Here is a 57,671-nt window from a genome sequence, read left to right as displayed (position 1 = left end):
GAGCATCTTTGATTCCTTTATGGATTCGACTCAAACACAAACTCGAATGAGTTTCAGAATTAAGGATATTGGAACGACCCGAATGGAAGAAATGGAGCAAATCGTTCTAGGTCATGTTAATGCAATTTTCCCTAAAGATAACTATAAGGTAACTGTAACAGGTTCAAGTATTGTCTTTTTTAAAGGAACTCAATACCTAATTAAAAACCTTTTTTTAAGTTTGGCTTTAGCTATTCTCCTTATCGCCACTTTTATGGCTTGGATGTTCTCTTCTAAAAGAATGGTGCTTGTGGCTCTAATCCCAAACTTAATTCCTTTAATCATAACCGCTGCCTTAATGGGGTATTTTGGCATTCCGATTAAGGCGTCAACGATATTGGTATTTAGTATTGCCTTCGGAATTTCAGTAGACGATACGATTCACTATCTGGCCAAATACAGGCAAGAACTGAAACTCACCAACTGGAGTATTCGCTCATCAGTCGTATTGGCTCTTCGCGAAACAGGACAGAGTATGATGTACACGTCTATTATTCTTTTCTTCGGTTTTGGAATTTTCTCTTTATCTGAATTTGGAGGAACTGTTTCATTAGGTGTTTTGGTTTCGGTTACACTACTTTCAGCCATGTTATCGAATCTTATTCTTCTACCTTCATTATTACTGACTCTTGAACGATTAATTACGAATAAGTCATTTAAAGAACCACTACTTCAAATTTACAATGAAGAGGAAGATATTGATTTGAATGCCTTAAAAATTGCGACACCTATACAGAAAAATGAAGATGAAAAGCTGACAGTCGAATAAGCTTAATTCATAATTAATAAGAGAAACCCGATAACTAATACTATCGGGTTTTTTATTTTCCAGAGTTGGTCAAATCATGATAAATCAAGCACATGACAAATATCATACTCCTTATTTAAAATCTTTCTTAATTTAAACAGATTAAATAAGGATAATATTTTGAAACCAAAAAACTCAAAAATATCATGACAGATTTTGGAATAAAAGAAAGTCTAAAACGTTTAGGCATCTCAGAAATCAATTCTGGCGTAACAACAGGAACTCAGTGGTTCGATTGTAAAGGGAATACAACAAGTTCTTATTCTCCAATTGATAATTCAGAGATAGCCAAAGTTATTAATGCCGATATCAACGATTACGAAACAGTATTAAATACAGCACAAGATGCTTTTAAAATCTGGCGTAAAATTCCAGCTCCTGCCAGAGGGGAAGTTGTAAGACAAATTGGGAATGCCCTCCGAGAAAATAAAGAAGATCTGGGAAAATTAGTCAGTTTCGAAATGGGTAAAATCTACCAGGAAGGTTTAGGCGAAGTTCAAGAGATGATTGATATTTGTGATTTTGCTGTCGGTCTTTCCCGTCAGCTTTATGGTTTCACCATGCATTCCGAACGTCCAGATCATAAGATGATGGACCAATACCATCCACTTGGTGTAGTCGGTGTCATTTCCGCCTTTAATTTCCCCGTAGCTGTTTGGGCATGGAATGCGATGATTGCGGCTGTTTGTGGTGATGTCGTGATTTGGAAACCAAGTTCAAAAGTTCCTTTATGTGCACTGGCTTGTCAGAATATTATCCAAAAAGTATTAAAAGATAACGATGTTCCTGAAGGTGTTTTCAACCTTGTCGTTGCAAAATCATCAGTAATGGGGGATAATTTTATCGAAGACAAGCGTGTACCTCTTATCTCGGTTACAGGATCTACAGCTATTGGAAAACGTGTTGCTGAAAAAGTTGGAGCTCGCTTGGGAAGAACAATTGCTGAGTTAGGTGGAAACAACGCTATTATTGTTGCTCCTACAGCAGATTTAAATATAGCGATTCCAGGTATTGTATTCGGATCAGTAGGTACGGCTGGACAGAGATGTACTTCTACGCGTCGATTGATTATTCATGAAGACATTTACGATGACGTAAAGAATCGTCTATTGAGTGCTTATGCACAAGTTGAGAAAAAAATTGGTAATCCACTTAATCCGGATACTCTGGTTGGTCCAGTTATCGATAAAGATGCCGTTGAAGTTTATGAAACGGCTATTGCAGAAGTCAAAAAAGCGGGTGGTAAAATTGTCTTTGGGGATAAAGTTCTAGAAGGCAACTATGTGTTACCTACTTTCTGTGAGGTTGAAAACCATTGGCAAATTGTTCAGGATGAATCGTTCGTTCCTGTTCTATACATCATGAAATACAAAACCCTTGATGAAGCTATTGATATGCATAATAATGTTCCTCAAGGATTATCATCGTCTATCTTTACAATGAATATGAGAGAAGCGCAAACTTTCCTTTCAACTGTGGGTAGCGATTGTGGAATTGCCAACGTAAATATTGGCACCTCGGGTGCTGAAATTGGTGGCGCCTTTGGTGGTGAAAAAGAAACTGGTGGCGGACGTGAATCTGGTTCTGATTCCTGGAAGACATATATGCGTCGACAAACCAATACGATTAACTATGGCACAGACTTACCTTTAGCTCAAGGTATCAAGTTCGATCTTTAAGAGAACGTCATATATTTTAAAAAAAACCTCTCAGCTTAATTAGTTGAGAGGTTTTCTTTTATATAGAAATCTGCTAGAGATTAATTGCCCAATTCTTTATATCCCAATAAAGCTTCTTTTCTAAGCTCATTTTTTTGCTCTGGATTTAATCCTCTTTGCCCTTTAAAGGCGACTCTCTCCCACGAACCGTACATCGGATTTGGCAAAATAATAAAACGCTTACCAAAATCAGCTCGATGAGCATCTACAGTTTCAAAGCCAAAATTCTGGTTCCGATCTTCGAAAAGTTCATCGAAATCTCCAATGTTATCGCCTGCCAATATTAGGATCTCATGTGTTTCTGAAACTTTATTTCTTCGCACCGTTTTAATACTGGTATCTGTTTTTAATAGCATATGGGCCTCATCAGCAAAAGGAAAACCTAAGGCTTTAAGGTTTTGAAGTGTTACCGCGGTTTCACTCACAGATCGATTCGAAATATAAAAAGTCTCAACACCTTTTGACTCAGCAAACTTTAAAAACTCTAGTGAGCCTGGAGTTGCTTGTGCTCCTGCTTTATCTGTCCATTCATGCCATAATTCTTCAGAATACGACTTTCCCGTTCTTACCGAGTAAGCCTCAAAAGGACTATTATCCAAGACGGTTTCATCTATATCAACAACAACTGCTTGGGGTTTATCATTCTTAGATTCAGCCAAATTTACTACTAAAGAGTGTTTAGCAAAATTAAATGCCTGATAGTATAAAGCTCTGCATTCCGAAGCTCTCTGATACCATAGGGTCGACATCGTTAAATAATCGTTTTGCTTATTTGTTTCTGGCTTTACTGCTGTATTTGAGTTAGTACAAGCACCTAAAATTAATGCAAAAACAAGGACGCTATAAATTTGCTTCTTCATATCAATTGAAATTTTATGTTTAAATTGGGATGAATTTACAAAATGGTATTTAGTACGAAGATAAAAAACAAAAACTGATCAAAATTAAAGCCTGCGAATTAATTTTTTAAATTTTATTCTGGAGTCTGTAACTTTTTAAAAAGCCATTCGTTTTAGAGAAGAATACCTATGAAACTAGAAGAGTACAATATAAGCGTCGATCAACACTCTGATGGAGTATATCGTTTTATCCTAAAAAACATAAAAGATGAGGATAAGGCGCGTGATATTGTACAAGATAGTTTCGAAAAACTTTGGCGGAATGTGGATAATATCAATTTTCTGAAAGTAAAATCGTATTTGTATACAACGGCCTATAGAACAATGATTGATTTAATTAGGCGAGAAAAACGAAAAGAAGATTTTGATCAGGTGGATATCAGTGCTTATTCACACTCGCAACATTATACCGACTTGAAAGAGATCCTAGATCAGGCATTGGAAAGGCTATCAGATATTCAACGATCAGTCGTTTTACTTCGAGATTATGAAGGTTATAACTATCAGGAAATTGCGGACATAACTGAGCTCAGTGAATCGCAGGTTAAGGTCTATATTTATAGAGCACGAAAGAAGATGAAAGAGTATATAGGCCATATGGAAAGTATCATTTAAACAGGATTAAGATTCAAATAATAGAAGACAGAAAGTAAATTATGAACCTCATTACACGAAACAACTACGAAGAATTCTTCCTCGATTATATAGAAGGAGAAATCAGTGCCAAGGATAAGCTGGCATTGGAGTCGTTTCTTGCTCAAAACCCTGATTTAAAAGAGGAATTGGATGAAATGATGGACATGGATCTAAAATGTGAAGCAGAGACTGTATCCGAAAAAGCAGTTCATTTAAAAGACATTCCTTTTAAAGAAAATTTCGATGACTTTTGTATTGCACAACTTGAAGGTGATTTAGATTCGTATGAATCTAAAGCTTTTGAAGAATTTGTTATCTCAAATCCAGATAAAGCGAAAGATCTTGCACTTTATCACAAAACAAAACTTGAAGCTGATGTTTCCAATGTATTTAAGAACAAGAAAAATCTTAAAAAGAGAAACAAAACAATTATCATCAGACAATTTGTTTATACCACTCTTGCTACTGCAGCCTCAATTGCCATTCTATTTAGTGTTTGGACAAGTGAGCTTGAAAATAACCCAACTGGCTTAAAAAATGAGCAAGTTTCTCAGAATACAAGCATGCAGATTACAGCATCTGATTCCGTAAAAACAAATATCACAAAAGAAATTAGCACTTTAAAAAGTGTAGAAAATAATAAAAAGCAAAAAAAAGATAAGAAAACTTCAGAGCCAGCAGTCAAAGGTAAAATTCAAAATAAACAGATTATAAAAATGGATGCTCTTCCTATCAGAGCTGATGTTTCAACTAAGAAGTCTATTGATAAGGTTGACGTTAAACAACTACTTGCAGAAAGTAAAACCCTTGCGATCAAGAATACAGATTTGCCAGAAATAAATATTGATATCACCGAAAAAAAGATCCCTACCGAGATTCAAAATACAGGCCTTGCTATGCTTGGACTATCATGGAGAGCGAGTAAAGGAGACGATGAAGTCAAAGAAAAATCAACGCTGCTTAAAATTGCAAGCTATGGTGTAAGTCAAATTGGTAAACTCGCTGGTAAAAAAATTAATCTTGAGAAAAAATACGATCCTAAAACGGATAAAACAAGAGTCGCATTCAATACTTTAGGTATTGGTTTTTCTACCCCTGTGAAGTAATTTTCACATAAGATCATTCTCCTTGTAACAAATCTAATACTTCTTCGTCTTATTATTGATTTTAAACTTTATTCAAGTAGAAATTAAGATCTGATCAGATTACAATCAAATAATTTAAGACATACATCTATTGGTTCGAAAGAGTCTCTTTTAGATTCTCTTTTTAATAAACGACTGAAATTTTAACGATATGAAACGATACCTACTATTAACATTAGTGTTAATCCTGGCTTTAGGAACTCAGGCACAGGTTGTAACAGACAGTTTGAAAACTGACAGCCTAAAAAAGAAGAGAATTATTATTGAAGATAACTGGTCAAATAAAAAAAAGAAGCCAGTGAATAAGCCTGAATATCGAGCTACTGAATTTAAAAAGAAAAGTACTTATTCAGACACAACTGAAGTAAAGGTCTTAAACAAGGATTTCCTTAAAGTTGTTGAAAATTCAAAAGGAACTAAAGTTTCGGTAAGAAACTTTGCCGATTTTGAAGACGATTCAGATACTACAAAAATTCGAATTGGACGCAAGCAAATTAATATCATTGATGGATGGCACGGTACTCGAATCCGAATTGAGAAAGTACGTCGATGGGATGAAGAAACAAAAACTTATAAGAAACCATCATTTAGGGGGCACTGGTCTGGCTTTGAAATGGGAATCAATGCATTTGCAAATTCTGATTATTCAAATTATCCAGCAAAGAATAATGATTTTATGGATTTAAATCTAGCGAAATCAATAGCAGTAAACCTTAATTTCCTACAATACGATATCAGCTTGCAAAAGACTAAAACCAATATTGGCTTAGTAACGGGTATGGGTTTGGAGTGGAACAATTACCGTTTCGATCAAAACATTACTTTATCAGAAGGTGATGATGGTATGATTTATCCAGATCCGATTAATCCCGATTGGAGTGTGAAAAAATCTAAATTAACTTCTCTATATTTGACTGTTCCTTTATTAATGGAGTTCCAAATTCCTGTTAAAAATGATCACAAAATTCATATGTCTGCAGGTCTAGTTGGAGGTTTGAGATTAGGAACCCACACTAAGATCAAATATAAAAGAAAGGGTAATACCCATAAGGACAAAGACAGAGACGATTACAATCTGCAGGCTTTCCGTTACAGTGCACAAGTTCGCTTGGGTTATAGAGCAATCAATCTATTTGCAAGCTACGGTATGACTGATTTCTTTAGAAAAAATAAAGGCCCAGAATTAACACCATATACCATTGGTTTAACCTTAGTTCGTTTTTAACTAAAAGCCTTTTCACTATAAAAGAGTGCTATGCATATTGCGTAGCACTCTTTCTTTTTTGTGAGTTATCAAATTATCCTGATGAACATCAAAAAATATCACATTAATGTTATATATTGCAATTTAAATTTTAACCTTTAGTTCTTGATCTTACTATAAAACAGCATACTTGCCCGAAATGATCTAAGGCATTTATTTGATTGAACTAATATAAAGATGCATTCATATTTGTGAAAAAAATTACCTACATATTCATCATTCTCTGTTTTATTGTAAAGATAAGCATTGCCAATTCTGGAACTCAAACAAAAATTGACAGCCTAAAAAACCTCACTGCAAACACCTCAGGTAGAGACAAGTTAGAAAATTTTCTAGAGTATAGTCGTGCTCATTGGGAATTTGACACTCCACGTGCCATTCAACTAACCAATGAAGCTCTGGCTTTGGCTAAAAATCTCGACTACAACGAACAGGTTGCAAAAGCGATGTATTATTTGGGCCGTGCCTATCATATCAATAATCAACATGATCAATCCTTAAAATTTCTTCTCGATGCCAAACGATTTTCCGAGCAATATAAATTCTTGGAGATAAATGCAGAAATTACTCTTCAGTTGGGGATCGTCTATCATCAATTGGGCAATTATAAAAAATCTTTTATATTCTGTGAAGAGGCAAATTCTACATTTAATCTTTTACAAAACAAAAAAGGTTTAGCCAGGTGTACAAGTCTTAAGGGTTTGTATTACAAGTCTCGAAACATGGACACTTTTGCTTTGGATTTTCTAAATAGAGGTTTAGAATCTGCTAAAGAATTAAATGATGATGAACTTGTTTGTGATGCTCTCAATAACCTTGGAACTTTTTACACTGAGAAGGGGAATATTTTAGAGGCAATTAAAGTTTATAAAGAAGCTGTTAGTTATCATCGAGACAATAGCTTAAACTATAATGTTGGTTTATTTGAGTTAAACCTGGGAGTACTTTATTTAAAGCATAATGAGAATGATAAGGCACTTACCCACTTAAAAGAAGGTCATGCTATTGCTAAGAAATTAAAATCGCATCGTCTTTATAGTTCCTATTACGATTATCTATCTCAATATTACACAAATAAAAAATCATATTCTGAAGCTTTAAGCACCTATCAGAAAGCTCAAGCCTATAAAGATTCTATTATTAGAGATCAGCAAACCAATAACATTACCGATCTCGAAGTTCAACAGGCAACACGAAATAAAGACATAGAAAATCAGAGACTTACAGAACTCAATCAAAGCAAAGACATTAAGATATTCCGACAGTACACCATTGGATTATCTCTTTTACTTGCTCTCATTGTTGGTTTTTTCGTCCTTTTTATTCGAATAAGAAACAATCGGAAACAAAGAGAAATTCTGCAACTTGAAAAAAGCATGGCCGATCAGCATGCTGATGAAATGTTCGAAAAAAAAGAGGCGCTCCAAAGAAGTGAAGATGCATTAAAAACAGCGAATGAGACAAAAGATAAAATGTTTTCTTTGATTGCTCATGACTTGAGAGGATCGGTTGGTAACATTAGCAACGGACTTAGAATGTTATTAACTGAGGAAGATCTTGTTCTTTCCGAAGAAGAAACCAAAGAATTCTTGGGATCCTTATTCCATTCGGCTGATAATTCGTACGAACTTTTAGAAAACCTACTGGCTTGGGCCAGAAACCAAAGTCATTCAATTACACCGAGCTTAGAGATGGTCGATTTAGAGTCTATCATTCTTTCAAACTTAGAATTACTTTCGGAATTAGGAAAAATAAAATCCATTAAGATCTTTACATCAACCGATAATAAAATTGATGTTTTTTGTGATAGAAATATGGTACATACCGTACTTCGGAACTTCATATCAAATGCCATTAAGTTTACCAATAAAAGTGGAATTATAGAGATACGTACCGAAGTAAAGGAACACTTTGTTAGTGTATCGGTTATCGACAATGGTGTTGGTATGCGTAAAGACCAAATTCAGAATATACACAAAGGCTTTACAACGGATGGAACTGCCAACGAAAAAGGAACTGGAATTGGCTTAGCACTCTGTCGTGACTTTCTTGCAAAAAATAACGGTTGGTTTAATGTTCAAAGCGAGGTTGATAAAGGAAGTACCTTTACATTTACAGTCCCTCGCCGTCCACTGAGTAAACGAAGATTTTCAGAATTAGTCAAAAAAGAAGACAGCTTTTCCCTACTAAATATTTAAATTTAGGTTTTTAACACGAATTCTTATTCATGGGTTTATATTTTAAAGCATCTCAAAGTGTTTTGATTACTTAATGAATTGGAGATCTATGTTTTTTCTAAACAGAAATACTTAAACTAAATTTAAAGATAATGAGACTATTATTAATTAGTAACTCAACCAATCCAGGTGAAGAATATTTAGATTACCCGAAAAATAACATCAAAGCTTTTTTAGGTGAGAAACCAGTAAAAGCACTATTCATTCCTTATGCAGGTGTTACTGTTTCATTCGATGACTACGAAGCTAAAGTAAAGCATCGATTTAACGAAATAGGACACGATATTGTTTCTATTCATCATTTCGAAGATCCAATTAAAGCAGTTGAAGAAGCTGAAGCTATTGTTGTTGGTGGAGGTAGTACCTGGAACCTATTACACATGGTTCATAAATTTAACTTAACAGATGCTATTCGCAAAAAGGTTATTAATGGTAAAACACCTTATATTGGTTGGAGTGCAGGCTCAAACTTAACTTGTCCAACCATTAAGACAACCAACGATATGCCTATTATCGATCCACTAGGATTCGAAGCCCTAAACCTGATTCCATTCCAAATCAATCCTCATTATCTGGACAAGAACCCTGAAGGTCACGGTGGCGAAACTCGTGAAGATAGAATTAATGAATTCTTGGTTGTCAATCCTGATATGTACGTTGCTGGCTTACGCGAAGCAACTATGTTTTTGGTTGAAGATGGTAAGATTAGTTTAATTGGAAATCGCGAATGTCGTATTTTTAGAAATGGTGTTGAACCCTACGAATTAAAAGCTGCTGACGATTTCAATTTCCTAATGAAATAGAAAAATGTCAGATCATATTTCAAGCGACTTTCTCAATCAGAAAGTCGCTTTTTCTTTTTTTACTGCACATATGTTCCCGCAACAATAGAAATACAAATCAGACCTACCTCTCTTATTTATAAAAAACTATTATAACTTTGCAGCCTTAAAATCACATCATATTATCATTACTCATGGATCTATTATCGTCAAGTTATTTCGTCCTATTTCTTATAGTAGCAATAGGTTTCGTTATTGGCAACATTAAAATTAAAGGCATCTCTCTTGATGTTTCAGCCGTTATTTTTGTCGCTCTGGTTTTTGGACACTTCGGTGTTAGCATTCCTGTCGATATCCAGAAAATTGGGCTTACTTTATTTATTTTCACCATTGGAATTCAAGCTGGACCCGGTTTTTTTGAATCATTTCAAAAGAATGGTCGTCAGCTTATTATCTTAGCTTTTGTACTCATCTCTAGTGCTTCCTTGATAACTATAGGTCTGGCTTTTGCCTTTAATGTCGATCTAAATATTGCGGTAGGCTTACTAACTGGATCATTAACGAGTACGCCAGGTCTTGCTGCCGCTATTGAAAGTACTGGCTCTACCCTTTCATCAATTGGTTATGGTATTGCTTATCCTTTTGGAGTTATTGGTGTTATTCTTTTCGTTCGCTTGTACCCAAAACTAGTTGGCGTTGACATTAATGCTGAAGCAAAACAATTAGAAGACGAAGATCTAAAGAAACATCCTGAATTATTCAATAGAAATTTTGTTGTTGAAAATGAAAAGATTGTTGGAAAAAGCATAAGAGAACTAAAAGTTCGTGCCATGACTCAAGCAAATATCACCCGTATTATGCATGAGGGTAAAACAATTGTACCTAGCCCAAATACAATTCTCCATAAGAATGATATTATTAAACTTATTGGAACTGATCAAGCTCTTGAAAAAGCTAAAATTTTAATTGGTGAAGAGACTCAGGAAAAAATCCCATTAAGTATTGATTACGTTGTTGAAACCATATTAGTTACCAATAAAGAAGTGGTGAATAAAACCATTGGACAACTAAATGTTCTTTCGAATTACAATGCCAGAATTACAAGAATCAGAAGAGCTGGAATTGATATTGCTCCAAGTTCTAAGTCAGTCATTAAATTTGGGGACAAATTAATTGTGGCTTGCGGAACAGGAAATATCAATAATGTTCGTCATCTGTTTGGTAATGACCTAAAGAAATTATCTGACACAGACTTCTTCCCAATCGCAACTGGTATTGTCTTAGGGGTATTAGTAGGAAAACTTAAAATCTCATTTTCTGATAATTTTACATTCTCACTAGGATTAACAGGCGGTGTTTTAATGGTTGCTCTCATCCTTAGTCGAATTGGAAAGACAGGCCCCATTCTATGGACAATGTCTGGCACAGCCAATCAATTACTTCGCCAATTAGGTTTACTCATGTTTCTATCTGTAGTAGGTACTAGCGCAGGCTCTAAGCTCGTAGAAACCTTTCAAGAGTCAGGAATGCTCCTTTTCGGAATTGGTATTGTTATCACGCTTATTCCAATGCTCATAACGACACTCATCGGTCACTATTGGTTAAAAATGAATCTCCTCAACCTTTTAGGTGCGCTCACAGGAAGCATGACCAGCACGCCAGGCTTAGCTGCTGTTGATGGCATGACAGACTCGAATGCGCAAGCTATTGCATACGCAACTGTTTATCCTATTGCGATGGTATTTTTAATCATCTGTGTGCAACTTATTAGTATGATTTAAAGTATACTGGATATAAAAAAACAGCGCTTACCCATGAGGATAAGCGCTGTTTTTGTGTTATTGAAAAGCCCGAGATTAAAATCCTCTTTGCTTACTTTCTAATTTCTGCATTTCAGCTTCATAAGTCTCTTTAAACTTATTGTAATCGTAATCAACTTTCAACTTCTCATCCTGAGATAATTTTTGCTCGATTGCTTTTTCTAAATCTTCACCACTCATTTCAATAGCAATATAAGTCTTGTATTTATTCTGAGCTGTACGAGTTTGCTTCTCACAGATTACTTTAATATTATTCAATTGCTGATTGATAACTTCACGAGTTAGTCCTTCAAAACGCTCCTCTACTTGCTCAACATTATTCAATTCGGTAGAATTAATGTAGTTGTCAATCGTTCCTTTAATTGTAGATGCGACCAAAGTAGCTAGCTCAGCACGAGCATTAGTTCCCGCTTTTTTCTTAGAAACCATTTGGTCTAAACTCTCTCCAATAGCAGAAGCTCTGAAGTTCTTCTTGTCACTTTGGTAATCAGGACCAGTGCAGTATACTTCAATTAATTCTTCTCCCTGCGACTTTGCAGATACAACCTTTTCACTAGAACCACATGAACTTAATCCTGCAGTCATTATTATTCCTAATCCTAGGATAAAAACTTGTTTCAAATTTTTCGCTTTCATAGATTTCAATTTATACTTCAGTATTAAAATACAATCTGTGTATCGGTTTAAAACTGAATGATTTTACTATTCTGATTCATTATTATATTTCGATCTCGATTAAAGATCAAGTTGATTCAATTTAGGAACAATAGTATTGTGAATTTCCTCTACAGCTTGTTCGTAGGCTTCTTTAACAGCATAATTATAACTCACAGGCTTCATCCCTTTCACTTCATAAATCGCATCATTGAAAATTTCAAATCCCGATTTCATATCTGTCAGCGAGAAAAAACAATCCAGATAAACAATGTGAACCTTATAATTACGACCTTCTTTTATTTCCCCTTTGGTAACATTGGTTTTCACATCTAAAATTACATTAGCACTGTCTTTATCTTCTGTAAACGAGAAGAAATTCTCAGACAATTCTTTTTTAATCGCATTTTTAAGAATAGATCGTTTAGAATCTATACCAAATATTTTCTCACTAAAAAGCATATAAGCTTTCAAGCGTTCTACATTTAGAATAATTGTGCATTTAGGAGCTAATTCAGGAGTTAGAAAAATTTTATAAAGCTCATAATCTTCATCATTCTGATTCAATATGGTGGACAGATCCAAAGCAGCCTTAACTTTCTGAAGTTTCTCTTTGGATGTCACACGAATCAACTGAGACGAAGCATAACCAAACTCATCGGTATTGGCCTGCTTATTCAACAAGCCACCACCACTTACAAAATCGAAACTAAGAGGTAGGTTCACAAGCTCTTTCTCCCCCTCCGCAGATGTCCAGCTGGCTTTTACTAAGAATGGATCTTTTACTGAAGTAGAGATTTCAATTTTGATATTTTTATTTACCGGTACAAGTTGAGTTCTTGTGTAGATATTCTGAATTCGTTTATAAATTTCGGTCCCTAAATTTATCGAGCCATCAAACGTCATCACCGATAAATCTTGATCCAGATGCTTCTTTAAGGCTTGTATTGACTTTGCGTAATAACTTAATGCCTGAATCATATCCAACTTATCCTCGTATCTCGTAGCTTCTTCAAAATAATTCTGAGCTAGTTTCTTAGCCTTATTCAATTTCAGCCGCTGCAATAAAGCATATTGTTCTTTCGATAAACGATAATATTCCCAATATTCATTCCCTCTTTTGTTGTTCCAAGAAGCAACAAATTCATAGGCTTCTAATTCCTGAACCAAAGATGTTTTAACCTGAGACTCAAATTCTTCTTTGAAACTCGTGTTGTCTTCAAACTGATGTAATACCGAATTTGATGAAATATTGATAGAAATTTGAGATGCTAAATCTTGCAAAGCTTTATTTTTAGCTAACTGCATATAATTATCTACATCTTTACTAACAACGGATACACCAATATAATACTCCGAAGAAATTGGTCGATTCTTAACCCACTTTGGAGGACGACGACCTGCATAACTTGTACTTGAGAAAACGAGTATGATTAGAGATAGACAAAAAAGCTGGCGTAAAAGTTTAATCATATATATTCTTATTTGGATGAAATTTAAAGGTAAAGATTCTTAACAAGAAACATGTAACTGGTTGAACGATTATTAATCTTTATGTACTAATTTTTCGATATATCTTAAAATCAAATTCGACTCAAAGCCTCTTGATTGCGCAAAACGATAAAGTTTGGCCTTAAGTTTATATAGATCTTCTTCGCGAGTACTTCTCATTTTTGAAGTCAGTATATCTTCCAGATTCTCTTCATAATTATCCTCCGATATACTATCCAAAGCTTCCATGATAATGTGTTCAGGAATTTGCTTTTGCTTTAGATGATGCGAGATTTTTATACGTCCCCATTTATTAAACTTATATTTATCACGTACATAAAAACCCGTATAACGCCTCTCATCAAGAAACTTATCATCTATCAAAGATTGAATAATCTTATCTTTATCATCGTAAGACAGATTCCAGTTATCAAGCTTTTTTCTGATATCTGAGCAACATTTTTCCTGTCGACTACAAATGAATTGCATCTTTGAAAGTGCTGAAGAATAACTAATTTCTTTGGCTTTTTTATCTTCTGGATACATTGTCAAGAACTATTTAGTATTTTAGACTTACTTAAATATTACAATTCTGCAGAAGTCATTCGGTCTCTGCCATTTAAATCTTTCATTAATCGAACTGAAGAGAAACCAAGAGACTCCTGTAATTCAATCATTTCCTGACCTAATGCTTCATTAATTTCAAAATAAAGTTTACCTCCTTTTTTTAAATGATTTTTTGCAAATTCGGCTATCCGTCTATAGAAAATAAGGGGATCATTATCATCTACAAAAAGAGCAGTATGCGGTTCGTAAGAAAGGACATTATCTGCCATGAGTTCTTTTTCTGATTCTTTCACATAAGGTGGATTGCTCACTATAATATCAAAATCCTTATCCCAGGAAAACTCTTCCCACTTTAAAAAATCGCGATGATAAAAATCAACTTTAACTTGATTTAACTGTGCATTTGCCTTTGCGGTCGCGATCGCTCCCTCAGAAACATCCACAGAACTAATATTCGCACCTGTAATATTATGAGCTAAAACAATAGGAATGCAACCACTACCCGTTCCTATATCAAGAATCTTAGGACTTATAATTCTGTTCTCATTAATAATGGCATGAACCAACTCCTCTGTTTCTTGTCTTGGAATCAAGGTATGTTCATTCACTTTAAAAGTTAGATCGTAGAATTCTGTCTCACCAATCACATACTGAATAGGTACAGACTTTTTCAAAGCTCCCAAAGCCTTACAAATCTCATCTAAAATATTTTGTTCAATTTTTTCATTCTTATTCAAATGAATCTCAATTTTTGAGTAATTTAGTAGGTGTTCGAGAAGAATATAAGTAACACTTTCAATTTCTCTTTGAGGAAAAACAGCTTTAAGCTCCTCTTTAAAAAGATCTTGAATTGATTTTATGGTATGATCTGAATTCATTTTATTGGAATTTTAAGCAAATATACAAATCTTCTCACTATGCATTTAGTTAATAAAATATAGCCTTAAAAAACTTATGATTTTCAATTGGAATGACATATGGCTTTACCTTTTCGGATTGATAGGTATAATTTATACCCTAACAATCGTTTTTACGCTTATTGTTGTCATTCTAGAAAACCGAAGTCCACAAAAAACAATCTCTTGGATTCTAGTTCTTATTCTTGTACCTATAATTGGTTTAGTGTCTTATTTGGTATTCGGACAAAGCTATCGAAAACAAAAGATGTTTAACCTAAAAGAGCTTGGTGACCTTAAATGGTTACAAACCTTAAGTCAGGATCAGAAGGGAAAACTTGAGATAAATGAATACCTGAAAAATGAACGCATTCATGAGAAAAAGAATGTGATGACACTACTGCTAAACAACTCTAAAGCACTACTTACCGGGCATAATAAAGTTAATATTCTTAATGATGGCGAAGAAACCTTTACTGAAATATACAGGTCTCTTCGTAAAGCCAGGGAACATATCCACCTGGAGTACTACATCATTGAAGATAGCGAACTAGCAAGTGAACTACGAGAAATCCTTTTGGAACGTGCAAGAGCGGGTGTTGAAATTAGAATTATTTATGATGCTGTTGGCAGTTGGAAACTTAGCCAGGAATATATTAATAGCTTGCGTGAAGCTGGAATTAAGATTCATGCTTTTTTACCAGTTCGGTTCCCCATTTTAACTAGTCGAATTAATTATCGTAATCATAGAAAAATTATCGTAATCGATGGGAAGACAGCATTTGTAGGGGGTTTGAACTTTGCTGATCGCTATAAATATGGGATTCCAGGTATCGGTATTTGGCGAGACACCCATTTGAAAATCGTAGGTGAAGCGGCCAGTAGTTTGCAGATTGTCTTTCTTATCGACTGGTATTTTGTCCGTCAGGAAGTCCTTCTAGATGAGAAATACCGTCCCAATTTCAAGGTGAATGAACTCTGTCTGATACAAATCGTTTCTTCAGGAGCAGACTCCGACTGGGCAAGTATTTTACAATCCTATTTCTCGGCGATTGCCTCTGCTAAACAAAATGTGTATATATCTTCGCCATACTTCATGCCCAACGAAAGTATCCTAATGGCACTAAAAACAGCAGCTATGAGTGGTGTCGACGTTAGAGTTTTAATACCGAAAAAATCAGACTCTACAATGACTTTTTACGGCACTCTATCGTACATAGAAGAATTATTGGAAGCAGGTGTGAAAATCTTTTTCTACAAAGCTGGTTTCAATCATAGTAAAATAATGATGGTAGATGGTATTATCTCTACGGTTGGAACTGCAAATATGGATATCAGAAGTTTCGAACAGAACTTTGAAGTGAATGCCCTTGTTTACGATGAAAACATCACCCTTGAGCTTAGGACACGTTTCTTAGAAGACCTTGAACAAAGTGATCAAATAGATTTAATATCTTGGCAAAAGCGCTCAAAAGCCCAAAAACTGAAAGAATCTATGGCTAGAATCTTCGCTCCCTTACTTTAATGTTTATCAACTGGACGTAGGTGATTTTTAAGTGTTTTAGTACTATCCCCCATAGCATAATTATATTCACCCTCTACATATTCCAGAACAAAAGTATCGTAGTGAGCTTTGATCCTTTGTTGAATATAGATATCTCGAGTTTGGTAGGTGAAATGTTCTCTTTCTGTAATATACACCATAAGAGCTTCAAGTCTAGCCCCTTTCTCTTGTGTAATATCTTCAACTAATTGCTTATTAAATTTATTCTTTAAAATCTCAACTTTATACTCTCTGGATTTTAACTTAGCAACGTGCTCTCTGGATTTATTATCTCTACTTTTTCCATTAAAACCAATTCCACCTCCAACACCAAAACCTTTTAACATTCCCGGGATTGGAGCCTCTTTAGTGCCATATATAGCTCTCAAATTTCCATAATCAAAATTAGCTGCAATATTCTCTTCATTTGGCAACTCCATTTTTACGAAATTTTCCTTAAACTGCCCCCAAGTCCCTAATGAGTAGATATCAACTTCCTCTAGCATAAAACTCACTCTTTCCAGAGACACTTCTTGAAAAGCTGATCCATCGGTAACTTCGCTTGTAACTGGAGTGATTTTTTCAGCAAATCCCAAAGAAGATACCTTTAGATTTTGATTGGGCTTTACGGTAACTTTAAAGAAACCAAGACTATCACAAATAACCCCCCAATAAGTATCGTCAAGCTTAATATGTGAAAAAGGAATTCCTTCCAGTGTAGACGCATCTACCACCTTTCCAGAGAGGATGAAACTTTCAACTTCTTCTGATTCTTGTGCTTCAGAAATAAGAGGAAATAGGACAAAACTACAAAGTGATATGAGGAAAATATAAAATGTTTTCAAAGCTAGTTTTATTTAGTGGTACATAAAGATATCATTTGAAAAGTAGAGATTCCCAGCTTATTACATTTTTTAACAGAGATTAACCTCCTTTATTATTCTCAGAATAACTAACAATAAGGCATAAAAAAACCGAATCAATAAAAATCGATTCGGCTTAAAATATTTCTTTACAAGATTACATTACAAAGTTTCTGAAATGTTTCATAAATTGAACTCTTTCAAAGGCAGCAGGATCATTGGATTTGTCCTGGCTCAACTTGCCCTGAAAATCTCTCAGGTTTTCAAAACCTTGTTCTTCCATCCAAGAGTAAATCTCCTTTGTTAAAGTATCGATATAGCCTGCACCTTCTTTATAAATAATTGAAGCTAGTTGAACAGCATCAGCACCAGCCAAAAGTTGCTTAATAATACTTTCTGAAGAATGAATACCCGTCGTCGCAGCGATTGAACACTTAACTCTATCGCGAAGAATACCGACCCATCTAAGCGTATTTTTGAAATCATCAGCTCCTGATAAGACCTGGCCCGTATTTAAACTTAAATTATGAATATCAATATCTGGACTATAAAAACGATTAAACATAACAACTCCTGCTGCTCCTGAATCATCTAATTTCTTAACCATATGAGCCAAGTTAGAGTGATAAGGACTAATCTTTAAGGAAACTGGCAAAGCAACTTGTTCCTTAACGGCTTTTAAAACCTCGTAATAAATATTCTCATTCTCATCAACAGAACGATTCAAATCAGTAGGTAAAACAAAGAAGTTAATTTCTAATGCATCAGCACCAGCCTTTTCAATTTCGCGAGCTAAATAAGTCCATTTCTGTGAACTCACACAGTTGATACTTGCAATAATTGGGATAGAGACTGCAGCCTTAGCTTCTTTTATTAAACGTAAATACTTGCGAACAAGATCCTCTTCAGGCTCATTGCTCATATAATCAAAAGTTTCAGGATAGATGTATGGGCGACTTGTCATATTCAACATTTGCTCGTCCATTTCCATAACAATCTCTTCTTCGAAGATTGACTTAAGAACAACGGCTGCGGCACCGTTCTCTTCAAGTTCTTTAATTTTTTCAACAGAATCAGTAAGACCTGAACTTGCTACAATAATTGGGTTCTTTAATTCAAGTCCTAAATAGCTTGTACTTAAGTTTGGCATAGGGTTTTGTTTTAGTAGATGTTTATTGTTTGGATTTTGTTTTTTTTGATTGAGATTCATCAGTACATAATAAAACGACATGTAGATCTTAAAATCTCGATAAAACAAATTTAAGTCAGACAATCCTATAATTCAAATCGATAATCTTTATATAAATATAGTTAATTCAAATCAGTAATTCATAACTAGAAACATAGCCAAACAAAAAGGCTTGCCGAAAAACGACAAGCCTTTAAAATATGATGAAACTTATTAGCTTAATCAGCCAAAACCGTTACGATATTCTTTTTACACTCAACGACACCTCCATCAACTTCGAACAATACTTCTTGTCCGTCAGAGGTCTTAATCTTGATCACTCCTCGATCAAGTGTTGAGATTATTGGTGCGTGGTTTTTAAGAATCTCAAAAGAACCACTAATCCCTGGTAGTTGAATTAGATCAACTTCACCCGAAAACATTTTTTTCTCAGGAGTTACAATTTCTAAAAGCATTTTTATCAATTTAAAGTTACAAGTACTTAAAGTTAGAAGTACTTAGGACACTTTTATTTTTAAGCTTCAGCTTCTGCTAGTAATTTTTCTCCTTTTTCAATAGCTTCCTCAATATTACCTACAAGGTTAAACGCTGCCTCAGGATACTTATCAACCTCACCATTCATAATCATGTTGAAGCCTTTAATTGTTTCCTCAATTGGAACCAAACATCCTTTCAAGCCTGTAAATTGCTCTGCTACGTGGAAAGGCTGAGATAGGAATCGTTGAACACGACGTGCGCGGTGCACAACCAATTTATCTTCGTCAGAAAGCTCTTCCATTCCAAGAATTGCAATAATATCCTGAAGTTCCTTATAACGTTGAAGCAACTCTTTTACATGGGTTGCACAATCGTAGTGAGCATCACCTACAACGTCACGAGTAAGAATACGTGAAGTTGAATCAAGTGGATCTACCGCTGGGTAAATACCTAACTCAGCAATCTTACGATTCAATACAGTTGTTGCATCCAAGTGAGCAAATGTTGTTGCTGGTGCAGGGTCTGTCAAGTCATCGGCTGGTACGTATACCGCCTGTACAGATGTAATAGATCCTCGCTTAGTCGACGTAATACGTTCCTGCATAATACCCATCTCTGTTGAAAGAGTTGGCTGGTAACCTACCGCAGAAGGCATACGACCAAGAAGTGCTGAGACCTCAGAACCAGCTTGAGTAAAACGGAAGATATTATCAACAAAGAACAGAATATCACGTCCCCCTGATTTCTCATCACCATCACGTAAACTCTCTGCAACTGTTAATCCTGAAAGAGCAACACGAGCACGTGCCCCAGGAGGCTCGTTCATCTGACCAAAAACCAGAGATACCTGTGACTGATCTAAAGCATCTTTATCAACCTTAGATAAATCCCATCCTCCTTTAGCCATGTCTTCCTCAAACTCATCGCCATAACGAATTACCTTCGATTCGATCATTTCTCGCAGCAAATCATTACCCTCACGAGTACGCTCACCTACACCTGCAAATACAGACAAACCATCTTGCCCAATTGCAATATTATTAATTAGCTCTTGAATCAAAACCGTTTTTCCAACACCTGCTCCACCGAACAAACCAATCTTACCACCTTTCGCATAAGGCTCAATAAGGTCAATTACTTTAATTCCAGTGAAGAACACCTCTGATTCTGTCTTTAATTCATCAAACTTAGGAGGGGTTCTGTGAATTGTATAGCCCCCTTTTTTATCTACTTGTCCAATACCATCAATGGTTTCACCCACTACGTTTAAAAGACGACCTTTTATTTTATCACCTGCAGGCATAATAATAGGAGATCCGGTTGCTATAACATCCATTCCTCTTCTCAAGCCATCGGTCGAGTCCATTGCAATAGCACGAACGGTGTTTTCACCAATGTGCTGTTGACACTCAACAACTAAATTTTTACCATTTTCAATTACGACTTCTAACGAGTCGTAAATATCAGGAAGCTCAGTGCCCTCATTTTCGAAACTAACATCGATTACAGGACCGATTACCTGAACTATTTTGCCAATATTTTGTGACATTGCATTTGTTTTATTGGAACATTAATTATCGTGTGATGACAAATTTAGCATTTTTCCGCAAAAAGGATGAATTTATCTTATATTTTTAATAATCTTAAACGGAACGATTTATCAAGCGCTTAACAAGTAAACTTAAGTTCTCTTTTTTAACTTCATCAACCTTTACTGATGCTAAATAATCCAGGCATAGTTCAAAATATTTATCAATTTCAACTTCCGCCAAATCACGAACATTTAAGTCTTCATAAATCTTTTTGACTGCAGCAATTTTTTCTTCTGAATTAAAACCTTCCAGTCGAATCCATTTCTCAAGCTCAATTTTAGTTTCACCTTCGGCTAATTCCTGAGCTTTGATTAACAAAAATGTTTTCTTATTGCAAAGGATATCACCACCAATTTTCTTTCCGAATACTGCTTCGTTCCCAAATGTATCAAGCATATCATCTTGTAGCTGGAAAGCCATTCCTAAATTCAAGCCAAACTGGTATAAAGCATCTGCATCTTTATCATCAGCATCTCCCATAATAGCTCCCATTTTAAGGCTACCTCCAAGAAGAACAGCTGTTTTAAGTCGAATCATATTCAAATACTCTTCAACACGTACATCAGTTCTATCTTCAAATTCCATATCGAATTGCTGTCCTTCACAAACCTCAAGAGCTGTTTGATTGAAAACCTCCAGAACAGAACTCAAATGTTTGTTTTCACAACTAACAATAAACTGATACGCTTTGATAGACATGGCATCACCTGAAAGGATAGCCACGTTTGAATTCCATTTTTCGTGAACCGTAGACATGTTTCTTCTAATTGGCGCATGATCCATCACATCATCATGAAGAAGTGTGAAATTATGGAAAACCTCAATCCCAATTGCGGGTAGGTAGATCTTCTCAAGATCTTCCTTATAAAGGTTTGCAGCCATTAGAACAAGAATAGGACGTAGTCGTTTGCCTCCAATAGAAAGAATGTATTTCATGGGCTCAAAAAGGCCTTCAGGAGGAGTAGAAAACTCCAAAGCATCAATTCTGTTTTCGATTTGAGTTTGAAGTTCGTTGAAAGTATACATGTTTTATATAAATTTTGGATTTGAGATTTGAGATTTGAGATCTGAGATTCCTCCCTTTAAATACGATTTAATAAAGATCAAAAAGGAGTTATATTTTTGAAATAATCTCAAAGCTAACGTCTATATTCAAGTGCACTAAAATAGAAAAAAAATAAAAAGCATTGGCTTTCGTTTCCAAATTCTTAGAAACAAAAAACCACCCCATAAACTGGAGTGGTTCCTAATATTATTGGATATCTGATAACATCTATCAGATAATTAAAATAGCATCACCATAAGTTCCGAAACGGTACTTCTCTTTAATAGCAATTTCGTAACATTCCATTACTTTATCATATCCTCCAAAAGCAGCTACCATCATCATTAGAGTAGAATATGGTAAGTGGAAGTTTGAAATCATAGCGTCTGGAATACTAAAGTCATAAGGAGGGAATAAAAATTTATTTGTCCATCCTTCGAAAGGCTTAAGAGTACCCATTGTTGAAACAGAGCTCTCAAGTGTACGAACAGTAGTGGTTCCTACAGCACAAACTTTATGCTTGCCCTCTTTAGCTTTATTTACAATCGAAACGGCTTCGTCGTTAATAAAGATTTGCTCAGAATCCATTCTATGCTTAGTCAAATCTTCAACATCAACATCTCTAAAGTTACCCAGGCCTACATGAAGTGTTACTTCTGCAAAATCGACACCTTTAATTTCAAGACGTTTCATTAGCTCGCGGCTAAAGTGCATACCAGCAGTTGGTGCTGCAACAGCTCCTTCGTGTTTAGCAAAAATGGTTTGAAAACGTTCGGCGTCTTCCTCTTCAACCTTACGTTTCTCAATTATTGATCGTGGAAGAGGTGTTTCTCCCAAACCATATAAGGCTTCTTTAAATTCTTCGTAAGATCCATCGAATAAGAAACGAAGCGTTCTACCTCGTGATGTGGTATTATCAATTACCTCAGCAACCAAGGAATCATCATCACCAAAATAAAGTTTATTCCCAATACGGATTTTACGTGCCGGATCAACTAAAACATCCCATAGTCTTTGTTCACGATTTAGCTCGCGCAACAAAAAAACTTCGATCTCAGCTCCTGTTTTTTCTTTATTACCAGACAATCGCGCAGGAAAAACCTTGGTATTATTAAACACCATAACATCTTTATCATCGAAATACTCGATAACATCTTTAAAAATACGGTGCTCAATCTCTCCGGTATCTTTGTGAAGTACCATCAATCGAGATTCATCACGATTGTAGGCAGGATGTAAAGCAATAAGTTCTTGAGGTAAATTAAACTTAAACTTAGATAACTTCATAAGGCTGACTTTAGATATTTTTGATGATAGATAAGAGTTCTAAAAAGAACCCCAAATTATACAGACTGATAAGAATCAATTTAATTGCATAAGACAATTACACAAGATTCTTAACTCACATACAGCAAGTTAATATAAGTGCACTTTTTCTCAACAGTGAAAACTTTACGAAAATGGCTGCAAGATAGTTATAAATTCTCTAAATAACTCATAAAATCTTCTATTTCAAGTGCCTGATCTGTATTATATTCACCAATACGAGTTCGTTCCAGAGCAATCAAATGCGCACCACTGTTTAGTTGAATTCCAATATCGCGAGCCAGTGCTCTAATATATGTTCCCTTACTACAAACCACTCTAATCTTTAAAACATCATTTTCAAAGCTTAAAACTTCAATTTCATCAATCACAAGAATCTTTTCTTTGATCTCGACATCTAAACCTTTTCTTGCGTATTCATAAGCTCTTTTGCCATCAATTTTTATGGCTGAATAAGCTGGAGGACGTTGTTTGATCTCCCCTAAGAACCCTTTTAAAGCTTCATCAATTAAAGCTCTATCAATATGTTCTGTTGGGTAGGTTTCATCAACTTCTGTTTCCAAATCGAATGATGGTGTGGTTGAACCCAATTTTAATGTTGCAATATATTCTTTTACCTGAGCTTGATAGGTATCAATTTGCTTGGTATATTTTCCTGTACAAACAATCATCAAGCCAGTAGCTAAAGGATCAAGAGTCCCAGCATGACCAACCTTTATTTTTTTCAGATTGTATTTATGCTTTATCTTAAACTTAACTTTATTTACTAAATCAAAAGATGTCCACTCATATGGCTTATTCAAAAGAATGAATGAGCCACCTTGAAAATCTTGATCTACTTCGAATTTAATCATGCTTTTGTAAATGTATTTTAAGCGATTTTCTAATTTAATAAATATCTCGCATTTATTCTAAAACTAAGCTCCTAGAATTTCAAAATCCTAAGAGCTTAGTTCTATCAGATATCATCTGATTTTTATTCTATAAAATTTAGGATGCAAAAATGGCAATAAGACCGATAATAAGGCAATAAATTGCAAAATAAATTAGCTTACCCTTTTTCACAATCTTAATCATCCAACTACAAGCTAGTAATCCAGAAACAAAGGCGGCAATAAAACCAACAATTAAAACTGAAGTATCGATACTGCCGGCTTGAGAAATATCCGTTTTAAAAATACTCAAAATATTCTCTCCAATAATAGGTACAAGCACCATCAAAAATGAAAACTTAGCAACTTCCGATTTTTTATTACCCAAAAGTAAGCCCGTCGCGATAGTTGAACCCGAACGAGAGATACCAGGAAGAACGGCACAAGTTTGAGCGACTCCAATAATTAATGCATCGCGAAAACTAATTTCTTTCTCTTTTTGCTTGGCATAAAATGTAAAGGCTAATAATGACGCTGTAAGTAAAAGCATAAAGCCTACTAACAACAAGATCTTGTCCGTATTAAAAATCTCTTCGACTTGATCTTTAAAGAAAAGTCCAACAACTGCTATTGGAAGCATCGAAAAGGCAATTTTCGTCACATATTGAGTCGAATCATTCCATTTGAATTCAAATAAACCTTGAATTAAAGCCAAAATATCTTTACGGAAAACAATAAGCGTACTCAAAACTGTAGCTCCATGAACCACAACAGTAAATCTCAAGTTATCTTCTGCATTTACACCCAAAAGAGCTTTCCCAATTTCCAGATGACCACTTGAACTTACAGGTAAAAATTCAGTTAATCCTTGTACTAATCCCAATATAAGTGCTTCTATCCAATCCATTTCTTTTTTTTTAATACAGAACTCGATCAGCTACAGCTGCCGGTTGTTTGTATGTATTCCAGTATCTGTGTTATTCTTGTCTCAATTCTGTTTAGTGCCATACTGACTTAAACAAAATGAAACCGCAACCAAACAAATGGATACGGTCGATTTCAAAATCTTTGGCTTCTCAAAAATCTACTTTTCTTTTGGACGCTTCATAATGGCATATATTTCGAAAGCAAATCCAAAAAGAACAACCAAAGGCGCCAGAGTAATTCTGCGAAAGCTGAAAATGTCTTCATCAAAAACGGTTGGATCCTCTGATCCCCCACCCATCATCAGCATAAAACCAATAATAATTATAGCGAAACCAATAAGCAGAAGCTTGTAGTTTTCTTTTGCCAAAGCAAATTCAAGTTTTTTATCGTCCTTGTTCATATAAAATAAAGAGTTTAATCTTGTTTAAACGTATCTAGCCAAGCTTCTAATACAAATGTCTTGTATCAATTCTTAAAAATTTGTTCACTGCTAAAAAGGTTGAAATCCAAGTTATCACAATACCAATCAGAGTGATTAGAATAAATAATAAACCCAATATTTCTACATTTTCAAATGTAATAACCTCTCGCAATTCTCTTTGAGATAAATAAATCACACCACTTAAAAGTAAGTTTGCAATGATGGCTCCCAAAATGCCGTGCCAAAAACTTTTCCCAATAAATGGTCGACGGATAAAGCCTCGGGTAGCACCAACCAATTGCATGGTTTTAATGAGCATTCGGTGCGAATAAATAGACAAACGAATCGTATTATTAATTAGTGTCACCGATATCAAAAAAAGTAATCCACTGAATGCAAGCAGTATTAAACTAATCTTTTTCACATTCTCATTGACCAAATGCACAAGGGATTTTTGATAATAAATCTCTTGAATTGCATCATATTTCGATAAGTTTTTCTCGATTTTAGCAATACTCTCTGGATTGGCATAATCAGCATACAATTTTACATCAATGGTTGCCAATAATGGATTATAACCTAAAAATGAAATAAAATCCTCTCCCAAATCTTTCTGTAAATCCTTAGCTGCAGTTTCCTTATCAATAAACTTGGTTGATTTTACAAAAGAACTAGCATCAAGAATTTTCTGCAAACGACGAATATCAACCTCTTTAACGTTATCTTTTAATACAACTGAAATACCTATATTCTCTTTCACGTAATTAGATAACTGCTTAGCATTCAGAACCAGCAAACCCATAAGTCCCAACATAAACAGGACCAATGAAATACTAATTATCGAGCTAAAATATGAAGTTCTTAAACGACGTTTAGAAGCTTTATTACTTTGAGCCATGCGACTAATTTTATTATGAATGTAAATTTATGGCAACATGCGAAAATACAATTTTTAATCAGAAATAGGCCTTTAGATTCAGAGTAATTTATTCACTATTTTCACATACTAACAGATCTAAGTGCACTGAAAGCTAAGTAAACATAGATTTCACTAATTCATAATAGATGAGATGCTGACCTGCGCATACTTTCCTTTAGTTTTATTACTTTTGATTAATCAGACTTCACACTAAAAAGAAACAGCTTGGGTATTATCCGAAAACAAACCATTATAGGGTCAATATTTTCATATGTAGGGGCCATAATAGGACTTGCAAATGTCGCCCTTTTATACCCTCGCATTCTTTCTACCGAAGAAGTCGGTTTGTTATCCTGGTTAATTGCCACAACCATGCTGGCTGCCCAATTCTCGGGCCTAGGTTTCGGTGCTGTTATCTCAAGATTATTTCCCTATTTTCGAAATGAGGAGAATCAACACAACGGTTTCATGTTTATTCTTTTTTGTGTTGGATTATTAGGATTTGTAATCTCTCTAGTGGCCTACGCTTCTTTACACCCCTTTGCTGGTAACTATTTCAGTGGAGATGAAGCTTTTAATCTCAACTATCTTATTTACCTAATTCCTCTCGTTTTTTTCTCTATTTTCTATAATCTATTCGATAGTTACAACCGAGTTTTATACGATGCTATTTCAGGTACCTTCTTCAGAGATATTATTTTTAGAATAATCGTTTCAGTCAGCTTAATTTTACTCTGGAAAGATTTTATCAACTTCGATCAGTTGGTTTTTATTTACGTTTCGGCCTATTGTTTACCAACCGTATTACTTTTCGGTGTATTGATTACCCGCAAGCAAGTTTCATTTAAACCTAAGCTGAACTTTATCAAACCAGATCTGAAAAAGATCATGATTGACACCTCATTATATGGGCTTCTAAATAATTTCGGTGATAAAATAGCATCCCAAATTGACAAGCTTATGCTTACAGGGATGTTGAGTTTAGGAGCTACGGGGATATTTACAGTTATGGCAAGTTTTGGAGTTTTAATATCTATGCCCTCACGCACCTTAAACAAAATATCAAGTACTGTAATAGCCGAAGCCTGGAAGAAGAAAGATCTTAAAACCATATCAAAAACTTACGCACAAAGTGGATTGCACCAGTTCATGGTAGCTTGTCTGCTTTTTGTTGGCTTGTGGGTCAATATTGATAATGTCCTTCAGATAGTCACACCAGAATATATTGAAGGAAAATATGTAGTTTTCTTCATTGGTTTGTCTAATGTGGTCTTAATGCTGTCGGGTATCAGTGGGGTGGTGATTCAGAATTCACCTGCTTATCGCAAGCAATCTCTTTTCTTAATATTGTATGCAGGGATAATCATTATTAGTAATGCGATCATGATACCCCTTTGGGGAGTTACTGGGGCTGCTGCGGCATCATTTGCAGCTAGCTTGTGTTTTAATCTGATGAAGTATATTTTTTTACTGAAACGATATAAATTCCAACCTTTTAACTACCGTTACTTATTAGTTATTATAATCGCTGTTGTTTCGTATTACATCTCTTATTTGCTCCCCAAGCAAGATTCTTATGTCATAGATATCATTATTCGGGGAGCAATTGTAAGTCTAATCTATATCGCTTTAACATTAAGCTTTCGTATCTCGAAAGATCTTAATGATTCAGCCTTGAAACTCATCAAACGATAAGTTATCTTTTAATAATCTCGATAATTTCTGTTGTAGATACAGATGGGGTGCGTGGCAAGTAAACCACTTCGCATAATTCTTTAAACATATCGAAACGACCAGCCCAATCGTCCCCCATCACTAAGACATCAGCCTTGTGTTCTTTGATATACTCACCCTTAAGCTCCAATGATTCTTCGTAGAAGACCTCATCAACAACCTTAAGAGCCTTAATAATATCCATTCTGTCTTCCTGGCTATAAATAGGATTCTTCTGCTTCTTAGAGTAATTCAGTGCATCTGTTGAAATACCCACAATTAAGTAATCACCATTCTGCTTAGAGCGCTCTAAAATGCGCAAATGTCCAATATGAAATAGATCGTATGTTCCGAAAGTTATAACTCTTCTCATTCTAATATATATTTTTTTATATTTTTAAAATCTCTATGACCACTTCCTTTTTAAGTCCAAAATATCGTAAAGAATGGCTTCCCAAACGCGTTTACAACTCTTATTATCGAAATAATCAAAATAATAAGCTTTCGACGAAGCACGTCTCTCAACAAAATTGTCTTTTGAATGATTGACATCATTAAAGAAAGTCAATAGTTCATCTGCATGACCAATAATTGGACCTGGAATACAAGCCTCATCCTTAAAATCAATCACAAGCCCTTTTTCTTGATCGTAAAGATCTAAATCAAAAGGCAAAAAACAAATTGGTCGGTCGAGAATTAGGTAATCTACATAAATAGAGCTGTAATCTGTCATCAAAACATCGGTAGCAGCAAGCAATTTCTGACTATCCTCTTCTATTATTGAATCCAAAATTAAGATGCTCTCTTTCGATTCCAGGTATTCCCTGGGAATAATATTTTCAATATAATGAGGACGATAAATCATCACCCAATTATTCTTTTTAAAGAATTCGTTTAATCTGTCAAAATCAGAAGCCGAAAAAGGCAGTTTGATTTCTTCGGAATAGTTACGGAATGTAGGCGCATATAGCAGAATTCGTTTCCCTTCTAAATTATACTTCCCATCATAGTAAGCCCGACTTTCTTTCTTATAATCGGCTGAAAATAATTGATCGTTCCTGGGTAAACCAAGAGGAAGCAATTCAAAATTCCCATTGGGTTTTCCGTCTTTATCAAGCATGTAATTTTCCTGATCACGTTTTGAGAAACCCACCACATAATCCATTTTGCGAAGATCCCCTCCTCTTTCAGTCAGGGCATTGTGATTCTTGGCAGGATGCTGTTTGGTTAAAGCTCCATGAAAAATATACATGCTTTTCTTTCCCGCTTTGAAAATAGCATGTGTGTAGGTGTCACCTACAACCAAATCTGGTTTTCTAATCTTCTTAAGCAAATACCATTTGCGAGCTAGAATCCCAAGAATTGAAGAGCGGTTCTTTTGATAAGGCTTCTTATAGATTTCAATGTCGACTTTATCTTCAAATTCATCACGAAGATTCTTATCGTAATAGACCATCAGGTCACGAACACTTGAGTGGATGTAGTCGATAAACAGTAGTTTCTTTTTTCTCATGATTATTGATAAAATTTCAATCCTGTCTTAATAAATTGGTGCTTCGCCCCAACCGAGCTTTTTGCGAGATCATGAGCTTTTCGAATAAACTAGACTTCATTTTTTTGGCTTGATCCAAAAAACGAAGCAAAAAAGATCAAGGCTGCTTTTTAAACATCTTTCTTATATGCCTCAAGCTTAAGTGCGGCCGGGTGATCTTCGAACAAGTTCTCAGCTTCCCGGTCTTTCTAAAGCTTTCGTAAAACGAAAAATCTTTAAAAAAGAGGCCAGCTTTTGAGGTGGTCAAAAAATAACCCCTTTATTCCGTTATAGTCTTAAATGTATTGATAGCAGCAAAATAAATAACATGAATAAAAACATTTAGGATGCTATTGATAAAAATTAAGAAATTCCTCGGGACTGCTTATCGAAAACGAAGGGTGTAATAAAAGGTCTACACAATCTACCCCTTCCAATTTCCCAGCAAGCAGGTAGTCCTTATTCAAAAGATCCTGAGCCCAATAAATGACCTGATCAATAGTCGGTGTATTTATTGAAAATAGGTGCGCAATATCTTTTATTAAAATCAACCCAAAGCTAATATCTTCAATAAAATATCGAGACTCCAAATCAATAACAAAACCCTTATCCATCTTTTTCATGGGAGATAAAAGGCCCTTGAACGCTTGAATACTACTTAACTTTTGTGTCAACTCCTCAGCGTTAGCAGAATCGTAATGTTCCAATAAAGGTTTGATACCACTCAGGTCGAATGGAATTTTATCCAATAAGGTATGCACCTCTTCATCCATTTTGATCAGGATTTCAGAAGATTCTAAATTCCAAGATTCGTAAAAAGTAGGATTCTCACCCCAAACTTCATCAGCTTTTATATCCTTAAAAAGGGCATACATACGGGCTGGGTGCAATATGGGATTCGATGTAGAGAGAGTAACCTCTAAGAAATTATTCAAAGGCAAAATCTGCATATCAAATAAAGGAGATAGCAAAGTCGATATCTCTTCTATCAAATTTGGATTGAGAGTCGCCACTGCCATGCTATCCTTTTTCGAAGTCATCACAACCTCTTCGCCATATTTTGAAACACGCGCAATGCAAGGGACTCTTTGACTAGCAAAAATCCGAATATTTTTCTCGCTTAAAGGCAGGTGTTTATGGCAAATTAACTCAAAATTTCCCATACCAGGGAATGAGCCTATCCAGGTATTTTTGGCTACAAAAGGAGCAATTTGCTTAATGACGCTTTCTCTGGCTTGAGATGGAAGAGCTAAAATAATCAATTCACATTTGGATATAATTTGAGAGGCATCATCAGAAACAAAATCCAGTTTCCCAATAAGATCCTCACCTTCCCTGTTGATAACACAAATTTGCTTCTGCCACTCATTGGGTTTCCTTGTCAACAATCGAATTTCATTCGAAGAATCCGATCCCAACAAACCAATTAAGCTATGCGCAATATTTCCTCCCCCACAAATGCCAATTACCATACTCTATTTTTTAAGATATCAACAATGAAATCATTGTCCTTTCCATCTCTAACCGCGATGCGAATGTATTCTTTATTCTCGAAACCCTTTTTTCCTTTAAGATCTTTTATAAATAAATCGTGTTCGACTAATAACTTCTCGGTCAGTTCACTCGATGATTGACCATTTACAAGCTCGCATAAAAAATAATTAGCCTGCGAAGGAATCACTCTCAGGTATTCAATATTGTTTAGAAGAGTATAAAATCGATCTCTTTCTGTAGATATGGTATTACAAGCTTTAAAATAGTCTTTTCTATACTTCTCGAAAATCTGCATGAAAAATTCCCCAAAGGAATTCACATTCCAAATAGAGATTTTACTTTTCACTTTTTTCATCAAGTTCAAATCGGAGCAAGTCAACACACCTAATCTAAAACCAGGCACACCGTAACTTTTACTGATACTCTTAATGATAATCAAGTTAGGATAAGCCATCAGCACCTCTTCCTTGATCAATGTATTTTTAGGGCCTTCGCTTGAAAAATCGATAAAAGATTCATCCAATATGAGTTTCTTATTGGCATCAGCTAAGAATTGAGCTAATTCAAGAACTTCATTAACCGGGATAAAGTGCCCGCTTGGGTTATCAGGATTGATTAAGAGAAGCTGCTCTACGGATTGAGAAAAGGACTTTAAGTCTGAAAGTGAATATGAAAAATGCTCATTTCCCGGAACAAAGGTCTCAAGGCCTAAAGCTTCGAATCGCTCAGCATATTCGTTAAAACTAGGGTTGATAATACCTACTTTCCCTTTCAGTACCGAGCTTAAAGCGTTGATTAATTCGGCAGCACCATTCCCAACCACTATCTGATCTTGTGGGCAATCGAACATACGAGCTGCCAAGAGATTTTGAACATTCAAGCCAGATGGGTATTCGCTCATTAAGGCATGAAAATAAGCCTTAATCTCATTTTCCATCTTTATGCCCGGAAAGTAAGGGTTTACCAAATAACAGAAATCTTTTAGGTAAGGAAAACGCCAATAACCACCATAACGTGCTTGAATCATTTTTAGTTTCTCTGATGCTGGTGCAAAAACCGTTTCGGCATTATTGTAATCCTGTATATCATCAATCTCGTACCACTTTTCGGTATCGATTTTATAGGCTTTCAAATCGGAATTTTCCAAAAGAGTGATCACACGCAGTACCTGCTCGTAATACTCGTTATGACCCAATGCCTTGCAATAAGCCTCAAGAAATGGGACGTAATGTGAACTGGAAAAATCCTTAGATAATTTATAGATATTAACTGTCTTGTAATAATTATGCAGCTGCTGATAATCGAAATGTGTTTTGGGAATAAAATTCAGGATGTTGTTATTCTCATCAAGCGTAACAACGGTGCCATCCATCCACGATTCGTACTTGGCTACAACTGCCAAATTTGGGGCATCAGCAGCAATCAATTTGTTTAAAATCTCCGCATCGTAAATCAAATCACTTTCCAATAGAATCGTATCTCTATCCGTCAGATAATCCTTTGCCAGATAGAGCGAATAAATATTATTGGTTTTATTATAAATTGGGTTTTCAACATATACCAATTCCATATTGGCGTAGCTATTCCCCAATAGATCAATCACCTTTTGACCCTCATAACCAATAACCAAAATCACTCTGCTGATTCCAGCTTCGGATAGATTATCCAGGGAGCGCTCAATTAGCGTTTTACCATGGATTTCAACCATACATTTGGTGTTGTTTTGAGTCAGATTTCCCAATCGTTTCCCAAGTCCAGCAGCTAGAATTATTGCTTGCATATTCGATTTTTAATAAAACCCTCGGGCTTCATGTTATTGATTCAATTCTTTGATCAGTTGATAAACACGTCGACTGCTTTCACCATCCTGATGTGTGTGATACATATCACGTATCGTCTTTCGCCAATCGGCATGTTCCTGCGGCTTCTGCAAATAAGTTTCGATTTGATTCTCAAACTCTTTATAGTTAGCCGCCTTATAGCCTGGCGTATTCTTTTCAAAATCTAAAAACAGACCTTTCGTTTTCTTATACTCTTCCAAATCGTAAGGAATATAAACAATCGGCCTATCGAGCAACAAATAATCAATCCAGATGGATGAATAGTCAGTCACTAAAATATCGACGTAAGGCAACAGCTCATAAACATCAGGGAACAGATCCTGATCAGCCTTTATCACACGCTTCATTTTAGAAACATCGAAATGGCTCAATTCATCAGCCCGTTTGATATCTTCTTTATGTCCTCTTAAAAGGATATAAGCCTGTTCTTTTTCAAGAAAAGCATCCAATTGCTCAGAGTCAAAATCCTGAAAAGGGAAAAACTCTGCCGATTGTGTTTCTTCACGCCAGGTAGGCGCATAAAGAATCACTTTTTGATTCAGATAAGTGTGCTTATCGGTCAATTTCTCATCTTTCGAGGCAGACAGTAAATAATCGTTACGTGGCAAACCACTCACCCATACATGGTTCATATCGATATTAAAACCTGCTCCATGTATCACTTGCTCCAGTGGTGAGCAAGCTGCCATATAGCTGTATTTCTGCATCTGGTAACGCTTGCCATACTTTTGCCAGACTTCGGTTTGCAAACCCATCTTTTTCATGGGTGTACCATGCCCTAAATAAATAACATGTTTGCACTTCTCGTGCAGATAATAAGGAAAAAATGGCGCTGCACTAATCCCGTATGAAATGATCACATTTCGTGTTCGAAGAAAAAGGAATAAACCTTTCAATGACCAGGCATAAACCACCTCGCCAGGGAATTTATCTTGCAAGGTAGCGTACAACGTTTTGTTTGCTGTAAAAAGGATGGATTTGAAATCGTCCTTCTGGCGCATGTACTCAAAAAGATATTTCGAATTGTCGTAATAATACTTCTCGGTCAGAAAAAACAAGGCAATTCGCTTATCCTTCCTCACCAATTTCTCTAATAAATAGTAGAAATTACGAAGGACAAAGATGAGCATATGCAGAAAAATAATTTTCTGCATAAAATTAACGAACCATTCTGTTTTGCTGAGTTTATGACTCATCGTTAGTCGCTTTTCTATTTGATTTTAGAGTCCAAACCAAGCCTCCCAATACCAAGGTAAAGAAGAGAATCATAGAGGCTAAAGAAATGTTCTCACCCACATAAAATGCTTTGGGTTCGAATTTGAATTCTATTTTGTGCTTACCTGCTGGCAATCGCATCGCTCTCAACACATAATTGGCTCTAAAGTGTGGCTTTAAATCTCCATCGACATAAGCATTCCAACCGGGTTGGTAATACATTTCAGAGAAAACGGCCAACTGCTCGGATTTTGATTGATAATCGTACTGAATAGCGTTTGGCGCATAATGGGTCATCTTAATGACAGACAAACTATCGGGGCTACAGACAAAACCATTTACCTGATCGGCATAACGTTTATCAACAATTAACTCTCTGGCAGGATTGAAAGCATTCAGGCTCATAATTTCCTCATCAGGATTATCAACCAACTTAAAGTTTGAAACCAACCAGGCCGAACCTAATGCATCAGCATTATAAACAGACTGAGTACCACCTTGCTCGGTACGAACAATCGAATAACGAGCATTCAGCATGTTTAGAACCTTAGGGTTATTCTTCTCAATATGAAAATCGTAAAGTTCCTGTATACGTCTTAGTTTGGCACCATGGTATCCACCAATTGACTTGTGGAAATACGAAGTACTTGAATTTTGAAAAGCCCCACCCGTTGTGTTATAAACACGATAATTCGAATTCATATTCAAGCTCCAAAGTTGAGCGGCAATCGTTTCAAACTGATTGGCTTTTCGGTTCTCTTTTTTATAATCGGCTGCAGCCTTTTGAAGTGTCGCTTTCAGTTCTGGATGATTTTTCAATTCCATTTGTAGAATCTCATAGTCCGCTTGAGTCGGATTAAAAGCCAACTTCAAATCTTTCTTCGCTACAAAACTGTCGTTATTGAGGTAACGCTTGTTCACTGGCCAAAGATCTGCTACAATTAAGATAATTAAAGCCAAAATCATCAACTTGGAATTTATCATCTTACGAAAGAACAGGAACAATAAAGCAGCTCCCAAAGCTACAAATGCCACCGAACGCAAGGCATCTGCTCTGAAAATAGAGATCCGTGCATCGATTAAATCGGTCTGTATTTGAGAAATAAACCCGATTGCATCTGGATTGGCCGACTTAATTTGAGCCAGATAGTTATTCTCAATATCACTCATGAAATCCAAACCTAAATTAGGCAGTAGGTATAAGAGTAAAGCCAAACCACCCGTTAAGACTAGAGGAATAATTCCAATATTCAGTTTAAATGAACCAAAAGCTATTTTACGTTTTAAAACTTCGGGTTCTTCAATAATTTTTTTAACAGCAAGAATGGCCAATAAAGGGACACATAGCTCAACCACAATCAGTATGGAAGAAACCACACGAAATTTGTTGTAAAGCGGCACATAATCCAAAAAGAAGTTGGTTAAGCCAGCAAAGTGGTGTCCCCACGATAGCATAATAGACAAAATGGTTGCCGTAAGCAAGCCCCATTTCAATCGTCCGGGAACGATAAATAGACCTAAAACGAAAAGAAACATGAGCAAAGCACCCACATAAACAGGTCCGGCTGTAAAAGGCTGATTCCCCCAATAGTGATGGTTATCGACCTGCTCCATTTTATAATAATCGTCAACTTTTTTAATCTGACCACCACTCACGTAATTCACAATTTGAACAGCCTCTTGCGGCGAACCTGCTCCCCCTTTTACATTAGGAATAAGCAAACTCAAAGTCTCCTGAATACCATATGACCACTGGGTCGCATAATCTTTATCGAGCCCAGCAGTTTTATTGTTTTTATCACCAATAGTCAATTCGGACTTGCCACGAATGGTCGATTTACTGTACTCGTATGAATTATAAAGGTTAGTGTTATTCACTCCAATAGCGATAAAGGAAGCAGCAAACAAAACACCTATCGCCTTAAAGAAATGTTTCATTTCCTTAGCCTTCAGTCGATGATAGAATTCGAATATCACCAAACAGAAAACCATAATAGCAAAATAGTAAGTCATTTGAATGTGATTGGAATAGAGTTCCAATATCAGAAAGAAAGTTGCCAACAAGCCACCCCAAAGGTAGCGCCCACGGAAAACCATGAGAATTCCACCCAAAGCAGGCGGAATAAAGGCCAGTGCATTCACTTTCCAGAGATGACCCGCACCTATGATGATGATAAAATAGGTTGAAAATGCGTAGGCGACTGCCCCAGCTATAGCAAGCCAAGGGTTGACTCGCAGCGAAAGCATTAGAATATAAAATCCGATAAGGTATAACAAAAGGTAACGAACCGGATCGGGCGTATGCAGCTCCATCAGTTGCTTAAAAAAATACATATCCTTAGCCTGATAGTCCACATTAATTTGATAAGCAGGCATGCCTCCAAACATGGAATTGGTCCAAAGTGGATCTTCCCCAGTGGCATTTCGAAAATCGATAATCTCTTTTTTTCCACCCCAGGCATTCAGAGAATCGCCTTTGCGCAACTGCTTACCCTCGAGAACGGGCTGAAAGTATATGAACCCAACAATTAAGAAAATAAAAATGGCTGATAGATAGGGAATCAGCTTTTGAAAGAGACTTTTAAAATCCATGTGTACCGCTTTTTTTTGTAAGCCACTAAAGTACAAAAAAAGCAGAAAGCTTATACTAAAGATAGGCATGCTTTTTAAAGAACATAAGTTATTGATATTTTACTCTTCAGTATAAAAAGCTTATCAGAATTCAAATCGCACAAACACATTGGGTGTTATTCCAAGAGAATAACTTTTAATCTCGTTCATTTGGTATGTCTCATCATAATAGATCATATACGACCTATCCAGAACATTTTTTTTATCGTATACGTTTTGCAAACTAAACCCCAGTTTAAGCTGCCTTTTACTTGAATTGGATAAGCTAAACTTATAAGCCGATGAGAAATCGAGTCGATGATAATTAGAAATCCTCTGACTATTCATTTCATCATAATTGATTAGACCGCTTTCGGGATCAATACTATTGGCGGGAGTATAGGGTTTTCCTGTTCGCCATTTCCAGTTCAGAGAAAATTCGAAAAACTGCCAATGGTATGTAAAGGCAGCGGCCAAAGCATGTCGAATATCAAAATTACCCCGAAATGTTCTTCCTTCATTCAAATCAGGAAATCTATAATTGGTTTTAATCAGAGAGTACGACAGTAAAGAATTATAATTCTGACCTCTTTTTCTGCAAAGAGCATCAAAACCCCATGTTTTACTTTTGCCTTCAGCATAAAACACATTCTTATTAACAAAAGCTTTCGAAACCGAAGTCAAACCCTCATCTTGCTTAAAGTATGTTTCCAAACCGATATTCACACCATCCTTCTCCCACTCTAATCCTCCCGATATCTGCTTGCTTTTTAGAATGGGAATATTCAAATTATCAGCCAGTCCCCAAACTTGATTTTCTAATCCAAAATCACTCGTTTGAAACTCCAGAATTTGACTTATATTTTGATTCTTGATGCTTGCAGCCAACTTAAAATAAAGTGGTTTAGCCAGCTTTAGCTTTGCATATAGACGAGGTTCAAAAAAAACCTCTTCTGTTGATGTCAAATAATTGAATCTTAATCCCAAATTGATATAAAAATCCTTTCTCCTATTAAACTGTAATTCAGAATAAAAGGCAAATGAATTCTCGTCCCCTTTATTTTTATCGTTATAATTATAATCAGAGGAATCTGCGACGCTCTGAAAGAAATAATCAACTGTTTGTGAAGTCATTTGTAATCCCGTCCGCAATTTACTCCAGGGACCTAATCTAATTTGAACCTCTGCATCAAGTCCCAGCTCTTTAATCGTATTTGTTTTGATATTTTTGGACTTCTCCCCATTTTCGATCTCTCCTTGATATGAATAATCGAGATCGTAGTATGCAAATTCTCCTTTTATACTATGTCGAACATTCCGACTCCATCTTCCTTCTGAAATCAGACTCAAGCCCTGATTACTGATTTTTAATCTATCCTCACTTTTATAATAATCATCGATAGAAAATGAATAATCTAAATCGTTGATCGAATACAAATAATTCACATACAATTTATGATCATCTGAAAAACTTATAGTTGTGTTCAAGGACAAATCCTTAAAATAAAAGTCGGTATTTGTTTTGGTGTATTCTGAATCAAATGCTTTATTCTCTGATATAATAGTATTCTGAAAAACCCGATCAGAATAATGATTAAAGGACGGGGTTTTTATAAAATCATTATACGATCTCCTGAAACTTAAACTTACCCCAACTTTATCCTTTTTAATTGGCAACTTAAGTAAGGCATCCATATAATTAAAATTAGCTCCTAAACTCCCAGTCACTTGCTCTTGAAGCCTCCTATCAGAGCGCATATCGATAACACCGGAAATACGATTACCATATTGAGCACTTGCACCACTTCGAAAAATCTTCACGTCGGAAATCTGGTGTGGATTAAGCGCCGAAATCATACCAAAAAAATGAGAATTGTGGTAAATAGTGATGCCGTTCCATAAAATAAGATTCTGATCGGGCGTCCCCCCTCTAATATGCAAATCAGAATTCGATTCAGAAGGACTAATAACTCCAGGAAGGAGTTGAAGAGTCTCAAAAACATCTGGATCAGGAGAAGCAGTTACCGACTTAATATCGTCAGCAGAAAGTATAATAGATCCATTGTAATTATTTCCGGTCCCATCACTAATCTGATCAATCAAAACTTCGTTCAGTTGTTCATGCGATTCATATAATTCAGCCTTTATCGGTAAATTATTACTGATGATATTAGCGCAAAATTTTATAGATGCGAATCCAATATATTGAATCAATATTGTATCAACTGAAGCGTTTTTTGTCAATTCAAAATAGCCTTCTTCATCAGAGATACAGCCTCTATTTTGACTACGATTAATAATCGTTCCGCCCCAAAGAGGCGTTTGTGTTACCTTATCGACTAGCCGACCTTTTATGGTGATAAACCTTGCAGTATCAGAATCTTTCACAATGATGTACCGAGAACTTATCTTCTCAAAAACCAAATGGGATTCCTGCTGAAGTTTAGCAATTATGACATCAAGTGAGGCCTCTGAAATCTCGAAACTAAATGTATACTGACTCGCTATATCGTCGCGATATGAGAAACGAACATCAAATTGAGATTCAAGCTTATTCAATACCTCTTTTAAGCTTGCATTTTCAAAGCTAAAAGTACTGGCTTTCTCTTGAGATAAGAGCGGAAATGTAATCAGGATGAAGAAAAATAAGATTAGATACTTCATTATTTGTGATACAATAAAATCGGTTGCTTTCCTCTTATTTTATATTTAATCCCCATAGGATAAAAAACAGACTTAAGAGCCAGCTTTAAATCATCATGAGTAAAACTCCCTGTAAATCGTTGATTCAGATCAATCCCCTTAGCCTCAAAACGAACTTTATAGTGACGTTCTAGAGCCTTCACGACCTCTTTAAGAGGCAAGTTTTCAAAAGTACTTTCCCCTTTTACCCATGATGGAGATTGTTGTGAAAAAATCCAAGACTCTTTATTCTTATCCATAAAACGAACAGCATCCCCTGCTTTTAGAATGATAGAATCTCCCATAAAATCAACTTTTACACGCCCCTCAAAACAAAGGACTTCAAAAAAATTGTCTCGGGAATGAACATTAAACTCAGTTCCCAATACACTCACATCACCAAGATTGGTATGCACCTTAAATTTCGATCCGGGAATCACTTTAAAATAAGCTTCCCCTTTTAGTTTTAACTCTCTTTTATTATCCCATTTTTTCTCATGAAACGAAATTTCAGACATTGAATTTAACTTGACTTTTGACCCATCTGGCAAATTAAATGCAAGTCGTTCTCCGCCTAGACTTTTGTATGCTGTTTCTGAAGGTAATAAAAAGAAGATGCCCATCAATATAGCAACAGAAGCTGCTAACCAATAAGACCATAGAGTAATTACAGGCTTTTTCTTTGCAGCCATTCTATTTTGCAAAAGCGCCTGAAAAGCCTTTTTCTTATCGAAAAAAGGTGCCTCTAATAAAGCTGACGTTTCCGCTATTTTTTTATAAGAATGAAAATCTTTGGTTTTCTCGAAAGCCTTCACTTCCTCATCAGACAACTCGCCATTAAGCCATCTTGCCAAAAATGTATCATCAGTGAAGTCTTTATTCATGGGTTTAAATTTAAGTCCCGAATCATATATCAGGATAAAATGATGCAAAAAATCTCTTAAAAGGCTTAAACAGATTCTAAAACTATCTCTTTGTTATTTAATTGATCTACTATTTAAACAGTTAAAAGGGCAATTACCCTACTTTAAATATGATCAATCTTTTCTCTTAGCGAAACCAATGCATTATGCATTCTTTTTTCAATGGCTTTTACCGAGACATCTAACATTTCTGCAATCTCGGCATATGTTTTTTTCTCAATTCTATTCAACAGAAAAACAACACGTTGCTTTTCAGGCAAATCAGCTATAGCATCATTTAAAATCACACGAAACTCTGACTCTTCCATAATGTATTCAGGACTCTCAATATTTAACTCATCCGGGGTTTCCTGATGGTATTTCAGCCTAACCTTCTGATGCGAAACATGATTAAGAAATAGATTTTTTGCAACAGTATAGACAAAGGATTTAGCTTTCAAGAAAAGTACTTTTTTACAATTCTCCCAAAGTTTAACGAAAGCTTCTTGCACAATATCCTCAGACATATCAGCATCACCGCACTTGTAGTAGATAAAACTATGGAGTAAGGGGGCATGTAAATTAAACACCCTCTCGAACACCTTCGTTTTACACAAGGATAAATTTGTATTTTTCTTATCTAATTCTTCCACAGGTTTTCTTTCGATATAAAAATAGGCGTTTCACAAACTCCACGATATTTAAATTGGGCTCAATTTAAATGAAATTTTGCAAGTTAATACGATTTACATTTTTTTTTTAAGTTCTCATAATTAATAAGGGAGCGTATTGTGCAAATTGTTAAAGTCTAAACATTTTTTTTCAAAAAGTAGGGTATTTAATTCGAGGCTTGTTTTAGTAATACAAGTCAAACTAAAAATTGGATACTATGCTACTTCAAAAAAGACTAAGAATACTTATGATTCTTTTGCTGTCCCTATTAGTGATCAGCACATTTAATGCTTGCGATAAAGACGAAGATAATGTTGAACCTGAAAAGGTCGTTACTCCAGACCCTCCTAAGGAGGAGGAGAAAACCAATCAATCTGACGAAGAAGGAAGCATAACTCTTTATTCGGTAGAAGGTCGTGACATAAAGAAACTGAAGGACTATCAGGTTGAAGATCGTTTTCTGGAACTCCAAAAAGACACAAAAAAACATCAAGAAATATGGAGTTTAATAAGTAAGATTGTTCCAGATAATCACACCAAGTTTTTCAATGAATATATTGTTTTTACTGGTGAAGGAAATGGAACTGCCGGGTATGTCGTTCAAACAATAGAAGACCTTACAAAATGGCAAATCGGTATAGCCATGGACTTTGCATACGAAGGAGGATTTAATAAAGATGGGGAATTATCGTATACTATTATTCATGAATTTGGTCATGTTTTAACGCTTAATAATACCCAGGTAAATTCCAGTAAAAATGAAAGTGACAGTAAAAACTATTTCCCTGGTGAAGGCGAAGCTCGAGATGAATCATATATAAATGCTCTTTACCAAAACTACTGGAAAGATATTGAGGCTGAATTTAAAAACCTTGGTGATGACGAAAGCAAACAACAAGCTTTCTACGAGAAATATCAGGATCGATTTGTGACACAATATGCTTCAACTAATCCTGCTGAGGACATTGCTGAATGCTTTACTCACTTTGTCATATTCGACAAACCAACAGGCGATACCTATGCCAATAAAAAAGTTCAACTATTATATAACTATCCTGAATTGGTTGAATTGAGAAATTACATCCGTAGATCATTGAGCATTGGCACTAAATCCAAATCGGCACCTGTGATTAAAGTCTGGAAACGTGGAGCGACCTTCGGTAAGACAGGTCAAAAAAGATCTTGAAGTTAGTATTAACCTACTCTTCAAATGTGATTCTTTTTTTAGGGGATTAAGAATCATAGAAGTTATCATCCCAGTTTTAAACTGGGATGATTCTTCATTTAGCCTAAATTATTTTCATCACAACTTAAAATAAATTCTTATGAAAGCGATAGGAATACTAGTCGCAATTTTACTGATAAGTTGTTCGGCCTATCAAAAGGCGGAATATTCACAACAATCAAACCTGATTACATTAATAAAATCGAGATGTCGGGGTAAATGTCCTGTTTATGAGCTCAACATTAACACAGAAGGTGAAGCTCTTTATCATGGAATTTCAAATGTCACCCATAAAGGCTTATTCAAATTCAAGCTGAGTAAAGTTGAATTAGATAAGCTACAAGAACTATTTATAGAGTTAAAATTTCAAGAAATCAAGCTTCAGCAGAAGACAAAATATCGGGATGTACCCTATACGACTCTAAAGTATAAAGGTAAATCACACTATTATCGTTCCTCTTGGAATTCATCACCTTTTAAAGGTATTGTCGAGAAACTGGATGAATTAATACAGGAAAATGTATCTACATCCAATAAGAAGAAACATCACAAGTTAACATCAATGCTACTTAATGAGTAAAGAATAATTTTCATTTACGAAAATATAAATCGGCACCATATTCAACATAAATTTCAACTCAATTCAGTCGACAATCAGTATATATCATGCATAATCACAATTTACTTACCCAAATTCTAAAGGGTATTCAAAGCCATCCTGATAGAAATGCGTTTTTCATTGATGGGAAGTATCATACTTATAAAAGCCTCGCTAAAAGAATATCCGAGATCTATAATATTATAAAACAACATACTGGTCCAACTGCTCAATGTATAGGAATTATTGAAAAAAATAATATAGAAACCTATGCCAGTTTATTAGCTGTTTTATTCTCTGGAAATACCTATGTTATTCTAAACCCACAGAATCCAAACTGTAGAAATAGAATAATAGTTGAGTCTACTGATATTCAGTTAATACTACACTCGGATGAAGATAATTGTTCGTTAGACATTCCTAAGTATGTAAATCTAATATCAACAATCGATGTAAAATCCGAGAGTATTTTAGATAAGATAATGACTCAAGTAGATTCAGATTCATTGGCTTATATCATTTTCACATCAGGAAGTACAGGTGTTCCCAAAGGGGTACCAATTTCTCATGGAAATCTAAATGCTTTTTATGATGCTTACTCTTCGTTAAACTTTAATTTAAATAAAGAAGATAGGCTACTTCAAATGTTTGATCTTTGCTTTGACGTATCTGTTGTTTCTACACTTTACCCACTTACACTAGGCGCCTGTATCTTCACTGTATCTCAAAATAGTGTAAAATACACACAAGTCTATGAGCTATTAGAGGATGAAGAACTCACCTTTGCTGCTATCGCACCCTCATTGCTCTCTTATCTTCAACCCTACTTTGAAGAAATCAACCTACCAAAACTTAAATATCTGATCCTAACAGCCGAAGCATCAAACTGGGATTTATTATCCCAATTTATCACCTGCGCTCCCAATGCCGAATTAGTCAACCTATACGGACCTACAGAAGCTACAATTTACTGTACTTCTTATCGCGTAAATCCAAATGATATCGATACATATAATGGAATGCTTGCTATTGGTAAAGCGTTTAAAAGTATGCACGCTATAATCGTTGACGAAAACTTACAAGAGGTGCCAAAAGGTGAAAAAGGTGAAATGTGTGTAGCTGGGGCTCAATTAATGGAAGGTTACTGGAAAGATCCGAAAAAATCGAAGGAAGTATTTGTCGAATTAGATTGTTTTGAAGTACCGACTCGCTACTACAGAACGGGTGATATTTGCTTTATTGATGAGAAAGATTGTATACACTATTGCGGACGAAAAGATTACCAGGTACAGATTCAGGGCTTCCGTGTTGAACTAAACGAAATAGAGCATACGGTAAGACAATATCATTCTATTGGCTCAAATGTTGTTCTTGCAAAACCCAACCAATTAGGGAATCAGGAGTTACATCTTTTTATCGAAAAGTACGAAGGTGAGGAAACAAGCATAATTGATTTTCTTAAGGAAAAGCTTCCAATTTATATGTGTCCCCAAAACATATATGGAATTAACGAACTCCCATTAAACTCGAGTGGTAAAGTGGATCGTAAAAAACTCTTAGAATTAGTTTAAAAATAAATATTACAATGGAATTAAGTCAAGTATTAGAAGAAGTAAATAGCATCTTTTGTAAAGTGTTGAATAAGCCAACAATTATCTTAACCGAAAGCTCTACAGCAGATGATGTTGATGAATGGGATTCTTTGAATAACATTAGATTAATTGCAGAGGTAGAGCAACATTTCAAGGTCAAATTTAAGCTTAGAGAAATTATGAAGTTGAAAAACGTTGGCGAGTTGTGTACAAATATTCAAAAAAAAACAGCCTAAGAAATCATGATATTTAATTCGTGGGAATTTGCGTTCCTTTTTATTCTAATTACGGGCATATTCTATTTAATAGTTCCTCAATTGAGAAAATGGTTGTTATTGACTGGTAGCATCATTTTTATCGGATTCAATCATTGGGGCTACCTGGCTCTTGCTGTATCAACAGCAATAATAACCTTTAGTTCTGGCATTTGGATTGATAAACAAAACAGTGATAAAACTCGGCAACGAATCTTCACAATCAGCCTAATAGCCCATTTAACAATTCTAGTTTTCTTTAAATATTTTGGCTTTCTTGAAGCTAATCTGAGTTTATTTATAAAAACGATAGGTGGTAACTGGAATTCCTCAATCACAAAAATATTTTTACCTCTTGGGATATCATTTTATATCTTCCAGTCAATTTCTTATCTCATTGAAGTTTATTGGGAAGAGCAGGAAGCTGAAAAGAATTTGGGTGACTTCCTGCTTTATATGTTGTTCTTTATGAAATTCTTATCTGGACCAATTGAACGTCCAGGAGATTTTCTACCTCAAGTTAAAGAAAAGAAAGCTTTTGATTACGATAAAGTAAGCTATGGTCTAAGATTAATTGCTATTGGTTTATTTAAAAAGCTGATTATTTCCAATCAATTAGCGACTCCTCTGAATGATGTCTTTGCTTCGGTACAAGATTATTCAGGAGCTCAACTTTGTGTTGCAACACTATTTTACCCAATACAACTTTATGCTGATTTTTCTGGATATACAGACATAGCAATTGGTGGAGCTGCCATTCTAGGTTATCGATTATCTCCTAATTTCAATCGCCCATTTATTGCACAAAGTATTACAGATTTTTGGCGACGTTGGCATATGAGTTTATCTTTTTGGGTTAAAGATTATATCTATGAACCATTAGCTTTCAGAAAAAGAAATTGGGGTACATGGGGTATTGTATATGCCTTGCTGATTACTTTTATTCTACTTGGCTTATGGCATGGTGACAGCTGGAATTTCATTATTTATGGTGCCATTCAGGGCGGGGTCATCATTTATGAAATGAGTCGATCAAAATGGTGTACAAAGTGGAACAAATATCTTTCAGGTAAATGGTTCAAAACGTACAATATAATCAGAACCTATCTCATCTTCGCAGTATCTCTTCTCTTTTTTAAGATTGAAAAATTCGCTGATGTCATTTATGTTATCAACCATATTTTTGACGGTATTGGATCAACATACAAAGAGATAAGTTTGGGTGTGCGCGATCACAATATCATAGTTATCTCTCTTGCAACATCTCTCATGTTCCTTTACGAATATACTGATAGCAAATGGGATATATGGGGGAAATTTGAACAAAAATCAATCCTTATACGTTGGAGTGTTTATTACCTAATCATTTTCATCATTTTTTCTTGTGGCGATTTTGGTGCAAGCGACTTCATCTACTTACAATTTTAGGTTATGGCGAACAAAGATCTTGTTACATTCGTAAAAAAAACTGGAATATTTCTTCTTCCGATATTAGCTTTAATTATTGGATATTTCTATTCTGATCCATTTAAGGTAAATCATACTTATAAAGCTTACAATAATCAGCCTATAGAACTCAATCAAGGATACATTAGCTGGCAAAGTTTTTTGAACCACAGAGACAGTTTAAAATACGATTCCTTTATACTGGGAAATTCTTGTACAATGGCGTACCCAACTACTATTTGGAAGTCATTTTTGGAAAATGCGAATCCTATCCGTCTAAATGCCAATTCGGAATCTTTATACGCAATCTATAAAAAGATTAAACGCTTGGATGAATCTGGTGTTTATATCAAAAATGTTCTTCTTATAATTGATAATAACACTTTAGGAAAAGTTGTTAAAAATACCTCGCATACACGTATTTTGCATCCTGACATTAGTGGCATAAGTGAAACAGAATTTAAAAAAGAGTTTATCACAGCCTTTTTCAATCCAAAGTTCTTAATTCCATATATTGATTATTGCATTTTCCATACCTATCGGAAATACATGCGAGGTGTTATTATGGAAAAGGATGATCATCGAAACCAATTAACCAATGATATCAGAAACCCTAGAGAATCTGAAATTGAACAATTTGAAAGACAATATTGGGTGACTCACAAAAAAGAATTCCCTGCTAGAGAGCTTCATATTGATGATTATTCTCAAGTTATCTTTAACACTCAGAAGAAAATGCTTAGTGAGATTTGTGAAATATTCAAAAAACATAAGACCGATTATCAAATTATTATTAATCCAGAATGGTCGCAGAGAAAATTTAATAATCAGGATTTAATCGAACTAAAAAATATATTTGAAACTGATCGAATCCATAATTTTTCAGGTAAGAATATTTACACTGAGAATCAGGAATATTTTTACGAAAAAAGTCATTACAGACCTCTTCTAGGTAGAATTATTTTGCAAGAAATTTACACGGAATAATCTTAAATGTTCATTTTTATCGAATCACACGGATAGAGCTTTAAGTTGTTCATAAGAAAAGGGAAAGTTAAGCTTTCCCTTTATTTTTATGCTGCCAACAATAACGAGAACCTGAGCTAGCCTCTCGCTTACATTGTGAACCACTCTTTGTTTTACCACAACATTGGCCTTTAGATGGTTTTACTCGACTTGTTTCGGCATGTTTTTCAGTTCTTACTATACTCTGATTCCCTTTACAAGGTCCAAAATCCCACTTAAGAGCATTTTGTTGAGCTTCCAACTTATTTTCTAAATCATCGGGTAACTGAGGAAAGAAATCAAGTCCCGTTAACTTTTCAAGCTGATCCACACTTACAATAAAGCTCGACAAAGGCTGTTCTGATTTCTTATTCGCCAATAGGAATGCAATCATATCTGACTGACCAGCCTTCTCTCGAAAAATAATTTTATAATACTTCTCTGGTACTGCAACCCTATTCTTCCCTATGATTGGTAGCCCAGGCTTAAGGACAGCGCCCGTTACCACATAAATTTTATCGTAGGCTTTTGCCCAGTTTCTAACCTGAATTTCCAGATTTTTCCATATCCCCCGATTAAAGGATGGCCTTTGTGGTGACATATTCGACATATAAAAACTCTCCGACATGGCTGCTTCAGAAAATCCCATATCAGCTGCAGGTGCTAAATGCCCCCTGTCGTAACCACTCCCTCTATAATCGTTTAGGTTTGCAGAACCTGTTTTTACGATAGGATCAGGTCTAAAATTATCAGCTCTTTTAACTAAACCAATGGTTTCAGCAGCAATTAGCTCATAAGCGACCCATTGTGCCTGCTCAAACTTCTCGCTATAGGATAGAATATAGTTTTTGTGTTTAACGATTTCACCTGTATATGTAGGCAGATATTTATAATCTTGTGAAAACCCAAGTGAGGAAATCAAAAGAAAAAAAAAGAATAATATTTTTTTTGTCATAGAGATTCAAAATAAAGAGCATAAAAAAATCCCCTTGATTTCTCAAGAGGATCTTCGCGGTACCCAGAGCCGGGATCGAACCGGCACGAGTTGCCTCACTGGTGTTTGAGACCAGCGCGTCTACCAATTCCGCCATCTGGGCATTGCTTTTGAATGCGTTGCAAATGTATGGAAATGTTTCATTCCTGCAAAACAAAAACAAGCTTTTTTTTATAAAAAAAAGTCGGAGAAACCGCCCTATACAGATACCTCTCTGACTTTCATCAATCTATATCTAACATCCTGTAGAAATAAATTTTCTTTTTTCTTAATTTTTAGCTGGGCATGGTGTATTCCCAGCCTGCTCCCGGTCCAATTGGCTAGCCAGACCTTATCCAAAACCAGTGTGATGATCCGTTTCATCAGCGAGAGAATAGCATTTTGTATCGTATTTCACGCATATTTTGCAAATATCTGCAGATAGAGATTTATTAGAGTTCGGTTTGAATTTAATAAGTAACCAATATTTTATGATTTTCTGCAAGAGAAAGATAGCATACCTATTTTTAAATAAGATCCTACTATTACACATTTATAAATCATGTAGAGACAAAAAAGAGGCACCCAATGGATGCCTCTCGATATATTTAAGCTTGTAAAGACTATTTCAGCTTTTTGAATAACTTTTTCATGCTTACTTCTGACTTAATGATATCATATAGTTTCGCAATCTCAACACGCTCCTGAGCCATCGTATCACGATAACGTAAGGTCACAGTATTATCTTCTAACGATTGGTGATCTAAAGTCACACAAAAAGGCGTTCCGATAGCATCCTGACGACGGTAACGCTTACCAATCGAGTCCTTCTCGTCGTACTGACAATTGAAATCGAATTTCAAGTCGTTAATGATCTCACGAGCTTTATCAGGTAAACCATCTTTTTTAACCAATGGCATCACACACAACTTAACTGGAGCCAATGCTGCAGGTAATCTCAATACCACTCGTTCGTCAACTTTACCGTCTTCTTTTTCAATTTTTTCTTCCTGATAAGCTTCCGCCATAATCTGAAGGAACATACGGTCTACACCAATTGAGGTTTCAACCACATAGGGTGTATAACTCGCATTCAACTCAGGATCGAAATATTGGATCTTTTTACCCGAGAATTCCTGGTGCTGTTTCAAGTCAAAATCGGTACGAGAGTGAATTCCTTCAACCTCTTTAAATCCGAATGGGAACTTAAATTCAATATCGGTTGCAGCGTTAGCATAGTGAGCCAACTTATCGTGATCGTGGAAACGGTATTTATCATCTGAAAAACCAAGAGCTTTGTGCCAGCTCATACGCGTTTCTTTCCATGCGTCGAACCATTTCATCTCCTCACCTGGACGAACAAAGAACTGAAGTTCCATTTGTTCGAACTCACGCATACGGAAGATAAACTGACGGGCAACAATCTCGTTACGGAATGCCTTACCAATTTGAGCAATTCCGAAAGGGATTTTCATACGACCCGTTTTCTGTACATTCAGGTAGTTCACGAAAATACCCTGAGCAGTTTCCGGACGAAGATAAATCTTACTACTTCCATCAGCTGTTGAACCCATATCAGTTGAAAACATCAAGTTAAACTGACGAACATCAGTCCAATCTTTAGTTCCAGAAATAGGACAAACAATCTCATTATCGATAATGATTTGCTTCAACTCTACTAAGTCATTTTTATCTAACGCTTCAACGAAACGAGCATGCACAGCATCCATCTTTTCTTTATTAGCCAGCACACGAGGGTTCGTCTCACGGAATTGAGCCTCATCAAAAGATTCGCCAAACTTCTTTTGAGCTTTAGCAACTTCCTTATCCATTTTAGCCTCATACTTAGCCAAAAGATCTTCAATCAAAACGTCAGCTCTATAACGCTTCTTCGAGTCCTTATTATCAATCAAAGGATCATTAAAAGCATCAACGTGGCCCGATGCCTTCCAAATGGTAGGGTGCATAAAAATAGCAGTATCAATACCAACCACATTTTCGTGCAGTTTAACCATCGAATCCCACCAATACTTTTTAATGTTGTTTTTTAATTCAACACCCAATTGTGCATAATCGTAAACCGCAGACAAACCATCATAAATTTCTGATGATTGAAATACGAATCCGTATTCTTTACAATGAGCTACCAGTTTTTTGAAAACATCTTCCTGAGCCATAGTTTTTTATTTAGTTTTATTTTTTCTAAAATTGGATAACAAAAGTAGCCGATCATCTTAGCATGAACAAATTCAAAAGCACAAAATGCCTAAAAGTCATTCTTAATTCTAAAATAAATTAATCGTCAACTTCTTCGAAATCGACATAGTCACCTACACCTTTAGTGTCGAACTTGCCTTTATTTTTCGTGTTCTTTTCAACAGTTACTTCACCTTCTGGTTTTTCTTGATACTGCTGTTGCTGCTGTTTTTGTTGTTGCTGCATCTTGTCAAAAGTCTTCTTCACTATAACTGGGAAAAACGCTCGAAACAAAAATTTAATCAGATAATAGATACCTGCTGCAACTAATATAAATCTTAATAATGCCATCTTATCTTATTTTGAAGGACAAATATAAGCATTTCATTTTTTTTTATACGCATTTCACTTTTTGCTTTTGGGTGTTCTCTTATAGCCTCTTAAGAAGAGCTATAAGCGGCGAGCCTTTCGTTACAATTCCTCGCTCTCTCTCATCTTTAATTATAATTTACTTCTATCGAAACCAGAGCCTTCGATAGAAGTCGCATTGTTATAATCTCCGATACGGAATTTTCTCTTCTTTCGATAGCTATTGGAACCCTAACACAAGCCTTGTTTCTATATTTAATACGTGCACTCTATCTCATCTCTTTAAGAAAACATGTTTTAGCTTAAATCTATTTATTATTAAACTTTTTATCCCACACTATACTTCCTTATATTCATAGCCTGAAAAGCGCAAAGCTGCTGATTTTGATAATTGAATTAGCCTTGAATCTAGGATCTAGGATCTGGCATTCACTACTATGATCCAGAATCGGATTCAGAACCTATTTTTTGAATATCATTTTAATAAAAATGCAAAACATACGAAATATTGCCGTTCTGGCCCATGTAGATGCAGGTAAAACAACCATTACAGAGAATCTCCTTTTTTTAGGAGGAGCGACACGAAAAATGGGGAGTGTGGATACGGGAAGTGCCATCACCGATTCGCTTCAGGTAGAAAAGGAACGTGGTATTTCGGTACGTTCAGCCTGCACTTCATTTATATGGGAGAACACACAGATTAATTTGATTGACACACCAGGGCACGTCGATTTTTCAGCCGAGGTGGAACGTGTTCTTCGGGTTTTAGATGCAGCCATACTTGTTGTTTCAGCAGTAGAAGGCGTACAGGCCCATACGCATACTTTATACGAAGCTCTTTGCGAACGAGGTATACCTGTGCTTATTTTCATCAATAAAATCGACCGTCCAGGTGCCGATGTTCTTCAAGTATTTAAAGATCTACAAAAAGAACTAAAAACACCCGTATTTGCGCTTCAAACCTGTAGCGATGAAGCAAGTAATGAAGCTATCATTCAGCATTTATGGACAAATGAAACCAATGAATTGGGAGACGATCTAAAAGAATTATCTCTCGAGGTCTTAGCCAATACCGACGAAGAAGTACTCGAAAAGTATTTGGAAGGAGACGTGTTGGATCCCTCCTACTGTCTATCTAAAGCTCAAAACTTATGCAAGCAATCCAAACTAAACCCAGTATTATTAGGAGTAGCTAAAAATGGTTTAGGTATGCCAGAGTTATTGGATGCCATCGTCAATTATTTTCCAGAAGTATCAATAGAATCAGAAAGCGAACCCTCAGCCTTAGTATTTAAAATAGAACACGATAAAACACTTGGACGTTTAGCCCATATCCGCATGTTTGCAGGAAGTTTGAAAAATAGAGATAGTATCAGGAATGTAGTCGCTAACAGAGATGAAAAAGTCTCACTCATACGGAAAATATACACTAATAAACATATAGATATTGGAGCATTAGAAGCTGGAGATATAGGTTTGGTTAGTGGTATGCCAGAGGTTCAGGTTGGTGATATATTGGGGAGTAAAAATGGTGTTCCAGAAAATACAACATTGCAAATCCCACTACTGATTGTTGGCATAAAATCAAAAAATGAAGCTGATTATGCCAAGCTGGCTGAAGCCTTGCAAGAACTTTCGAGTGAAGATCCCTTATTACAATTTGAGTGGTTTAAGAAAGATCGAGAAATGAATCTTCATATCATGGGAACCATTCAAATGGAAATTTTGGAGATGCTGCTTTATAGTCGATTTGGAGTAGAAGTTAGTTTTGATGAGCCCACCGTCGTTTATAAAGAAACTCCAGCAAGAGAAACTGAAGCTTATATCCGTTACACTATGCCTAAGCCTTGCTGGGCTGTGGCACGATTTAAAATAGAACCTGGTGTGCGTGGAAGTGGCGTAACTTATAAATCGATAGTTGGGGTAAACGATGTCCTTCAAAAATATCAGAATGAAATAAAACGAACCATTCCCAAAGCTTTAGAACAGGGAATTAAAGGATGGGAAGTTACCGACATAAAAATTACGCTTATCGAAGGGGAAGATCATGAGATGCATTCACGTCCCGGCGATTTCATGATAGCAACACCCATGGGACTTATGAAAGGTCTACTAGAGGCTGACACAAATTTATTAGAGCCCATATTGAAGTTTAAAATATCGGCACCGGAAGAATTTCTTGGAAAAATTGCGGGTGAATTAAATCAAATGCGAGCTGTATTTGCTAATCCTGAATTTGACGATGGAAAGTTTCACCTTGAAGGGGAAGTTCCAGCAGCAACATCCATGGATTTTAATATCCGCTTGAGTTCCCTTACGGGAGGTAAGGGGAAAGTGAAGTTTGGCTTTTCGTGCTATCAAGATTGTCCCGGAGGAGAAGAGAAACAAAGAGAATATAAAGGTGTCAATCCTTTGGACGAAAGTCAGTGGATACTTCATGCCCGAGGTGCTTTTAAAACCAATGAATGGCGCTTGTAATTACATCTTTTTCCAGACCAGACGAAAAAAAAAAGAGCTTATCCCTTCAGATAAGCTCTTTTTTAGAATATTTATAATCAGAAATTACTCTTCCATTTCTTTTTTATTTTGTTCTTTAACCTTTTCCATGTGCTCAAGAATTAGATCTTCTTGAATTTTGCAAACATCCTTCTTAACCGTCTTTTTTCTACAACCAAACATCATATTCATGCCAAATCGGAAATTCGCCGTCTTTGCGGTATTCGGATTCATTGCAAGAATATTATCACTTACAGCATAAATCTGAAAAGGTCCTAATTTAGCAGCAATACCCGCACCTACGTTGTTGTATGAATTATTCACCATAGAATAACTAACTGATGCCGAAAAATTACGAATCACTCTTGTATTAGCAGATAAACTAAGTGATGGACGAAGCTTACCATTATAAATCTCTGTACGACTAACAGCGCCAACATTCACACGTTCGTTCAATTTATAAGATCCTCCAAGATATATTTTAGTTGGTAAAGCTTTTGAGTAAGAACCGGCTTTATCTTTAAATCGGAAGGCATCTGAAATAGAATCCGTCAAATCTTCCATGACGTCTTCAATCTCGCGATAATTCGGATCATTTGAATTTCCAGATTGAGACCAATCGCCACCTTGCCAATCAAAAGTCGCATCTTGAGATAACTCGTAAGTATCGTTCCATTTAATACCTCCAATATCAAGAATACTGGCATAGAAAGTTGTTTTTTCATCAAATTGGTATGTCGCTCCTAAATCAAAAGCAAAACCCTTATTGTTGGTTCCTGAAAAGAAAGTGGCATCCAAATCATCATCAAGCACATCAATATCGTCAATATAACCATCAGCATCTTGAGTGACGTCTAGCGGCATAGACACTTTCATCAATTGTTTAGAATGTAAGCGAACTAAATCGCCCGATTCAGATGTATAAACCGATAAATTTGATTGATCCATATGCATGTTGGCCACACCAAAAAGCATCTTAGCTTTAACACCTACAGTTAGTTTTTCAGTCACCTGCTTCGAAACACCCAAAGCAACTTCATTATAAGCAGTACCATCAAGACCTATAGCTCCCAAATTTGCTGTACGTCCCATATATCCAGCATTTCCATTCTTCAGGAAAGAAATCAGTCCTTTATCAAAACCTAAACGGGTATCAATTTTTGAACTCATATCAAGAGTGAAGAACATCTTTTTAGCACGAATACCCAATGAGAAAAAGGTATAATCAAGTTGATTCACAATCGTATTGGTTGACTGCAGTGCATCATGAAAACTATTGATATCTACTACCAAAGAATCCTTTTGCAAACCTGTACCATCCTTAATAATATCATTATAAGTGAAACCATTATTCGCATAGTTCACATAAATTGAACTTAGACCTGGGAAACCCAGAAAAACTTTACATTCTGGTTGAATGGCAGGATTCAACTGATTGCTCTGAGGAACATTCTGCATCAAGTACAGCGTGTTGTTCATTTTTTGCGCTGAAGCCAAATTACTTAAGATTAATCCGACAAATAACAGTAGGCTATATTTTATTATTGTTTTATGCATTTGTATAAAAGCTATAGGTTAGTTAGATAGGTCAAGTTGAGCATTTACCGCTATTGAGAATTTCAACTTATCGGTTCCCTGAAGTTTCACTGACTGTTTTCCTTCATCATAAGTACTTAGTACAGCTTTAATGATGATATTTTCGGTATCGTTCAGACTTTTAATCTGAGCTTCTGTTAACTCAATTCTACTAACCTCTTTAGTAATTGTGGAAGGATCAACCTCACCCGTAACAGTAACACCTGCCGCTTTTATAATACTTTCATTCGAAATTGTTGAAAGTACTATATAGGCGGCATCGGTGAAGAAAATATTTTCAATTTTCACATCTAACGGCAAACCATTTTCCGATGTGATAATAATAGCAGCCTTTAACATTTTATCTGCATCATTAATATCTATCTCATTAATCGTATCTGAAATACTCAAATTATCAGCCTTAAAATCCATTGGAATATCCATTTCTAACTCGGCCGAAATAGAAGAATTACCTGAAACGATATTGATATTATTACCTACAGCAAGAGGATTATAACGGGTTCCATCTAAATTTTGATTTATCCTTACCGAACCTGAATAAGAGATATTCCCAGATGGCGGTAAAGCCATAAAATCTACAATCCCTGAATTATCTTTATTGTACAAGATTGATGCTTCAATACCAGCCAAAACTTCAGCTTCTGTTTTAGGGTAATTTGGCAACTGATTATCAGGGTCAAGACTTAAAGTAAGTCCATCAGAATTTGAAGCTGTCATATTAGCTGTTACCAAAAATGGCACACCAACTTCATTATCGAATTTGATATTAATTCGTGGATCCGCAAAAGTGAAGTTACCATCAATATCATCCCAAAAATCAACACCCAAATCAATATCACCAGAACCAATATCAATAGTTTGATCTCCAAAGTCTCCTTTGGCCATTATCAATTCAATGTTTCCAACTTGATATTGAATATTCAAATCACCAGTACCTGTAACAGTTCCTGTATTAGGTTTAATAGTGGCTTCGAAACTGATCTCAATAAAATTCGAAACAGTCAGAGGTTCCTCAAATTGTATGATCAAATTTGTCAAATCAAGACTCTCTGTTTGTGCAACTGCATTGGCTGCAACAACGTAAGTTTCAACAACAGTCGAACCATCCTTAGTTCCAGAAAGTAAGCTAACTTTTAAATCAACTTCAGTATTCAAAGGGTTAGATAATGTGAAATTCAAAACAGAATTTACGTTAACTTCCTTTAAAATAACAGCAGCATCATCAGTGCTTACACTAAACGTTTCAGGAAAAGGACCTACAATTTGCGGAAGGTTAGCTGAAGGAATACCTATAGCTGGAACATTTAAATCTAAGTTCAAAAAGTTACTAGACTGATCAGGGAAGCCTAATACTTCACTAGCTTCATAACTAAAGATATCTTTCTCCATATACTTAATATGAATCAAACCATCTTCACCAAGAACAATTGTTTGATCGTCTAATACAGCCTCATGCTGATTCAACAAATACCAAAGATTATATTCTCCATAACCTACTGGAGCCACAAAATTGGGTTGCCAATCAACTTTATCAGATAATTTATCGAAATCATAGTCATCAGAATCAACGCATGATTTAAATGGCATAGTCAAGCAACAAAACAAGACTAGCAAAATGGGGATTGGGAGTTTCTTTTTCATTATAGATATATGGTTTATGTCGTTTTAGATTAAAATACGATTAGCAACTAGATGCAAAAATAGGCATCATTCACAAACATAATCGTTCATTTCGATTTTATTTCACACTAAAATATACGCTTTTTACCACTAAAAATCACAATTTCACGGAATAATTCAACAGAAAATTACGATCATCGCATGCAAATAAGTAGAAGCCTTTTTGTGTTCCTTTTGAAAAGGCAATTGAAAATGCAGTATTTCCCTTTAAAGGAAAGCCTTTGTGGTTATCACCATTAGTATTGATGAGATGTAACTCATTGTCATGTTTTAGACAAATTCCAATCTCACATTTGTTTCTTGAGAACCTATAAACTGCAGGTGGGCCAAAAATAGTCGAAGAAAATTCTTTTTCAAGAACTTCATTCCCATCAGATTCATACACATGCAATTTGTTCTGATTGCTAATAATATATTCAGATGAACCATCAGCATCAATATCTCCGGCTACAAAATGATGATCATTATCTAATCCAGTGATCTTTTGGGTCTCAACATTTCCATTCATATAGAAATAATGAATATTTCCTTCCCTATCAGTTGTCACCAGTCTATCAGTATGTTTTGAATTGCCAACTTCATGATAAAAAGCATTATTCTTCGACTTAGAAATCTGCTTATTTGGTTTTACTCGAACTTGACCTTTTCTATTTAGAATGTAAACCCGGTATTCATCTGCAAAAACGATATAATCCTTATCTTTTATCCTAAAATACTGCACCTCACTGATAATCGGATTTTCTGCTTTCTCAAATTTCCAACCATCAAGAAGATTACCATCTTTAGAATACGCATATACTTTTTTATCTTTCCCAGGAACAAAGAATCTATAATTTCTATTATTGCTATAATCAAAAACAGAAAGCCCACTTGCAGCCTTTGAACGCAGCAAAACAGGGTATTTACTAACATCTTTCCCTTCTCGATCAATCAAATACAGTTTATCCTGGGTAACGAACACATATTGCAACTTGTTATTTCTTAACAAATCAACCTGACTAACCTCACCTACTATTGGAGAAGACAATGGCCTTTTCCATAATATTCGACCTGACACTGGGTTGATCAGATAAAGTTGGTTTTTTAGATCCTGAACCAATATTTCCTTCTCCTTGGTGTAATGGTTTTCAACTAAGAAAGGTTTATGGACAAAAGCTGTATCAAGACGTGATTCCCAAACTGTTTGAGGAGTAAGTTCTAAAACAGGATTGTGTTTCACAAAAACATTATTATAAATCAGATCTTCGTTAGCACTCATCTGAAATCCAATAGATTGAAACTTATTGAGACTTTCTCTTTGTTCTAGAATATCAGTTTGATAAGCTTCATTTAAAAAACTAGAAATAACCTTATTAGATCGAGGCATTGACGTGTAGAAAAAGAAATTCGCTCTATTCGACAAGTATTCCTTACTCTCATCGTAAACAGGATCTTTATCTAAAGTTTTTCTC

Annotated in this window: 47 protein-coding genes and 1 tRNA gene (2 of these 48 cut by a window edge); 17 read left to right on the top strand and 31 right to left on the bottom strand. The window is 35.5% G+C overall.

From position 1 onward, the window contains the following. On the top strand, nucleotides 1-808 hold the 3' end of the coding sequence (locus tag DWB61_RS01445) for an efflux RND transporter permease subunit (RefSeq protein WP_125029115.1). 1,616 nt of this gene lie to the left of the window's left edge; 808 of the gene's 2,424 nt are visible here — the last part of the coding sequence; its start codon lies off the left edge, out of view; the stop codon is at nucleotides 806-808. Nucleotides 809-993: 185 nt separating this feature from the next. After that, the gene (gene amaB, locus DWB61_RS01440) at nucleotides 994-2,526 is read left to right on the top strand and encodes an L-piperidine-6-carboxylate dehydrogenase (protein ID WP_125029114.1); all 1,533 of its coding nucleotides are present in this window, start codon (nucleotides 994-996) and stop codon (nucleotides 2,524-2,526) included. An 80-nt stretch (nucleotides 2,527-2,606) separates the two neighbouring features. On the opposite strand, the gene DWB61_RS01435 is transcribed toward amaB, so the two are convergent. Further along, nucleotides 2,607-3,425, bottom strand: coding sequence for a 5'-nucleotidase, lipoprotein e(P4) family (locus DWB61_RS01435; RefSeq protein WP_125029113.1), 819 nt, complete (start codon nucleotides 3,423-3,425; stop codon nucleotides 2,607-2,609). Nucleotides 3,426-3,593: 168 nt separating this feature from the next. Between DWB61_RS01435 and DWB61_RS01430 the strand changes: the two genes are divergently transcribed. The 6 genes from DWB61_RS01430 to DWB61_RS01405 all read left to right on the top strand — a co-directional run bounded on the left by DWB61_RS01430 (nucleotide 3,594) and on the right by DWB61_RS01405 (nucleotide 11,309). Then, on the top strand, nucleotides 3,594-4,079 hold the full coding sequence (locus DWB61_RS01430) for an RNA polymerase sigma factor (protein WP_125029112.1): 486 nt from the start codon (nucleotides 3,594-3,596) through the stop codon (nucleotides 4,077-4,079). Between the two features lie 41 nt (nucleotides 4,080-4,120). After that, on the top strand, nucleotides 4,121-5,206 hold the full coding sequence (locus DWB61_RS01425; protein ID WP_125029111.1) for an anti-sigma factor family protein: 1,086 nt from the start codon (nucleotides 4,121-4,123) through the stop codon (nucleotides 5,204-5,206). Nucleotides 5,207-5,396: 190 nt separating this feature from the next. Further along, nucleotides 5,397-6,470, top strand: coding sequence for an outer membrane beta-barrel protein (locus tag DWB61_RS01420; RefSeq protein ID WP_125029110.1), 1,074 nt, complete (start codon nucleotides 5,397-5,399; stop codon nucleotides 6,468-6,470). Between the two features lie 230 nt (nucleotides 6,471-6,700). Then, nucleotides 6,701-8,707, top strand: a complete 2,007-nt coding sequence (locus tag DWB61_RS01415) for a tetratricopeptide repeat-containing sensor histidine kinase (protein WP_125029109.1) — start codon at nucleotides 6,701-6,703, stop codon at nucleotides 8,705-8,707. Between the two features lie 131 nt (nucleotides 8,708-8,838). Continuing rightward, the gene (pepE, locus tag DWB61_RS01410; protein WP_125029108.1) at nucleotides 8,839-9,549 is read left to right on the top strand and encodes a dipeptidase PepE; all 711 of its coding nucleotides are present in this window, start codon (nucleotides 8,839-8,841) and stop codon (nucleotides 9,547-9,549) included. Between the two features lie 173 nt (nucleotides 9,550-9,722). Further along, entirely contained in the window at nucleotides 9,723-11,309 is a 1,587-nt protein-coding gene (locus DWB61_RS01405; RefSeq protein ID WP_125029107.1) for an aspartate:alanine exchanger family transporter, read from the top strand. A gap of 75 nt (nucleotides 11,310-11,384) precedes the next feature. On the opposite strand, the gene DWB61_RS01400 is transcribed toward DWB61_RS01405, so the two are convergent. The 4 genes from DWB61_RS01400 to prmC all read right to left on the bottom strand — a co-directional run bounded on the left by DWB61_RS01400 (nucleotide 11,385) and on the right by prmC (nucleotide 14,938). Then, nucleotides 11,385-11,984 carry a hypothetical protein gene (locus DWB61_RS01400; protein WP_125029106.1) on the bottom strand — a complete coding sequence of 200 codons (600 nt, stop codon included), beginning with the start codon at nucleotides 11,982-11,984 and terminating at the stop codon, nucleotides 11,385-11,387. A 99-nt stretch (nucleotides 11,985-12,083) separates the two neighbouring features. Beyond that, nucleotides 12,084-13,475 carry an LPP20 family lipoprotein gene (locus DWB61_RS01395; protein ID WP_125029105.1) on the bottom strand — a complete coding sequence of 464 codons (1,392 nt, stop codon included), beginning with the start codon at nucleotides 13,473-13,475 and terminating at the stop codon, nucleotides 12,084-12,086. A 72-nt stretch (nucleotides 13,476-13,547) separates the two neighbouring features. Then, nucleotides 13,548-14,039, bottom strand: coding sequence for a regulatory protein RecX (locus DWB61_RS01390; RefSeq protein ID WP_125029104.1), 492 nt, complete (start codon nucleotides 14,037-14,039; stop codon nucleotides 13,548-13,550). Between the two features lie 38 nt (nucleotides 14,040-14,077). Further along, a complete protein-coding gene (gene prmC / locus DWB61_RS01385) occupies nucleotides 14,078-14,938 on the bottom strand; it encodes a peptide chain release factor N(5)-glutamine methyltransferase (RefSeq protein WP_125029103.1) in 861 nt (286 codons plus the stop codon). 76 nt (nucleotides 14,939-15,014) lie between these two features. On the opposite strand from prmC, the gene cls reads away from it, so the two are divergent. Continuing rightward, nucleotides 15,015-16,481 (top strand): cardiolipin synthase, encoded by a 1,467-nt coding sequence (gene cls, locus DWB61_RS01380; protein ID WP_125029102.1) that lies wholly within the window; start codon nucleotides 15,015-15,017, stop codon nucleotides 16,479-16,481. Here the strand turns inward: cls and DWB61_RS01375 are convergent. The 10 genes from DWB61_RS01375 to DWB61_RS01330 form a co-directional block, all read right to left on the bottom strand. Continuing rightward, the gene (locus DWB61_RS01375; RefSeq protein WP_156190145.1) at nucleotides 16,478-17,344 is read right to left on the bottom strand and encodes a carboxypeptidase-like regulatory domain-containing protein; all 867 of its coding nucleotides are present in this window, start codon (nucleotides 17,342-17,344) and stop codon (nucleotides 16,478-16,480) included. The two genes, cls and DWB61_RS01375, sit on opposite strands and share 4 nt — an antisense overlap. A gap of 175 nt (nucleotides 17,345-17,519) precedes the next feature. After that, on the bottom strand, nucleotides 17,520-18,512 hold the full coding sequence (locus DWB61_RS01370; RefSeq protein WP_125029100.1) for a dihydroorotate dehydrogenase-like protein: 993 nt from the start codon (nucleotides 18,510-18,512) through the stop codon (nucleotides 17,520-17,522). A 257-nt stretch (nucleotides 18,513-18,769) separates the two neighbouring features. Next, nucleotides 18,770-19,006, bottom strand: a complete 237-nt coding sequence (atpC, locus tag DWB61_RS01365; protein WP_125029099.1) for an ATP synthase F1 subunit epsilon — start codon at nucleotides 19,004-19,006, stop codon at nucleotides 18,770-18,772. Between the two features lie 59 nt (nucleotides 19,007-19,065). Next, entirely contained in the window at nucleotides 19,066-20,577 is a 1,512-nt protein-coding gene (gene atpD / locus DWB61_RS01360; RefSeq protein ID WP_125029098.1) for a F0F1 ATP synthase subunit beta, read from the bottom strand. 94 nt (nucleotides 20,578-20,671) lie between these two features. Beyond that, nucleotides 20,672-21,646 (bottom strand): polyprenyl synthetase family protein, encoded by a 975-nt coding sequence (locus tag DWB61_RS01355; RefSeq protein ID WP_125029097.1) that lies wholly within the window; start codon nucleotides 21,644-21,646, stop codon nucleotides 20,672-20,674. A 250-nt stretch (nucleotides 21,647-21,896) separates the two neighbouring features. Next, a complete protein-coding gene (queA, locus tag DWB61_RS01350) occupies nucleotides 21,897-22,952 on the bottom strand; it encodes a tRNA preQ1(34) S-adenosylmethionine ribosyltransferase-isomerase QueA (RefSeq protein ID WP_125029096.1) in 1,056 nt (351 codons plus the stop codon). 188 nt (nucleotides 22,953-23,140) lie between these two features. After that, on the bottom strand, nucleotides 23,141-23,845 hold the full coding sequence (gene truB / locus DWB61_RS01345; RefSeq protein ID WP_125029095.1) for a tRNA pseudouridine(55) synthase TruB: 705 nt from the start codon (nucleotides 23,843-23,845) through the stop codon (nucleotides 23,141-23,143). 136 nt (nucleotides 23,846-23,981) lie between these two features. Then, the gene (locus DWB61_RS01340; protein WP_125029094.1) at nucleotides 23,982-24,770 is read right to left on the bottom strand and encodes an undecaprenyl-diphosphate phosphatase; all 789 of its coding nucleotides are present in this window, start codon (nucleotides 24,768-24,770) and stop codon (nucleotides 23,982-23,984) included. A 177-nt stretch (nucleotides 24,771-24,947) separates the two neighbouring features. Continuing rightward, complete coding sequence (locus tag DWB61_RS01335) at nucleotides 24,948-25,190, bottom strand: DUF3098 domain-containing protein (protein WP_125029093.1); 243 nt, start codon at nucleotides 25,188-25,190, stop codon at nucleotides 24,948-24,950. Between the two features lie 46 nt (nucleotides 25,191-25,236). After that, nucleotides 25,237-26,109, bottom strand: a complete 873-nt coding sequence (locus DWB61_RS01330) for a cell division protein FtsX (RefSeq protein WP_125029092.1) — start codon at nucleotides 26,107-26,109, stop codon at nucleotides 25,237-25,239. A 246-nt stretch (nucleotides 26,110-26,355) separates the two neighbouring features. Between DWB61_RS01330 and DWB61_RS01325 the strand changes: the two genes are divergently transcribed. Beyond that, complete coding sequence (locus DWB61_RS01325; protein ID WP_125029091.1) at nucleotides 26,356-27,825, top strand: lipopolysaccharide biosynthesis protein; 1,470 nt, start codon at nucleotides 26,356-26,358, stop codon at nucleotides 27,823-27,825. 1 nt (nucleotide 27,826) lies between these two features. Here DWB61_RS01325 and DWB61_RS01320 read toward each other — a convergent pair whose 3' ends face one another. The 9 genes from DWB61_RS01320 to DWB61_RS01280 form a co-directional block, all read right to left on the bottom strand. Continuing rightward, complete coding sequence (locus DWB61_RS01320) at nucleotides 27,827-28,216, bottom strand: adenylyltransferase/cytidyltransferase family protein (RefSeq protein ID WP_125029090.1); 390 nt, start codon at nucleotides 28,214-28,216, stop codon at nucleotides 27,827-27,829. Between the two features lie 33 nt (nucleotides 28,217-28,249). Continuing rightward, nucleotides 28,250-29,356 carry a CDP-glycerol glycerophosphotransferase family protein gene (locus tag DWB61_RS01315; RefSeq protein ID WP_125029089.1) on the bottom strand — a complete coding sequence of 369 codons (1,107 nt, stop codon included), beginning with the start codon at nucleotides 29,354-29,356 and terminating at the stop codon, nucleotides 28,250-28,252. A gap of 368 nt (nucleotides 29,357-29,724) precedes the next feature. Beyond that, nucleotides 29,725-30,846, bottom strand: a complete 1,122-nt coding sequence (locus tag DWB61_RS01310) for an NAD/NADP octopine/nopaline dehydrogenase family protein (protein ID WP_125029088.1) — start codon at nucleotides 30,844-30,846, stop codon at nucleotides 29,725-29,727. Further along, complete coding sequence (locus DWB61_RS01305) at nucleotides 30,840-32,648, bottom strand: aminotransferase class I/II-fold pyridoxal phosphate-dependent enzyme (protein WP_125029087.1); 1,809 nt, start codon at nucleotides 32,646-32,648, stop codon at nucleotides 30,840-30,842. The genes DWB61_RS01310 and DWB61_RS01305 overlap by 7 nt, the downstream gene beginning before the upstream one ends. A gap of 33 nt (nucleotides 32,649-32,681) precedes the next feature. After that, on the bottom strand, nucleotides 32,682-33,905 hold the full coding sequence (locus DWB61_RS01300) for a CDP-glycerol glycerophosphotransferase family protein (protein WP_125029086.1): 1,224 nt from the start codon (nucleotides 33,903-33,905) through the stop codon (nucleotides 32,682-32,684). After that, complete coding sequence (locus DWB61_RS01295; protein ID WP_158614343.1) at nucleotides 33,895-36,516, bottom strand: YfhO family protein; 2,622 nt, start codon at nucleotides 36,514-36,516, stop codon at nucleotides 33,895-33,897. Before DWB61_RS01295 ends, DWB61_RS01300 begins: the two co-directional genes overlap by 11 nt. 123 nt (nucleotides 36,517-36,639) lie before the next feature. Continuing rightward, nucleotides 36,640-39,198: a FecR domain-containing protein gene (locus DWB61_RS01290; protein ID WP_125029084.1), complete on the bottom strand. Its 2,559-nt coding sequence runs from the start codon at nucleotides 39,196-39,198 to the stop codon at nucleotides 36,640-36,642. Continuing rightward, nucleotides 39,198-40,100 (bottom strand): FecR family protein, encoded by a 903-nt coding sequence (locus tag DWB61_RS01285; RefSeq protein ID WP_125029083.1) that lies wholly within the window; start codon nucleotides 40,098-40,100, stop codon nucleotides 39,198-39,200. The genes DWB61_RS01290 and DWB61_RS01285 overlap by 1 nt, the downstream gene beginning before the upstream one ends. A 143-nt stretch (nucleotides 40,101-40,243) precedes the next feature. After that, nucleotides 40,244-40,771, bottom strand: a complete 528-nt coding sequence (locus tag DWB61_RS01280; protein ID WP_125029082.1) for an RNA polymerase sigma factor — start codon at nucleotides 40,769-40,771, stop codon at nucleotides 40,244-40,246. 236 nt (nucleotides 40,772-41,007) lie between these two features. On the opposite strand from DWB61_RS01280, the gene DWB61_RS01275 reads away from it, so the two are divergent. From DWB61_RS01275 to DWB61_RS01250, 6 genes are all read left to right on the top strand, one after another. Next, complete coding sequence (locus tag DWB61_RS01275; protein WP_125029081.1) at nucleotides 41,008-41,976, top strand: zinc-binding metallopeptidase; 969 nt, start codon at nucleotides 41,008-41,010, stop codon at nucleotides 41,974-41,976. Between the two features lie 139 nt (nucleotides 41,977-42,115). Continuing rightward, entirely contained in the window at nucleotides 42,116-42,595 is a 480-nt protein-coding gene (locus tag DWB61_RS01270; protein ID WP_125029080.1) for a DUF6438 domain-containing protein, read from the top strand. Between the two features lie 86 nt (nucleotides 42,596-42,681). Then, nucleotides 42,682-44,184, top strand: coding sequence for an amino acid adenylation domain-containing protein (locus tag DWB61_RS01265; protein WP_125029079.1), 1,503 nt, complete (start codon nucleotides 42,682-42,684; stop codon nucleotides 44,182-44,184). 14 nt (nucleotides 44,185-44,198) lie between these two features. Further along, on the top strand, nucleotides 44,199-44,441 hold the full coding sequence (locus DWB61_RS01260) for an acyl carrier protein (RefSeq protein WP_125029078.1): 243 nt from the start codon (nucleotides 44,199-44,201) through the stop codon (nucleotides 44,439-44,441). A gap of 6 nt (nucleotides 44,442-44,447) precedes the next feature. Beyond that, a complete protein-coding gene (locus tag DWB61_RS01255; protein WP_125029077.1) occupies nucleotides 44,448-45,887 on the top strand; it encodes an MBOAT family O-acyltransferase in 1,440 nt (479 codons plus the stop codon). Nucleotides 45,888-45,890: 3 nt separating this feature from the next. Next, nucleotides 45,891-46,892: a histidine kinase gene (locus DWB61_RS01250; protein ID WP_125029076.1), complete on the top strand. Its 1,002-nt coding sequence runs from the start codon at nucleotides 45,891-45,893 to the stop codon at nucleotides 46,890-46,892. Between the two features lie 67 nt (nucleotides 46,893-46,959). Here the strand turns inward: DWB61_RS01250 and DWB61_RS01245 are convergent, their stop codons facing one another. From DWB61_RS01245 to DWB61_RS01230, 4 genes are all read right to left on the bottom strand, one after another. Then, a complete protein-coding gene (locus DWB61_RS01245; protein WP_125029075.1) occupies nucleotides 46,960-47,865 on the bottom strand; it encodes a DNA/RNA non-specific endonuclease in 906 nt (301 codons plus the stop codon). A 60-nt stretch (nucleotides 47,866-47,925) separates the two neighbouring features. Beyond that, a tRNA-Leu gene (locus DWB61_RS01240) sits at nucleotides 47,926-48,007 on the bottom strand. Between the two features lie 499 nt (nucleotides 48,008-48,506). After that, on the bottom strand, nucleotides 48,507-50,060 hold the full coding sequence (locus DWB61_RS01235) for a glycine--tRNA ligase (RefSeq protein WP_125029074.1): 1,554 nt from the start codon (nucleotides 50,058-50,060) through the stop codon (nucleotides 48,507-48,509). Between the two features lie 118 nt (nucleotides 50,061-50,178). After that, nucleotides 50,179-50,430, bottom strand: a complete 252-nt coding sequence (locus tag DWB61_RS01230; RefSeq protein ID WP_125029073.1) for a DUF4834 family protein — start codon at nucleotides 50,428-50,430, stop codon at nucleotides 50,179-50,181. A 507-nt stretch (nucleotides 50,431-50,937) separates the two neighbouring features. On the opposite strand from DWB61_RS01230, the gene DWB61_RS01225 reads away from it, so the two are divergent. Then, a complete protein-coding gene (locus tag DWB61_RS01225) occupies nucleotides 50,938-52,926 on the top strand; it encodes a GTP-binding protein (RefSeq protein ID WP_125029072.1) in 1,989 nt (662 codons plus the stop codon). 84 nt (nucleotides 52,927-53,010) lie between these two features. Here the strand turns inward: DWB61_RS01225 and DWB61_RS01220 are convergent, their stop codons facing one another. The 3 genes from DWB61_RS01220 to DWB61_RS01210 all read right to left on the bottom strand — a co-directional run. Further along, nucleotides 53,011-54,423 carry a DUF5723 family protein gene (locus tag DWB61_RS01220; protein WP_125029071.1) on the bottom strand — a complete coding sequence of 471 codons (1,413 nt, stop codon included), beginning with the start codon at nucleotides 54,421-54,423 and terminating at the stop codon, nucleotides 53,011-53,013. A 96-nt stretch (nucleotides 54,424-54,519) separates the two neighbouring features. Next, a complete protein-coding gene (locus DWB61_RS01215) occupies nucleotides 54,520-56,181 on the bottom strand; it encodes a hypothetical protein (RefSeq protein ID WP_125029070.1) in 1,662 nt (553 codons plus the stop codon). A gap of 136 nt (nucleotides 56,182-56,317) precedes the next feature. After that, on the bottom strand, nucleotides 56,318-57,671 hold the end of the coding sequence (locus DWB61_RS01210; protein ID WP_125029069.1) for a DUF3352 domain-containing protein. The gene runs 1,415 nt beyond the window's last position; 1,354 of the gene's 2,769 nt are visible here — the last part of the coding sequence; the start codon falls outside the window, past its right edge — the gene reads right to left on this strand; the stop codon is at nucleotides 56,318-56,320.

Origin of the sequence: Ancylomarina euxina (assembly GCF_003863355.1) — a bacterium.
Taxonomy (GTDB): domain Bacteria; phylum Bacteroidota; class Bacteroidia; order Bacteroidales; family Marinifilaceae; genus Ancylomarina; species Ancylomarina euxinus.
Note: the sequence above shows the minus strand (reverse complement) of the source record. Positions and strands in the feature narration are given on the sequence as shown.

Coding starts and splice junctions, on each gene's coding strand:
- amaB (WP_125029114.1), top strand. CDS start 994: ATGACAGATTTTGGAATAAAAGAAAGTCTAAAACGTTTAGGCATCTCA.
- DWB61_RS01435 (WP_125029113.1), bottom strand. CDS start 3,425: ATGAAGAAGCAAATTTATAGCGTCCTTGTTTTTGCATTAATTTTAGGT.
- DWB61_RS01430 (WP_125029112.1), top strand. CDS start 3,594: ATGAAACTAGAAGAGTACAATATAAGCGTCGATCAACACTCTGATGGA.
- DWB61_RS01425 (WP_125029111.1), top strand. CDS start 4,121: ATGAACCTCATTACACGAAACAACTACGAAGAATTCTTCCTCGATTAT.
- DWB61_RS01420 (WP_125029110.1), top strand. CDS start 5,397: ATGAAACGATACCTACTATTAACATTAGTGTTAATCCTGGCTTTAGGA.
- pepE (WP_125029108.1), top strand. CDS start 8,839: ATGAGACTATTATTAATTAGTAACTCAACCAATCCAGGTGAAGAATAT.
- DWB61_RS01405 (WP_125029107.1), top strand. CDS start 9,723: ATGGATCTATTATCGTCAAGTTATTTCGTCCTATTTCTTATAGTAGCA.
- DWB61_RS01400 (WP_125029106.1), bottom strand. CDS start 11,984: ATGAAAGCGAAAAATTTGAAACAAGTTTTTATCCTAGGATTAGGAATA.
- DWB61_RS01395 (WP_125029105.1), bottom strand. CDS start 13,475: ATGATTAAACTTTTACGCCAGCTTTTTTGTCTATCTCTAATCATACTC.
- DWB61_RS01390 (WP_125029104.1), bottom strand. CDS start 14,039: ATGTATCCAGAAGATAAAAAAGCCAAAGAAATTAGTTATTCTTCAGCA.
- prmC (WP_125029103.1), bottom strand. CDS start 14,938: ATGAATTCAGATCATACCATAAAATCAATTCAAGATCTTTTTAAAGAG.
- cls (WP_125029102.1), top strand. CDS start 15,015: ATGATTTTCAATTGGAATGACATATGGCTTTACCTTTTCGGATTGATA.
- DWB61_RS01370 (WP_125029100.1), bottom strand. CDS start 18,512: ATGCCAAACTTAAGTACAAGCTATTTAGGACTTGAATTAAAGAACCCA.
- atpC (WP_125029099.1), bottom strand. CDS start 19,006: ATGCTTTTAGAAATTGTAACTCCTGAGAAAAAAATGTTTTCGGGTGAA.
- atpD (WP_125029098.1), bottom strand. CDS start 20,577: ATGTCACAAAATATTGGCAAAATAGTTCAGGTAATCGGTCCTGTAATC.
- DWB61_RS01355 (WP_125029097.1), bottom strand. CDS start 21,646: ATGTATACTTTCAACGAACTTCAAACTCAAATCGAAAACAGAATTGAT.
- queA (WP_125029096.1), bottom strand. CDS start 22,952: ATGAAGTTATCTAAGTTTAAGTTTAATTTACCTCAAGAACTTATTGCT.
- truB (WP_125029095.1), bottom strand. CDS start 23,845: ATGATTAAATTCGAAGTAGATCAAGATTTTCAAGGTGGCTCATTCATT.
- DWB61_RS01340 (WP_125029094.1), bottom strand. CDS start 24,770: ATGGATTGGATAGAAGCACTTATATTGGGATTAGTACAAGGATTAACT.
- DWB61_RS01335 (WP_125029093.1), bottom strand. CDS start 25,190: ATGAACAAGGACGATAAAAAACTTGAATTTGCTTTGGCAAAAGAAAAC.
- DWB61_RS01330 (WP_125029092.1), bottom strand. CDS start 26,109: ATGGCTCAAAGTAATAAAGCTTCTAAACGTCGTTTAAGAACTTCATAT.
- DWB61_RS01320 (WP_125029090.1), bottom strand. CDS start 28,216: ATGAGAAGAGTTATAACTTTCGGAACATACGATCTATTTCATATTGGA.
- DWB61_RS01315 (WP_125029089.1), bottom strand. CDS start 29,356: ATGAGAAAAAAGAAACTACTGTTTATCGACTACATCCACTCAAGTGTT.
- DWB61_RS01310 (WP_125029088.1), bottom strand. CDS start 30,846: ATGGTAATTGGCATTTGTGGGGGAGGAAATATTGCGCATAGCTTAATT.
- DWB61_RS01305 (WP_125029087.1), bottom strand. CDS start 32,648: ATGCAAGCAATAATTCTAGCTGCTGGACTTGGGAAACGATTGGGAAAT.
- DWB61_RS01300 (WP_125029086.1), bottom strand. CDS start 33,905: ATGAGTCATAAACTCAGCAAAACAGAATGGTTCGTTAATTTTATGCAG.
- DWB61_RS01295 (WP_158614343.1), bottom strand. CDS start 36,516: ATGGATTTTAAAAGTCTCTTTCAAAAGCTGATTCCCTATCTATCAGCC.
- DWB61_RS01290 (WP_125029084.1), bottom strand. CDS start 39,198: ATGAAGTATCTAATCTTATTTTTCTTCATCCTGATTACATTTCCGCTC.
- DWB61_RS01285 (WP_125029083.1), bottom strand. CDS start 40,100: ATGAATAAAGACTTCACTGATGATACATTTTTGGCAAGATGGCTTAAT.
- DWB61_RS01275 (WP_125029081.1), top strand. CDS start 41,008: ATGCTACTTCAAAAAAGACTAAGAATACTTATGATTCTTTTGCTGTCC.
- DWB61_RS01270 (WP_125029080.1), top strand. CDS start 42,116: ATGAAAGCGATAGGAATACTAGTCGCAATTTTACTGATAAGTTGTTCG.
- DWB61_RS01265 (WP_125029079.1), top strand. CDS start 42,682: ATGCATAATCACAATTTACTTACCCAAATTCTAAAGGGTATTCAAAGC.
- DWB61_RS01260 (WP_125029078.1), top strand. CDS start 44,199: ATGGAATTAAGTCAAGTATTAGAAGAAGTAAATAGCATCTTTTGTAAA.
- DWB61_RS01255 (WP_125029077.1), top strand. CDS start 44,448: ATGATATTTAATTCGTGGGAATTTGCGTTCCTTTTTATTCTAATTACG.
- DWB61_RS01250 (WP_125029076.1), top strand. CDS start 45,891: ATGGCGAACAAAGATCTTGTTACATTCGTAAAAAAAACTGGAATATTT.
- DWB61_RS01245 (WP_125029075.1), bottom strand. CDS start 47,865: ATGACAAAAAAAATATTATTCTTTTTTTTTCTTTTGATTTCCTCACTT.
- DWB61_RS01235 (WP_125029074.1), bottom strand. CDS start 50,060: ATGGCTCAGGAAGATGTTTTCAAAAAACTGGTAGCTCATTGTAAAGAA.
- DWB61_RS01230 (WP_125029073.1), bottom strand. CDS start 50,430: ATGGCATTATTAAGATTTATATTAGTTGCAGCAGGTATCTATTATCTG.
- DWB61_RS01225 (WP_125029072.1), top strand. CDS start 50,938: ATGCAAAACATACGAAATATTGCCGTTCTGGCCCATGTAGATGCAGGT.
- DWB61_RS01220 (WP_125029071.1), bottom strand. CDS start 54,423: ATGAACAACACGCTGTACTTGATGCAGAATGTTCCTCAGAGCAATCAG.
- DWB61_RS01215 (WP_125029070.1), bottom strand. CDS start 56,181: ATGAAAAAGAAACTCCCAATCCCCATTTTGCTAGTCTTGTTTTGTTGC.